The organism is Pseudomonas zhanjiangensis, assembly GCF_041027545.1.
Taxonomy (GTDB): Bacteria; Pseudomonadota; Gammaproteobacteria; order Pseudomonadales; family Pseudomonadaceae; genus Aquipseudomonas; species Aquipseudomonas zhanjiangensis.
Map to the genome: position 1 here is coordinate 1 of NZ_JBFTEG010000007.1, position 55951 is coordinate 55951.

Sequence of the window (55951 nt, forward strand, 5' to 3'; positions counted from 1 at the left end):
CTCCCCAATTACCTGGGCTGGCGCCGCATGCTTGAGCGCTACCAGCAAAGCATTCGGCCAGTTCACTGCATCCAGGAGGCGGTAGGACGCACCGCGCAACACGCTATTGGGACATAGCCTAAAAAAACGGGAGCCAAAGCTCCCGTCCTTTATGACCCGCTAGCGCTTAGTGCGGGAAAGCCGGCGGATTGACCCCGACCATGTCTTCCATCACGCGAATCACCTGGCAGCTGTAGCCAAACTCGTTGTCGTACCAGACATAGAGCACGACACGGTTGTCGTTGGCGATGGTCGCCTCGGCATCCACCACCCCGGCATGGCGCGAGCCGACGAAGTCGGTGGACACCACTTCCTGGGAATTGACGAAATCGATCTGCTTGTGCAGGTCCGAATGCAGCGCCATGTAGCGCAGGTATTCGTTGATCTCCTCGCGGCTGGTGGGCTTTTCCAGGTTCAGGTTGAGGATCGCCATGGAAACGTTCGGCGTCGGCACACGAATCGCATTGCCGGTCAGCTTGCCCTTCAACACCGGCAGCGCCTTGGCCGCCGCAGTAGCCGCGCCGGTCTCGGTGATGACCATGTTCAAGGCGGCACTGCGCCCACGACGACTGCCCTTGTGGAAGTTGTCGATCAGGTTCTGGTCGTTGGTATAGGAGTGAACGGTCTCGACGTGACCGTTGATGATCCCGTACTTGTCGTTCACCGCCTTGAGCACCGGCACGATGGCATTGGTGGTGCAGGAGGCGGCGGAGACGATCCTGTCCTCGGCGGTGATGTCGCCATGGTTGATGCCATGCACGATATTCTTCAGCTCACCCTTGCCCGGTGCGGTCAGCACCACGCGATCGATGCCCGGGCACTTGAGGTGCTGGCCCAGCCCTTCGGCATCACGCCACTTGCCGGTGTTGTCGACCAGCAGTGCGTCCTTGATGCCGTACTGGGTGTAATCGATCGAGGAGGGATCGTTGGAATAGATCACCTGGATCAGGTTGCCGTTGGCAGTCAGGGTGTTGTTGGCTTCATCGACGATGATGGTGCCGTCGAACGGACCATGCACCGAATCCCGGCGCAGCAGGCTGGCACGCTTGACCAGGTCGTTCTCGGCGCCCTTGCGCACGACGATGGCGCGCAGGCGCAAGCCGTCGCCACCACCGGTCTTCTCGATCAGGATGCGCGCCAGCAGGCGGCCGATGCGACCGAAGCCGTAGAGCACCACGTCGGTACCCTTGCGCGCCACGGCGTTCTGCTGGCCGGTGACCATCTCGAGCTCGTCACGGACGAACTGCTCGAGACTGCGACCATTGGCCTCCTGGGCGTACTTGGCCATCATGCGGCCAAGGTCGACCGAGGCGGCGCCCAGCTTGAGCTCGCACATGGTCTTGAGCATCGGGAAGGTGTCATGGACCGACAGCTCGGCGTCGCCATCCAGGCGATGGCGCGCATAACGGTGGGCCTTGAGGATCTGAATGACCGAACGATTGATCAAGCTGCGACCATAGATCGAGGTGACCACGTTGTTGTTACGGTAGAGCTGGCCAATCATCGGAATCATCGCTTCCGCAAGGGCTTCTCGATCGATCCACTCACCGAGACACTGGTCGGGCTTCTGAGTCACGGGCAGTACCTTCCACATGTAGGGGCTGAAAAAAGGGGCTACATTATGACGGCGCACGCAGGCATGAGCAATGCGCGCCTGTCGCCACTGACAGCACGCGCCCTCCCCCGCTACAATCGTCGACCCCGTACCATGACTGCGAGCAATCCGTGTCTGTACCGACCGCGTCCGTCCTGCGCCTGCCGCCCTTGCCGGCCAGCGCCGGAAAACAACACTGGGGCAACCTGCCTGGCGCCGCGCTGAGCCTGGCGATTGCCGAGGCCGCCAGCAGCGCCAAACGCTTCACCCTGCTGCTGACCGCCGACAGCCAGAGCGCCGAACACCTGGAACAGGAGCTGAGCTTTTTCGCCCCCACACTGCCGGTGCTGCACTTCCCCGACTGGGAAACCCTGCCCTACGACCTGTTCTCGCCGCACCAGGACATCATCTCCCAGCGCATCGCCGCGCTCTACCGCCTGCCCGCCTTGAAGCACGGCATCCTGGTAGTCCCGATCAGCACGGCCCTCCACCGCCTGGCGCCGACCCGCTTCCTGCTCGGCAGCAGCCTGATGCTGGAGGTCGGCCAGCGCCTCGACGTCGAGCAGATGCGCACACGCCTGGAAGCCGCCGGCTACCGCTGCGTCGACACGGTCTACGAGCATGGCGAGTTTGCCGTACGGGGCGCGCTGATCGACCTCTTTCCCATGGGCAGCGAACAGCCTTTTCGCATTGACCTGTTCGACGACGAAATCGAGACACTGCGCACCTTCGACCCGGAGACCCAGCGCTCGATCGACAAGGTCGGCTCGATAAAACTGCTGCCGGCCCGGGAATTTCCGCTGGAGAAGAAAGCGATCACGGATTTCCGCGGGCGCTTTCGCGAGCGCTTCGATGTCGACTTCCGTCGCTGCCCGATCTATCAGGACCTGTCCACCGGCATCACTCCGGCCGGCATCGAGTACTACCTGCCGCTGTTCTTCGAGGAAAGCGCGACCCTGTTCGACTACCTGCCTCAGGACACCCAGGTGTTCTCCCTGCCGGGCGTGGAGAAGGCCGCCGAGCACTTCTGGAGCGACGCACGCAACCGCTACGAGGAGCGCAGGGTCGACCCCGAGCGGCCGCTGCTGCCGCCGGCCGACATCTTCCTGCCAGTCGAGGACTGCTTCGCCCGCCTGAAGGACTGGCCGCGGGTGGTGATCAGCCAGGACGACATCGAACCCGGCGTCGGCCGCCAGCGCTTCGACGCGCAGCCACTGCCGGACCTGGCGATCCAGGCCAAGGCCACGGAACCACTGGCCGCCCTGCGCCGCTTCATCGAGGAGCATCCCGGCCGAGTGCTGTTCTGCGCCGAGTCCGCCGGGCGCCGCGAAGTGCTGCTGGAACTGCTGGCCCGGCTCAAGCTCAAGCCCAGGGAAGTGACCGGCTGGCCGGAGTTCGCCGAAAGCAGCGACCGCCTGGGCATCTGCATTGCGCCACTGGACGAGGGCCTGCTGCTCGACGACCTGGCGCTGATCGCCGAAAGCCCGCTGTTCGGCCAACGCGTCATGCAGCGGCGCCGGCGCGAGAAGACCCGCGACGGCGGCGACAACGTCATCAAGAACCTCACCGAGCTGCGCGAAGGCGCCCCGGTGGTGCATATCGACCACGGCGTCGGCCGCTACCAGGGCCTGATCACCCTGGAGATCGACGGCCAGAGCGCCGAATTCCTCGCCCTGCAGTATGCCGAGGAGGCCAAGCTCTACGTGCCGGTATCAAGCCTGCACCTGATCGCCCGCTATACCGGCAGCGACGACGCCCTGGCGCCGCTGCACCGTCTGGGTTCCGAGACCTGGCAGAAAGCCAAGCGCAAGGCCGCCGAGCAGGTTCGCGACGTCGCCGCCGAACTGCTCGACATCTATGCCCGTCGCGCCGCCCGCGAGGGCTATGCGTTCGCCGACCCGCAGCTCGACTACGTCACCTTCAGCGCCGGCTTCCCCTTCGAGGAAACTCCGGACCAGCAGGCCGCCATCGATGCCGTGCGTGCCGACATGCTCGCGGCCAAGCCGATGGATCGCCTGGTCTGCGGCGACGTCGGCTTCGGCAAGACCGAGGTGGCCATGCGCGCCGCCTTCATCGCCGTGCACAGTGGAAAACAAGTCGCGGTGTTGGTGCCCACCACCCTGCTCGCCCAGCAGCACTACAACAGTTTCCGCGACCGCTTCGCCGACTGGCCAGTCAGGGTCGAAGTGATGAGCCGCTTCAAGAGCGCCAAGGAAGTCGGCGAGGCCATGGCCCAGCTGGCCGAAGGCAAGGTGGATATCGTCATCGGCACCCACAAGTTGCTCCAGGGCGATGTCAAATTCAGCAACCTCGGCCTGGTGATCATCGACGAGGAACACCGTTTCGGCGTGCGCCAGAAGGAGCAGCTCAAGGCCTTGCGCAGCGAGGTGGACATTCTCACCCTCACCGCCACGCCCATTCCGCGCACCCTGAACATGGCGGTCGCCGGCATGCGCGACCTGTCAATCATCGCCACACCGCCGGCACGCCGACTGTCGGTGCGCACCTTCGTCATGGAACAGAACAACCCGACCATCAAGGAGGCGCTGCTGCGTGAGCTGCTGCGCGGCGGCCAGGTGTACTACCTGCACAACGATGTGAAGACCATCGAAAAGTGCGCCGCCGACCTGGCCGAGCTGGTGCCCGAGGCGCGCATCGGCATCGGCCACGGACAGATGCGCGAGCGCGAGCTGGAACAGGTGATGGGCGACTTCTACCACAAGCGCTTCAATGTGCTGATCGCCTCGACCATCATCGAGACTGGCATCGACGTGCCCAGCGCCAATACCATTATCATCGAGCGCGCCGACAAGTTCGGCCTGGCCCAGCTGCATCAGTTGCGTGGCCGGGTCGGGCGCAGTCACCACCAGGCCTACGCCTACCTGCTGACACCGCCGCGCAAGCAGATGACCGATGATGCGCAGAAACGCCTGGAGGCCATCGCCGGCGCCCAGGATCTCGGCGCCGGCTTCCTCCTCGCCACCCACGACCTGGAGATCCGCGGCGCCGGCGAGCTGCTCGGCGACGGCCAGAGCGGGCAGATCCAGGCCGTGGGCTTCACCCTCTACATGGAAATGCTCGAGCGTGCGGTCAAGGCCATCCGCAAGGGCGAACAGCCCAACCTCGAGCAACCGCTGGGCGGCGGCCCGGAGATCAACCTGCGCGTGCCGGCGCTGATCCCGGAGGACTACCTGCCCGACGTGCATGCCCGGCTGATCCTCTACAAGCGCATCGCCTCGGCCACCGACGAAGAGGGCCTGAAAGAGCTGCAGGTGGAGATGATCGACCGCTTCGGCCTGCTGCCGGAGCCGACCAAGAACCTGGTGCGCCTGACCCTGCTCAAGCTGCAGGCCGAGCAACTGGGCATCAAGAAGGTCGACGCCGGGCCCCAGGGCGGGCGCGTCGAGTTCGCCGCCGACACCTGCGTCGACCCGCTGACCCTGATCAAGCTGATCCAGAGCCAGCCCAATCGCTACAGGTTCGAAGGCGCCACCCAGTTCAAGTTTCAACTGCCGATGGAACGCCCGGAACAACGATTCAACACCCTGGACGCGCTGTTCGAGCGCCTGACTCCCTCTGCCTAAAGGACTGACCCATGCGCGCACTCCGCACCCTGGCCCTGCTGCCGCTTCTCCTGCTATCCCTGCTTGGCGCCCCTGCGGCATTCGCGGCCGGCCTCTACCAGGTCGAGGTCATCGTCTTTCGCCAGGCCGGCGAGCCGATCCCAGCCAGCCAATTGGCCCCCGATGACTGGGACCAGGGTGCCCAGCCGATCGACGCCAGCCGCGAGCGCTCCACCACGCTCGACAGCCAGGCCGCCAAACTGAGCCCGGCAAACGGCTACCGGGTGCTGCTGCACAAGGCCTGGGCGCAGAACCTGGACGGCAATCTCAGCAGCATCAGCCTGAGCGGTGGCAACCAGCAGTTCGGCCACTTTCCGGTGGAGGGCACCCTGCATATCAAGCAGGGCCGCTTTATCGACCTGGACGCCGATCTGTGGGTCAACCAGTTCGACGACAGTGGCGTGCTCAACAGCAGCGAGCGACTCAAGCAGGGCAGCCGCCTGAAAACCGGCGAGCTGACCTACCTCGACCACGGCAGCCTCGGCCTGCTGGTTCGCATCAGTCCGCTCTGAACGCAAAAAGGGCCGCGCAACGCGGCCCTCTGCTGACAGCGCAGCGGAGCAGTCAGCCGGCCAGCACGCGCGCCAGCACCGACTTGACCCTGCCCATCCCCTCATCCAGAGCGCGCTCGATCTCCGCCATGGTGATCAGCGCCGCCGACTTGCCTGCCGCCGGATTGACCACCAGCGCCAGACAGGCATAGGGCAACGCCAGCTCACGCGCCAGCGCCGCCTCGGGCATACCGGTCATGCCGACGATGTCGCAACCATCACGCTCCATCCGGGTGATCTCGGCCACCGTTTCCAGGCGCGGCCCCTGGGTGCAGCCATAAATCCCATGACTGCTAGCCGCACAGCCCTCGGCCGCCAGGGCGGCCGAGAGCTTCTCGCGCAGACCGGCATCATAAGGGTGGCTGAAGTCGACGTGGGTGACATGCTCCAACTCGCCTTCGTAGAAGGTGTGGGCGCGCCCCGAGGTGTAGTCGATCAGTTGATGAGGCACGCAGAAATGCCCGGTGCCCATGGCGGCATGAATGCCGCCGACGGCATTGACCGCGACGACCGCCTGGGCACCCGCCTCGCGCAGCGCCCAGAGATTGGCCCGGTAATTCACCTGGTGCGGCGGGATCCGGTGCGGCTGGCCGTGGCGCGCGAGGAACAACACCTCGCGCCCCGCATACTCGCCGCGCAGGACCGGTGCCGAAGGCGCGCCAAAGGGCGTATCCAGATTCAGCGCCGCCTTGATGGTCAACCCATCCAGCTGGGTCAGGCCGGTGCCGCCGATGATGGCGTAGACAGTCATCCATTGCTCCTCAGTCTATTAATTGGGCGGCGCGCAATGCCGTGATTGCGGCCAGCCAGCGTGGGTCTTGCCGGTATTCTGTCGATGGAAATGCTTGGCGACTCATGCGCGCCAAGCCAGGTGGAACAATCACCTGCAGGCGCTGCAAGGCGCCTAGGGCCAACTCGGCGGCCGCCCGATCATTGCATACCAGGCCCATGTTGCACCCTGCCGTCAGCGCAGCCTCGATCCGGCAAGCCGCATCGCCCACCACGTGGGCGCCGGCCATCGACAGGTCGTCACTGAAAATAACCCCCTTGAACTGCAGCTCGCCCCGCAGAATATCCTGCAGCCAGCGCCGGGAAAATCCAGCCGGCAGCGCATCGACCTGCGGATAGATCACGTGGGCGGGCATCACCGCGGCCAGTTGCTGGCTCAACCGGATGAAGGGCTGCAGGTCTTGCGCGCGAATCTGCGCCAGGCTTCGCTCATCCACCGGAATGGCCACATGGGAATCCGCCTCGGCCCAACCGTGCCCCGGGAAGTGCTTGCCCGTGGCGGCCATCCCGGCAGCATTCATGCCACGGATAAAGGCGCCAGCCAGCAAGCTGGCGCGCGCCGCATCCCCCTCGAAGGCGCGACTGCCCACCACCGCACTGCGCTGGTGGTCCAGATCCAGCACCGGTGCAAAGCTCAAATCCAGTCCGGCCGCCAGCACCTCGCAGGCCATCAGCCAGCCGCAATGATCGGCCAGCTGCTCGGCGTTCGCGTTGTCGGCAATCGCCCGCATGGCCGGCAAACGTACGAATCCCTGACGCAGGCGCTGCACCCTGCCCCCCTCCTGGTCCACCGCCAGCAACATGTCCGGGCGCAATGCACGAACCGCCGCACAGAGCTCGCGCACCTGGCGCGGATGCTCGATATTGCGTGCGAACAGTATCACTCCACCCACCTCGGACTGACGCAACAGGTGTCGGTCTTCGGCGGTCAACCAGGTGCCGTCGATGTCCAGCATCAACGAGCCTTGCAAGCTTGTAGTCACAGACAATCCTTAATTGAGCGGCGCTTCGGCCCATCGCGGGCACGGCGCCTCTTCGATCCTTACGGGACAGTGGACGGGCACCCGCGGGAACAGTTCCAGCAGATCATTATTGCGCAGGCGCACACAGCCGTGAGAGCCGGGCACCCCCATAGGTTCGCTGTCGGGCGTGCCATGCAGGTAGATATAACGGCGAAAGGTGTCGACGCAACCCAAACGATTACGCCCGGGCTCACGGCCGCTGAGCCAGAGGATGCGGGTCAGAATCCAGTCGCGGTCGGGAAACTGCGCCGCCAAGGCAGGCGACCAGACCTCGCCGGTCCAGCGCCGCCCCCGCAGCACAGCCCCCGAGGGCAGGTCCGCACCGATTTTCGCGCGTACCTGATGCAGCCCCCTGGGCGTGCAGCCCGAACCATTCAGCTCGCCCGGCCCGTTCGCTGCGGTGGAGACGGCCAGGCGCAGCAACAGCTGCCCGTCGGCAAAACCGTACAGGCGCTGATCGGCAAGGGATATGTACAACAGGTCAAGGGCGCGCATAAGCGGCTAGCTTAGCGGATCGACTCCGCCAAGCCCAGCAACCGGGCGGCAGTCGCCGAACGGCATCACACCTTGGCGGGGGCCGCTGTGCTCTTGGCGCGTGGAATCAGTTGAGCGGAGGCAAGCGCCTGGTCAGCCAGGCCACTTTCCGAACGCATGCCAGCCGCCAGGAACGGCACCATCAAACGCATGACCTGTTCGATCGAGGTATTCACCCCGAAATCGTTCTCGGCCATCGCCCGCAGGGCCTTGATCCCGGACATGCTGAATGCTGCCGCCCCCAGCATGAAGTGCACCCGCCAGAACAGCTCCAGCGGCGGAATCCGCGGCGCCGCCTCATGCACCAGGATCATGTAGCGGCGGAACACCTTGCCATAGACCTCATCCAGGTACTTGCGCAGGTGCCCCTGGCTCTGACTGAACGCCAGCCCCAGCAGACGCATGAAAATCGACAGGTCGTTACCACTGCGCGGCTTCACCGCCAGCGCCTGCTCGACCAGCAGCTCGAGCAACTCCTCGAGACTGGGATTTGCCTCCGGCTTGGCCTGACGCTTGTCGAGCTCGCGCTCGAGGCTGCTGCAGAATGGCCCGAGAAAACGGGAAAAGACCGCCTGGATCAGCGCCTTCTTGGAACCGAAATGATAGTTCACCGCCGCCAGGTTGACCCCAGCCTTGCTGGTGATCAATCGCAATGAGGTTTCCGCGAACCCCTTCTCCGCGAACAGTTGCTCTGCCGCATCGAGAATGCGCTCTACGGTTTCCGACTGGGCCATGACTCTTCACCTGACAAACACTTGTTTGAAACATACGTTTCAGCCTGCAGACTTGTCAAGTCGCGCGAGCCGCATTTCGGCTGAGCAGTCACGCCGCCGCGCAATCAGCGGCGGATTGCACGCGCTGTGGAGCTTGTTGTGCCCGGATCCGGACAAGCCTCAGGCAGACAATGCTACCAGAAGCGGCAAAAGGACAATTGCATCGTCGCCATCACTGTATATAATCCCAGCAACTGTATAAAAAGACAGAGCCTCCCATGCTGAAACTGACGCCGCGCCAAGCCGAGATCCTCACCTTCATCAAACACTGCCTCGAGGACAACGGCTACCCACCGACCCGCGCAGAGATCGCCCAAGCGCTTGGCTTCAAGTCACCCAATGCCGCCGAGGAACACCTCAAGGCCCTGGCTCGCAAAGGCGCAATCGAGATGACCCCGGGGGCCTCACGCGGTATCCGCATTCCCGGCTTTGAACCGAATAGCGAAGAAGACGGCCTGCCGGTCATCGGCCGCGTTGCCGCCGGCGCACCCATCCTGGCTCAGCAACATATTGAGGAATCCTGCCGGATCAACCCCGACTTCTTCCACCCCAGGGCCGACTACCTGCTGCGCGTGCGCGGCATGAGCATGAAGGACATCGGTATTTTCGACGGCGACCTGCTTGCCGTGCACACCACCCGCGAAGCTCGCAATGGCCAGGTGGTGGTGGCGCGACTCGACGATGAGGTGACCGTCAAACGCTTCAAGCGTGAGGGCGACAAGGTCTGGCTGATCGCCGAAAATCCCGAGTTTGCGCCCATCGAAGTGAATCTGGCAGACCAAGAGCTGGTGATCGAAGGCCTGAGTGTCGGCGTCATCCGCCGCTAGAGGAGGACCCATGCAGTTCCCACAGTCGCTGAACCGCGCACAACTCCCACTGTTCGAAGGATTCCTGGCCGCGACTACCGCGCCATTAATGGAAGAAAGCGAACTGCAGTATCCCTGGCCGGAGCACTCGGAAGCCTTCAGCGAGCTTTCGCTACGGGGCGCCGCCGGGCACTGCCACAACCTGCTCGCCCCCGTACTACGCGAACTGAGCCAAAACGACAGCTCGCGCTGGCTGACCCTGATCGCCCCGCCGGCCAGCCTGACCCAGAGCTGGCTGCGTGAGGCCGGCCTGAATCGCGAGCGCATACTGCTGCTCTACCCACGCAGCGGACAGAGTGCACTGGAACTGGCAGGCGAAGCGCTAAAGCTAGGGCATAGCCACACCGTGGTCAGCTGGCTGCAACCACTCGGACAGCAGGCAAAACGGCAACTGGCACAGGCCGCACGTCAGGGCAAGGCGCAGAGTCTGAATATCAGCCTGGGCTAGACAGTGGCCAAACAACGCCGCAGACGGACCTTTGCGATGAAGCAGTGAAAGTAACTGGAAGGGCGACACTCAGCGCCTGAGCAGCAGGCCAGTGCGTGGCGATATGCTCTTAGCTGCAGAATTGGCTCAGTGCAACACGCGCGGGGCGTCATCTTGCTCGAAATCACCCTCTGCCAGCCGCCCTGCCATCTGCACGCCCACATTGAGCATGGCCTTCGCCACCTCTACATGTTGGCCCTGCAAAAACTCCTTGGCATCGGCGGAAAAATCCAGAACCACCAATGACTCTTGATCCTCGGCTCGACGCAGCGCTATACGCCCATCGGGCAATTCGACGATCTCAAGATAGGATGTAGACATAGGTAGGCTCTCCACTAAAGGCCGGCATTGTATCAGCCGACCAGGGTACGCCCTAGCCCGCCTATCTAAACTCAGATCACCACTCGCTCAGGGTTTCGCGAAAGCGACGAGTCAAGCTGGTCAACTCCTGACGCCAGGCCACCAGGGTTTCGAGACCCAGCGGTGCCTCCTCCTGCTCCAGGCTGACCGCCTGAATCAAGGGAGTCGCAGGGTCCACCTTGGCCTTCTGCGGCACTTGGGGCGGCTGGAACAACCCGGCGTAGGCCGCCAACAACTGTGCAAGCCAGGTTTCCGGCTGTTGCGCCAGCTCCACCAACTCGGCCAACTCGGCACTCGGCGCCGACTGCAGCACCGCAGGCGTCAGTATTTGCTCGACCCGTGGCACCCGACTCTCCGCCAGACGGTAGTATCCGGCCACCTCGTGACACAGCCCCAGCAAGGCGCCATACAGGTGAAACAGGGTCGCCTCACGCTCGGCCTGAACCAGCGCCTGGGCATTCAACGCCCCCTGCTCTTGCGCCTTGCGCCAGGATTCAAGCGACAATCCGACATAGAATATTTTCTGATTGGTACGCGTATACAGCTCTTTGGCCATTACCTCAGCCTCCACCAGCAGCCCATCACATCACTATACGCGCGCCAGCGATGCCGGCGCACATCCTGTCGCTCAGCGCTTGTCCTCGACCTTCCACTTGCTTCCGTCATAGAACGCACGCCATCCGGTCGGCTTGCCGTCGACCTCAGTTTGCACGTACTGCTCCTTGGTTTTGCGGCTGTAGCGAATCACCGCCGGCCGGCCCTCGGGATCCTTGGCCGGAGCCTCGCAAAGGAAGTGATACTTCGGGTCGATCTCATCCTTGTGCGGCAACAATTCCAGTACCAGCGGTGCGCGGGTCTCACGATTCTTCGGGAACTGGCTAGCGGCCAGGAACAGCCCCGAAGCGCCATCTCGCAGGATATAGGTGTCGTTGACCTTCTCGCACTGGAGCTCCGGCATCTTCACCGGATCCATCTTCGGCGGTGCTGCCTCGCCGCTCTTCAGCAGCTTGCGGGTGTTCTTGCACTCGCTGTTGGTGCAGCCGAAGAACTTGCCGAAACGGCCCGTCTTCAGTTGCATTTCGCTGCCACACTTGTCGCATTCCAGGCTCGGGCCCTCATAGCCCTTGATGCGGAACTGCCCCTGCTCGACTTCATACCCAGAGCAATCCGGGTTGTTGCCGCAAACATGCAGCTTGCGGGTTTCATCGAGCAGATAGGCATCCATCGCCGTGCCACATTTCTGACAGCGATGCTTGCCCAGCAAAACACGGGACTCGGACTCGCCCTCGTCATCGGCGGCGATTTCATCGCCCGGCACCAGGTTCACAGTGGCCTTGCAGCGCTCTTTGGGTGGCAGCGCGTAGCCCGAGCATCCGAGGAACACTCCGGTCGATGCGGTGCGAATCGTCATGGGCCGCCCACACTCGCGGCACGGGATATCCGTCAGGGTCGGCAGGTTGGCACGCATGCCGTTGTCGCTGGCCTCAGCTACTTCAAGCTTCTTCTTGAAGTCGCCGTAGAATTCGTCGAGCACATGCTTCCACTCGCGCTCACCCTGGGCGACATCGTCCAGGTGCTCCTCCATGCCGGCAGTAAAGCCGTAGTCCATCAGGTTGGAGAAGCTTTCACCGAGACGCTCGGTGACGATCTCGCCCATCTTCTCGGAATAGAAACGACGGTTATTCAGCGCGACGTAACCCCGATCCTGAATGGTCGAGATGATCGCGGCATAGGTCGACGGGCGACCGATCCCGCGCTTCTCCATTTCCTTGACCAGGCTGGCTTCGGAGTAACGCGCCGGGGGCTTGGTGAAGTGCTGGCTCGGGTCGAGTTTGACCAGCTTGAGCGCATCGCCCTGGCTCATCTCCGGCAGCACCGCGTCGTCGCCTGGTTTGCTCAGCTGCGGCAACACGCGGGTGTAACCATCGAACTTGAGGATACGGCCCTTGGCGCGCAACTCGAACTGGGCGGCGGTCACGGTGACCGTGGTCGAGAGGTACTCGGCCGGCGGCATCTGACAGGCCACGAACTGGCGCCAGATCAAGTCATAGAGGCGTTCGGCATCGCGCTCCATACCGGACAGCTGGGTCGGCTTGAGGTTGACGTCGGAAGGACGGATCGCTTCGTGTGCTTCCTGCGCGCCTTCCTTGCTGCTGTAAGCGATGGGGTTGGCCGGCAGGTATTGCTTGCCGAACTCGCCCTCGATAAAGCCGCGCACCATGCTCACGGCATCCGCCGAAAGGTTGGTCGAATCGGTACGCATATAGGTGATGTAGCCGGCCTCATAGAGACGCTGGGCCATCATCATGGTCTTCTTCACGCCGAAGCCAAGGCGGTTGCTCGCCGCCTGCTGCAGCGTGGAGGTGATGAAGGGCGCCGAGGGCTTGCTGCTGGTCGGCTTGTCTTCTCGCTTGGCGACGCTGTAGCTGGAGGCCTTGAGTATCTCCAGCGCGGCCATGGCCTGCGCCTCGTTCAATGGCTTGAAGGCGGCGCCGTTCTCACGGGCGACCTCGAAGCGCACATTGGCCCCCTTGGCGGTGCCCAGGTCGGCGTGCACTTCCCAGTATTCTTCCGGTACGAACGCGCGGATTTCCTTCTCGCGCTCGACTACCAGCTTCACCGCCACCGACTGCACCCGGCCGGCAGAAAGCCCCCGGGCGATCTTCGCCCACAGCAGCGGCGAGACCATGTAGCCGACCACACGGTCGAGAAAGCGCCGCGCCTGCTGCGCATTGACCCGGTTGATATCCAGCTCGCCGGGCTTGGAGAACGCTTCCTGGATGGCCTTCTTGGTGATCTCGTTGAACACCACGCGTTTGTAGCGGCTGTCATCGCCACCAATGGACTCGCGCAGGTGCCAGGCAATGGCCTCCCCCTCGCGATCCAAGTCGGTTGCGAGATAGATGGTGTCGGCTTCTTTGGCCAGCCGTTTGAGTTCGTCGACGACCTTTTCCTTGCCTGGAAGGATTTCGTACTTGGCCTTCCAGTCATGCTCCGGATCGACGCCCATCCGGGCAAACAGCTGACGCTTGGCCTTTTCCTTGGGGGTCAAAGCCGGCGTTTCGCCGGCAGCCGCCTTGCCGCGCTTGACGGGCTCCTTGTTGGCACTGGCCGAGCCGCTGGTAGGCAGGTCACGGATGTGGCCGATGCTCGACTTCACCACGTACTGGCTGCCCAGGTACTTGTTGATGGTCTTGGCCTTGGCCGGGGATTCCACGATGACCAGCGATTTGCCCATGGATTGGAAAATTCCTGAAATTCAAAAAAGAGGCGGAAAGCGCCGCGCAGGCTACAAGCGCGGCACCGCTATATATAGTGGCGCTCAAGGTGAGGTCAAGCACAGGGGACCGGCAATATCAGCTCATGGCCGGCTAAAAGGCGTCGTTTCCGCCTGCACGAGCATGAAGCGCGGCACTGTCTGGCCATCCACTTCGACGTCCTCGCAAAACATCTCCAGCGGACGCACCCACAGGCCGTAATCGCCGTATAGCGCTTGATACACCACAACCGGCTGCTCGGTCTCGGAGTGCAGGGCCACGCCAAATACGCGGTACTCGGGGCCTTTGTAGTGGCGATAAAGACCGGGCTGTAACTGCATCATCCAATTCCTAGAAATAAATTTGCGGCTGACAAACAAAAACCGGGGCACAGGGCCCCGGTTGTTGCACCGACCAACGCTTAGAGGCGTTCGAAGACGGTGGTGATGCCTTGGCCGAGGCCTACACACATGGTGGAAACACCCAGGGTGCCGCCGTTCTGCTTCATCACGTTCAGCAGGGTACCGGAGATACGGGCACCGGAACAACCGAACGGGTGACCCAGGGCAATGGCACCGCCATGCAGGTTGACCTTCTCTTCCATCTTGTCGAGTACCTTCAGGTCCTTCAACACAGGCAGAGCCTGGGCGGCGAAGGCCTCGTTGAGCTCGAGGAAGTCGATGTCATTGATGCTCAGGCCGGCACGCTTGAGCGCCTTCTGGGTCGATGGTACCGGGCCGTAGCCCATGATCGCCGGATCGACGCCGGCCACCGCCATGGCCCGCACCACGGCCATCGGCTGGATGCCGAGGTCCTGGGCGCGCTGGGCGCTCATGACGATCATGCAGGAAGCACCATCGGTGATCTGCGAGGAGGTACCCGCCGTGACGGTGCCGCCTTTCGGGTTGAACGCCGGCTTCAACGCAGCCAGGCTCTCCAAAGTGGTCTCCGGACGAATGGTTTCGTCGTAGTCGAACACCTTGAGGAAGCCGTTCTCGTCGTAACCCTGCATCGGGATGATCTCATCCTTGAACTTGCCTTCGACCGTGGCCTTGTGGGCCAGACGGTGCGAACGCTCGCCGAAGGCATCCTGCTGCTCGCGGCTGATGCCGTGCATCTTGCCGAGCATTTCCGCAGTCAGACCCATCATGCCCGAGGCCTTGGCCGCGTACAGCGACAGGTGCGGGTTCGGATCGACGCCGTGCATCATGCCGACGTGGCCCATGTGCTCCACGCCACCGACAACGAAGACATCACCGTTGCCGGTCTGGATTGCCTGCACGGCGGTGTGCAGGGCGCTCATCGAGGAGCCGCACAGGCGGCTGACGGTCTGGCCGGCGCTGGTGTGCGGGATCTGGGTCATCAGCGACGCCATGCGGGCGATGTTCCAGCCCTGCTCCAGGGTCTGGTTGACGCAGCCCCAGATCACGTCTTCCACTTCGGCCGGATCGACCTTGGTGTTGCGCGCCAGCACGCCGCTGATCAGGTTGGCCGACATGGTTTCGGCACGGGTGTTGCGGTGCATGCCGCCCTTGGAACGCCCCATGGGGGTACGGCCGAAGTCGACGATCACTGCATCTCTAGGATTCAGGCTCATAAATTCACTCTCGCTCTAGTCGTTGCGCGCTTAACCGAAAAACTTCTGGCCGTTGGCGGCCATCTCGCGAAGCTTGGCGGTCGGGTGGTACAACGCGCCCAGATCGGCGTACTTGTCGGCCAGGGCGACGAACTCGGCCACACCGATGCTATCGATGTAGCGCAGCGCACCACCGCGGAAGGGAGGGAAGCCGATGCCGTAGATCAGGCCCATATCGGCCTCTGCGGCGGTATCGACGATGCCGTCTTCCAGGCAGCGCACGGTTTCCATGCACAGCGGGATCATCATGAAGTTGATGATGTCCTCGTCGGTCACCTCACGCTGCTCGCTCACGATCGCCTTGAGCAGTTCGTATGCCTGCGGATCGATGACCTTCTTCGGCTTGCCGCGCTTGTCCGTTTCGTAGGCGTAGAAACCCTTGCCGTTCTTCTGGCCCAGGCGATTGGCGTCGTACATCACGTCGACCGCGGTGCGACCTTCGACCGCCATGCGATCCGGGAAGCCCTCGGCCATCACGTCGCGGCCATGATGACCGGTGTCGATACCGACCACGTCGGACAGGTAGGCCGGGCCCATGGGCCAGCCGAATTTCTCCATGACCTTGTCGATGCGCACGAAGTCGACACCGAACTCGAGCAGCTTGGAGAAGCCGCCGAAGTACGGGAACAGCACGCGGTTGACCAGGAAGCCCGGACAGTCGTTGACCACGACCGGGGTCTTGCCCATCTTCTTGGCATAGGCAACGGTGGTGGCGACGGCCACTTCACTGGACTTCTCGCCGCGAATGACTTCCACCAGCGGCATCATGTGCACCGGGTTGAAGAAGTGCATACCGACGAAGTTTTCCGGACGCTTGAGCGCCTTGGCCAGCAGACTGATGGAGATGGTCGAGGTGTTGGAGGCGAGAATCGTATCGTCCTTCACTGCCCCTTCCACCTCGGCCAGCACCGCTTGCTTGACCTTGGGGTTCTCGACCACGGCTTCGACCACGATGTCGACGTTGCCGAAATCACCGTAGGACATGGTCGGACGAATGGCGTTGAGGGCTTCGGCCATCTTCGCCGGGGTCAGACGGCCCTTCTCGACACGCTTGCCGAGCAACTTGGACGCCTCGTTCAGGCCCATCTGGATGCCTTCCTCACGGATATCCTTCATCAGGATCGGCGTGCCCTTGACTGCCGACTGATAGGCGATGCCGCCGCCCATGATGCCGGCGCCGAGCACGGCGGCCAGGTTCACGTCCTGGGCGATCTCGTCGTGATGCTTGGCCTTCTTCTTCAGCTCCTGATCATTGAGGAACAGGCCGATCAGGCTCTCGGCAACCGAGGTCTTGGCCAGCTTGACGAAACCGGCGGCCTCGACTTCCAGTGCCTTGTCGCGACCGAAGTTGGCTGCCTTCTGGATGGTCTTGATCGCCTCGACCGGCGCCGGGTAGTTCGGGCCAGCCTGACCGGCGACGAAGCCCTTGGCGGTCTCGAAGCACATCATCTGCTCGATGGCATTGAGCTTGAGCTTGTCCAGCTTCGGCTGACGCTTGGCCTTGTAGTCCAGCTCGCCGGAGATCGCGCGCTTGACCAGGTCCAGCGCGGCGGCCTGGAGTTTGTCTGCGCTCACCACGGCATCCACGGCGCCGACCTTCAGAGCGTCGACCGCCCTGTTTTCCTTGCCCGAGGCGATCCACTCGACGGCATTGTCGGTACCGATGACGCGCGGCAGACGCACGGTGCCACCGAAGCCCGGGTAGATGCCCAGTTTGACTTCCGGCAAACCGACCTTGGCGCTATCGGCCATGACGCGGTAGTCCGCAGCCAGGCACATTTCGAAACCGCCACCGAGGGCGATGCCGTTGATGGCCACGACTGTCGGAACATTGAGGTCTTCAAAATCACTGAAGATCTTGTTGGCTTCGAGGTTGCCAGCTACCAGCTCTTCATCGGGCAACTTGAAGTTGTCGACGAACTCGGTGATATCGGCGCCGACGATGAATACGTCTTTGCCACTGGTGACAATCACGCCTTTGATCGAACCATCGGCCTTGATTGCATCAACCGACTGACGCAATTCGTTCAGGGTAAGACGGTTGAACTTGTTGACGGATTCACCCTTGAGGTCGAATTTCAATTCGACGATGCCGCTCTCAAGAGCATTAACCGTGATGGCTTTACCTTCGTAAATCATCAACTGATCTCCACGGTATGGAAGCTGAACAGTACACATCGGAGCCAACCAGCGGGCTACTCAACGACTAAGCGATCGAGAAATAGCTCCAGTTAGCCTGGCACACCCACCGACGCGATATTCGGACTGTATAGGCGATGCCCTTAGGCAAACACTCAATTCATACGCCCGTTTGATTTGGGTGTGCACACCTTCAGGGAAAACCCGCGAATTGTCAATTGGGCCGATTACGGCTCACGCCAGGCAGACGAGGCCCAGGCTAGAGCACAGCGGGCGCCCAAGACGGCCTGTCGCGATCAGGCGATCATCGGCGCCGATAACGAAGGCTTCCTGGCGACCTGGCACCTGATTTGTGACCCACCGCATAGCTAGCCAAAAGTTTTTGCTCCGGGTACAGTCGTCTCAACTCGCTCGGCACAAACCGAGTGCGACAACAACAAGAAAACAACTGACGCCCCAACGCAGGGCGCACGGAGCCCCAATGTCGAGCCACCTGCTGGCCCTATCCCTGAGCACCCTGCTCGCCTTTGCAAGCCCAGCCACCGCCGCCCTGCAGGCGAGCGAAATCGACAGCAGCCTGCACAACCTGCATCAACTGCGCCTGGCCACGCAGAAGAGCCTGAGCGACTTCTACATGTATAACAGCATGGAAGGTGACCAACGCTATGCCCAGATGATCGGCCAATCGCTCGATGAGGCCGGCGCACGCCTGCAGGCGCTCAGCGACATGCCCGGCGAAGGTTCCAAGGCCCTGCGCTCGCAACTCGAACAACTGTGGACTGGCTACAAGATAGATCTGAACAAGCTGACCAGCGCGCTTAAGCAGCAAGGCTATACCGACCTGCAACCGGTCGCCGACCTGGCGGACCGCAACCAGCAGCTGATGAGCCTGAGCCAGGAGCTGTACAACAAGATCCAACAGGAAGGCGGCTACTCCGCCGCCACACTGACCCAGCAGAGCCGCGAACAGAGCCTACTGATGCGGGCCATCGCGGTCGACTATGCCTCGCGTAGCGCCTCGGTAGGCGCCACCTTCATGGGCGGCGGGGACGCCCGGCCGATCGACGAACTGGTCAATGAATTCGCCAGCAAACTGACCCGCCTGGAACGGGCCCCGGAGAATACGCCGCAGATCAAGCAGACCCTGAATGAGATAGGCACGAAGTGGCGCTATATCGAAAAATCGCTGCGTAATTACAACGAGAACAGCGTCCCGTTCCTGGTCAACAAGTATTCCGACAGCATCATCGAGGGCCTGGAACAGGTATCCGCCCAATATTCGGCGCCGCAGCTCTAGGTAGGATCGGGCGTGTCGCGGCGCCATGACGCTTTTCCGGCCTGCCTGGCCGTCTTCCCAGCCCGGTGCTTGCGCCGGGCTTTTCTTTTTCCAGACGCGCGCCTGTCAGGCCCGCGCCTTCAGGAAATCGGCAATCTTCTGCAGCGAGTCAGGCTGCGCCCGCTCCCCCCAGTAAAGCGCGACCATCTGCGCACTGGCCTGCACCTTGAACACATCGCCCGGCAGGGTGGCAAGTTGCGCGGCCAGCACGGCATCGGCACAGGGCTCGCGCCATTGGTTCTGCCAGTTGCCCGGCTCCACCTGCCAATAGCACCAACAGTCCAGATGACTACCGCGACGACGTGGGCGATGATACTGCGGGCATGGGCTAGGCGCATGCTGGGCAAGCCAGTAAGGCCACTCTTCGCGGGCCAGCTGCATGGCCAACCCCATGCGCCGGGCTTGCAAACGCACGTCCATCCGCCCACGCTCACGCCGGCTTGGCACCAGCCAGGACAACGGGCTGAGCACCAGCGCCAAGAGCAATACAGCGATCCACCAGTTCATAAGTTCGATCTCGCAGGGCAAAACCTGCCGTAAACGCCTAATACATCCATACTTGACTCATCGGTTCCCCCTCAGAAGGAGTTCCCCATGCCCTACCAGCACATCCTGGTCGCCGTCGACCTAACCGAGGAATGCGACCCGGTCATGCACCGCGCGCAGAAACTCGCGACCAGTTGTGGCGCAAAACTCTCGGTGGTGCATATCGTCGAGCCGATGGCCATGGCCTTCGGCGGCGATGTGCCAATGGATCTGTCGATGCTGCAGCAGCAGCAGTTCGATCAGGCCCGTGAACGACTGGACAGCTTTGCCGGCAAGTACCCGGAACTCGGCGCCGACCAACGACACCTCGCCTATGGCCAGCCGCGCCAGGAAATCCATCGCCTGGCCGAAGAGCAGGGCTGCGACCTGGTCATCGTCGGCAGCCATGGCCGTCACGGCCTGGCCCTGCTGCTCGGCTCCACCGCCAATGACGTCCTGCATGGCGCGCCCTGCGATGTTCTCGCCGTGCGCCTGAAGAAGCCCGAGTAAGCGCCCCCACCGGATGGCGCGACTCGCGCCATCCGGCCCGCGACTTACTCGAAGGCGTCGCCGGCACTCATCACCAGGGGCCTGATCTTCTGCAGCTGGGTTTCCAGCGAGTAGGTCATGCTCGACGACAACGAGAAAAAGGTCAGGAACGCCTTGAGATTGGAATCGCCCTCGCAGGTAGCGTGAATCCGCTGCCAGAATGCCTGGTTGACCAGCTGCAACTGCTGGAACATGCGCACCAGGCCCTTCAGCTCCCAATCGGCATGACGCCCCTCGCGAAAATTGAAGTACTGTCGCGCCAGATACAGCGAAACGGCGCGCAGGATGAATTCCTGATTATTGGCGAATGGCAGGTGGTTGTGTGCCATTGGCCTGAGCTTGCCCAGCACCGGACAGGCACTGGTCGCCATGATCACCCCGAGCAGGGCACGCAGACCCTCCTCCAAGCTCACCTGCTTGGTGTATTCGCGCTCCGGGGTACGCACCCAGACCAAGGCCTTCTTGAAGGCCGGCAGCCCCTGGAAATCCTCGATGACCCGCTGCAGGTCGACGGCAGCCGGGCAGTGGCTGAAGCCTCCCTTGCTCAGCGGGCAATTGCTGCATTGCTGATGTTGCAGCCGAGTCCAGCTCGGCGCCGCGTCGGCCAGCGCCGGGTCATAGGCGCGATCCAGTTCGATCCTGTAATCGAACTGGTGATTGTCGTCGAGGCTAATGCGGTACTCGATGGCCATGCTTTCTCCGCCTGTTGTTGTCGGGTTCCTTCCAGACATCGCACGCTGCGCTGTCGCTCGCTTATTCTTCCAGCTCGGCCCAGCGTTCGACCAGGCGATCCAGCTCTTCCTGCAGCGCCTGCAAGCTCGCCAGCACTTGCGTAGTGTGCTCGGCCGGCTGCTGGTAGAAGGCCGGATCGGCGATCTGCTCCTGCACCGCGGCCATCTGCGACTCGAGCGCATCGATCTGCCCCGGGATCGCTTCCAGCTCACGCTGCAGCTTGTAGCTGAGTTTCTTCTTCGTGCCTGCAGGCGCAGCTGGCTCCACCGCCGCCTCCGGGGCCGGCGCCTGCACCACCGCCGAACTCAACTCGGCCTTGCCCGCCTTGCTTTCGCCAACCCCGAGCAGGCGCGGCGAACCACCCTGGCGCAGCCAATCCTGATACCCGCCGACGTATTCACGCACACGCCCCTCGCCCTCGAACACCAGGGTGCTGGTCACCACGTTGTCGAGAAATGCCCGGTCGTGGCTGACCATCAGCACCGTGCCCTGGAAGGTCAGCAACACTTCTTCGAGCAACTCCAGGGTTTCCACGTCGAGGTCGTTGGTGGGCTCATCCAGCACCAGCAGGTTGGCCGGCTTGCTGAACAGCTTGGCCAGCAGAAGACGCGCACGCTCGCCACCGGACAAGGCCTTGACCGGCGTACGGGCACGCTGCGGGCTGAACAGGAAGTCACCCAGATAGCTCAGCACGTGCCGGCCCTGCCCGTCGATCTCGATGAAGTCACGGCCTTCGGCCACGTTATCGATCACGGTCTTTTCCAGGTCCAGCTGATGGCGCAACTGATCGAAATAGGCCACATCGATACGTGTGCCCTCTTCCACCTTGCCGCTGGTCGGCTGCAGTCCGCCGAGCATCAACTTGAGCAGGGTGGTCTTGCCGGTACCGTTGGCGCCGAGCAGGCCGATTCGGTCGCCGCGCTGCAGGACCATGGAGAAGTCCTTGACCAACAACGGCCCGTCCGGATGAGCGAAGCTGACGCTCTCCAGGACCATGACCTGCTTGCCGGACTTGTCGGCTGTCTCCAGCTGGATATTGGCCTTGCCGGTACGCTCGCGGCGCTGACTGCGCTCCACACGCAAGGCCTTCAAGGCACGTACACGGCCTTCGTTGCGGGTACGACGGGCCTTGATACCCTGGCGGATCCACACCTCTTCCTGGGCCAGACGCTTGTCGAACAGCGCATTGGCGGTCTCCTCGGCGGCCAGCACCGCCTCCTTGTGCACCAGGAAGCTGGCGTAGTCGCCGTTCCAGTCGATCAGGCCGCCGCGATCCAGTTCGAGGATGCGCGTGGCCAGATTCTGCAGAAAGGAACGATCGTGGGTGATGAACAGCACGGCCCCCTGGAAGCCGACCAAGGCTTCCTCCAGCCAGGCGATGGCACCGATGTCCAGGTGGTTGGTCGGCTCGTCGAGCAGCAGCAGGTCCGGTTCCGAGACCAGCGCCTGGGCCAGCAGAACCCGCCGCCGCCAGCCGCCGGAGAGCTCGGCCAGGGTCTTGTCGGCCGGCAGCTGCAGGCGGCTCAGGGTACTGTCGACCAGTTGCTGCAGACGCCAACCATCACGAGCCTCGAGATCCTGCTGGACGTGCATCAACTTCTCGAGGTCGGCCTCGCTGTGGATGTTCTGGCTCAGGTGGTGGTACTCGGCAAGCAATGCCCCGACACCATCGAGACCTTCGGCCACCACATCGAAGACCGTCCGCTCATCGGCCAGCGGCAGTTCCTGGGGCAACTCGCCGATTTTCAGCCCGGGAGCACGCCAGACCGAGCCGTCATCGGGCTTCTGGTCGCCCTTGACCAGTTTCAGCATGCTCGACTTGCCGGTGCCATTACGGCCGATGATGCACACCCGCTCGCCACGAGCGATCTGCCAGGACACCTTATCCAGCAGTGGCATGGCGCCGTAGGCCAGGGAAACATCGGTGAACTTAAGCAGGGTCATGGCACGCCTCGACGGTACAGCGGACAACAAAACTACAGAAAAATCAGAGAAACGCGACGATCGAACCCGATCCGCCGCGAACACCCTAGTCTAACGGCATTTCTGCCCGCAAAAACTTGTTTGCCGCAGCCCAGGGCGTCGGCAAAAAACTGGGCGCGCATTCTAACCGAGTTGTGCCCGGCCATTGCCGGCATTTTTCTCGCCCTGGCGGCCGGCGAGCGGCTTTCGTCATGCCAGGGCGAAAGGCTAAGCTAAGAGCAGCCCGCGGCGATTCTGCCGCCGCCCCCAAGTGCCCAACCCGGAAGTGTCATGCGCGGTCGTCTGTCTTACCTGCTCCCCTGTCTTCTCCTGTGCCTGTCTGCCGCCACGGCCCAGGCCACCAGCCTGGAACAACAACGCCAGCTCTATGACGAAGCCAAACGGGCCTTGGCCAAAGGCGACAGCGGCCCCTACCAACGCTACGCCAAGGCACTGCGCAACTATCCGCTGGAGCCGTACCTGGCCTACGACGCGCTTACCGCCCGTCTGAAATCGGCGAGCAATGACGAAATCGAGAAATTCCTCGCCGAGCACGGCGACCTGCCCCAGGCCAGCTGGATGAAACTGCGCTGGCTGCGCTGGCTGGCCGAGCGCGGCGAATGGCAGACCTTCGTCAATCATTACGACCCGGCCCTGAATTTCACCGAGCTGGACTGCCTATACGGCCAGTATCAACTCGGTCACGGCATGACCGCCGAAGGCAATGCTACCGCCGAGAAGCTCTGGCTGGTGGGCAAGTCCCAGCCCGAGTCCTGCGATCCACTCTTCGAGCGCTGGGCCGCCGCCGGCCAGTTGACCGAAGCCAAGCGCTGGCAGCGGGCCAAGCTGGCTGCCGAGGCCCGCAACTATGGCCTGGCCACCTACCTGATCAAGGGCCTGCCTACCCTTGGTGCCCACGGCAAGCTGCTGCTCGAGGTGGCGCAGAAGCCGCAGATGCTCGGCAACCCGGCGCGCTTCAGCCCCGCCGACGCGGCAATGGCCGACGTCGTCGGCCTCGGCCTGCGGCGACTGGCCCGTCAAGATCCGGAACAGGCCCTGGGCTTGCTGGACAGCTATGCCAGGCGCCTGCACTTCTCCAGCGAGGAAAAGGTGGCGATCGCCCGGGAAATCGGCCTGACCCTGGCCAAGCGGTTCGATGCGCGCGCCCTCACGGTGATGGCCCAGTACGACCCTGAACTGCGCGACAACACCGTCAGCGAGTGGCGCGCGCGCCTGCTGCTGCGCCTGGGCCGCTGGGACGAGGCCCACCGGCTGACCCAGCAGATGCCCGCCGACCTGGCCCAGAGCAATCGCTGGCGCTACTGGCAGGCCCGCAGCCTGCAGTTGGCACAACCCAACAACCCGCAAGCGCTAGCGCTCTATCAGGGCCTGGCCAAGGAGCGTGACTTCTACGGGTTCATGGCCGCCGACCAGGTCAAGCGGCCCTACCAGCTGAACAACAAGCCCCTGGCCCTCAGCGCGAAGACCCTGCAGAAGGTGCGCAACGCGGCCGGTATCCGGCGCGCCATGGAGTTTCATGCCCGCGGCCAGATCGTCGATGGTCGGCGCGAGTGGTATCACGTCAGCCGCCTGTTCAGTCGCGACGAGCTGGTCGCCCAGGCCCGCCTGGCCTACGACATGGGCTGGTACTTCCCGGCCATCCGCAGCATCAGCCAGGCCCAATACTGGGACGACCTGGACGTGCGCTTCCCCATGGCCCATCGCGAGCCGCTGACCGTCGAAGCGAAGAAGCGCGGCATCCATTCCAGCTGGATGTTCGCCATCACCCGCCAGGAAAGCGCCTTCATGGCCGATGCCAGGTCGCCGGTCGGTGCCATGGGCCTGATGCAGCTGATGCCGGCCACCGCCAAGGAAACCGCGCGGCGCTTCGGCATCCCGCTGTCGTCGACCAACCTGGCCTATCGCCCCGAGGTCAATATCCAGCTCGGCGCGGCCTACCTCAGCCAGATCTACGGCCAGTTCAAGGGCAACCGGGTGCTGGCATCGGCCGCCTACAATGCCGGCCCCGGCCGGGTGCGCCAGTGGCTGAAGGGGGCCGACCACCTGGCGTATGACGTATGGATCGAGAACATCCCCTTCGATGAAACCCGCCAGTACGTGCAGAACGTGCTGTCCTATTCGGTCATCTACGGACAGAAGCTGAACACGCCGCAGCCACTGATCGCCTGGCACGAGCGCTACTTCGACGATCAGTAGGCTCGCGCCAGGCGGCTACTCCAGCACCTCGACCAACTGGCCGAGGGCCAATTCGCCCGTGCCACAGGCGATCAGGTTCTGCCCGAAGTACACCTCGCCATCGCGCTCTCGGTAACCTTGCAGGGTCGCCAGGGGTTCGCGGTCGGCGCTGCGGGCGCCGGTCTGGGGATCGAGGGTGGTCATGATGCAGCGCGAACAGCCTTTGACCACGCGCAGTTCCAGGGAGCCGATGCGGATACGCTTCCAGCCGTCTTCGGCATAGGGCGCGGCGCCCTCGACCACCAGATTGGGGCGAAAGCGCTGCATCTGTAACGGGCGCCCGACCCGTTGCGCCAGGTCATCCAGCGAGGCCTGGCCGATCAGCAGCAGGGGAAACCCATCGGCGAAGGCCACCCGCTCGCCGACTTCGGCGTAGGCGGTGTCCACCTGCCGTGCCCGCGCCTCCGGCACCTGCACCAGGCGACAGGCCCGCCCGAGGAAGCGACTCAACCAATCCGCCGCCGCCTCGCCTGCATCCGGCACGCGCAGGCTGTCGCGCCAGATGGTCACGCCACGCAGGTCGGCGTCTTCGTCCGGCAGCGCGACCTGCAGGTCGGGCATTCCCGGCGCCGCCAGCAGCAACTGCTCGCTGCCCTGCCAGCGCGCCAGCAACTGGGTCATCTGTGGCAGCAGGCGCTGAGTCAGAAAGCGCCCGCTCTGGCTATCGACTACCATCCAACGGCGATCGCCAGACAGACCCAGGCCATCCAGGCTGGCCCGCTCCAGGGCCTCGCCCTTGGCCGACTTAAGTGGATAACGGTACAACCCGGAGAGACGCAGCATGAGCCAACCTTCCTATCGGCAAAACGCCTTTATACGGCCGTCCCGATACGCGCTCAAGCCCTCGCTCGGTCTGAGCCTGCTGTTGCTGTGCGCCTGCAGCGGCAGCCCGCCGGCCAATCTCGGACTACAAGCCGGTCGCCTGGCGCCCTGCCCGCAGTCACCCAACTGCGTCAGCAGCCAGGCCGGCGATGCCGAGCATCGCGTCGAGCCGCTGCCGCTGGTCGGCAGCCCCGAGCAGACCCAGATGCGCCTGCTGGCGATACTGGCCAGCGAACCGCGGGCACGCCTGGTACAACAGGACGGTCGTTACCTGCGCGCAGAATTCACCAGCCGGGTATTGCGCTTCGTCGATGATGTGGAGTTCCTGATCGGCGAGCAGGCGGTCGAGGTACGCTCGGCCTCGCGCCTGGGCTATGCCGACTTCGGCGTCAACCGCGACCGTGTCGAACGCCTTCGCCGACGCCTGGGCGAATAGGCCCGAGGCGCATTCGGCCGGGGACAGGCCGAAGCGCATGGCAGGCCGTGCTAGGCGCCAGGCTGGTCGAGCTGCAGGCGTTCGCGGATGACGTCGACCAGCCGGTCCGGCTGGAACTTGGAGAGGAAATTGTCGCAGCCGACCTTCTTCACCATGGCCTCGTTGAAGCTGCCGGACAACGAGGTGTGCAGCACCACGTAGAGCTCCCTGAGACGAGGGTCCTGACGAATTTCGGTGGTCAGGCGATAGCCGTCCATCTCCGGCATTTCCGCATCGGTGAACACCATCAGCAGCTTGTCGGTCAGGACCTCACCGGCGTCGGCCCACTTCTTCAGCATTTGCAGGCCCTTGAGGCCATCGGTCGCCACATGCATCTTCATCCCCAGCTGGGACAGGGTGTCGCGCAACTGCGCCAGGGCGACGCTGGAGTCATCGACCAGCAACACCTCACGACCACTCGCTTGCGCCAGCAAGGGATCGGCGAGTCGTTCGCCGGAGATCTTCACGCTGTAGGGCACGATCTCGGCCAGCACCTTCTCCACATCGATGATCTCGACCAGCTGCTCCTCGACACGGGTGATCGCCGTCAGGTAGTGCTGACGCCCGGCGCCACCGGGCGGCGGCAGGATCGACTCCCAGTTGAGGTTGATGATCCGCTCGACACCGCCGACCAGAAAGGCCTGCACCGAACGGTTGTACTCGGTGACGATGATGGTGCTGCGCTCATCCGGCACCAGCGGGCGCATGCCTATCGCCTGCGACAAGTCGATCACCGGCAGGGTCTGGCCACGCAGGTTGACCACCCCGCAGACGAAACGATGGCGGTGAGGCATCAGGGTCAGCTTGGGCATCTGCAGGACTTCCTGCACCTTGAACACGTTGATCGCGAACAGCTGCCGCCCGGCCAGCCGGAACATCAGGATCTCCAGGCGGTTCTCGCCCACCAACTGGGTACGTTGATCAACCGAATCGAGAATGCCAGCCATTAGGTGCTCCAAGGTGTCTGTCGGGATTTGCTACAGCGAGGTTATCGGCCAACAGCCACACCGCTGAAGGCCCATCATGCCCGAGCAAAGGAAACGACACTAGCTAGTGCGGCAGCACGGCGGACATACAGGAAACTGGGGCCGTGCCCCCCGGCCCCGAGCGACGGCCGAGGATCGGCATTGCCCGGGGCCGAAGTGCAACTCGCTCGCCAACATTGGGCCCGGACAGGCGCTGGCTCATGCCGCTGCCTGGGAGCCCAGGTCGGCCACCGAGTCAAGCGGATTTCGCGTCCTTTTCGGGCTGACGCTGCGGCAGCCAGACGGTAAAGGTCGTCCCCTTGCCGAGCTCGCTTGCGACCTCGAGACGGCCATGATGCTTGGCGACAATGCTGTAGGACACGGAAAGTCCAAGCCCTGTGCCCTGACCGACCGGTTTGGTGGTGAAGAAAGGCTCGAACAGGCGGGTCAGATGCTCTGGAGCTATACCTGAACCGTCGTCGCGCACCCTGACGAACACCCAGTCGTCGCGCACCCCGGTCTCCAACCAGATATAACCTTGCCTGTCGATGGCATGGGCGGCGTTGATCAGCAGGTTCATGAACACCTGGTTGAGCTGCGAGCCGAGGCACTGCACCAGCGGCAATTCAGCGTAATTCTTGACCACCTCGGCCTTGAACTTGATCTCGTTCCAGATGACATTGAGAGTGCTATCGAGGCCCTTGTGCAGGTCGACCATCTGCCAGTCGCCCGAGTCGATATGGGAAAAATCGCGCAGGTCCTGAACGATCTGCTTGACCCGCTCCAAGCCCTGCCGGGATTCACGCACGAGATCGGCCATGTCGTCACGCAGATAGTCGTACTCCAGCGCCTGATTGGCCTGCTCCAGGCGGGCGTGAAAAGCGCCATCCGGCTGCTCGGCCGCCGCCGCCCGGTATGCCTCGATCAGTTTGAACAGATCGGCGACATAGCCTTCCAGGCTGCTGAAATTGGAGTAGACGTAGCCAACCGGATTATTGATTTCATGGGCGACACCGGCGGCCAACTGACCAATCGCGGCCATCTTTTCCGATTGCAGCAGCTGCGCCTGTGCATCCTCGAGCTTGCGAATCAACCGAGCCTGCTCGCTTTTCTCCGCCTGCAGCAGCCGATTGAGATGCTCCAGTTCCAGCTGCTGGGTGGCGACTTCGCTGGTATCGCTGATCGTCAGGCACACGTACTTGACGCACCCTGCAGCCTCCATGACCGGCGAGAAAGTACAGTTCTGATACATCAACTCGGCCTGCCCGGTAACCGGCCGGCTGCCGGAAAAATTGAACAGATGCGGACGTTGCTGCCAGGAGGTGAACGCCAGATTCTGCAGCGCGAAGACCCCGTCGATCTTCTTCTGGATCCACCGCTGCGGCAGTTCAGGAAAAAGTTCGAAAAGCAGCCGGCCGAGGACCGCCTCGCTGTCCTTGCCGCTATGAATGGCCATGAAGTCGTTCCAGAACACCACCCGGCAGTCACTGTCGAGCAGCATCACGCCCAGATTGATGCTCTGCAGCACCGCCCCCAACTCCTCCGACAACACGCCTTGTGCCTCACACGCCATTCCACCACCCTTCTTCAAGATGAACCGAAGAACCCCTGCCATCGAGTCGACCTGGACTTGCCGGCGATGCGCGGCTCGCTCGCGCCCCTCCAGGCCGACTCGGTCAGGCGAGTTTGACGACTGACGCTCCTGTCGAAGCCAGAACTGAGCAGCAGCAAGGGAGCCGCTAGATATCACTCAGCAATCGATCGATGGCCTCGACGACCGTGACCACCGCGTCTTCGGTGATGCATACCAGCAGGTCGCAATAGAAACTGTGGGTCGCCACTTCGAAGTGAATTTCCAGAACCAGGGCCTGGTGGCCGCGAAACTCCTGGCTGGCCAGCACGTCCTGCAGCGTGCGCCCGCGCGCGAGCAGAGCCGGCGTACCATAGCTGACCTTGATGTCGACCTGCTGGGCCAGGCCATTGATGCAGGCCCCGGTGAGGATATTGGTCACATCCAGCATCAGCTCATCCTTGATGCCGTCATTCTCCTCACCTTCGTAGCCCATCAGATCTGCCAGCTGGTCGGCGCCATTCTCGCCAAAACACACCAGCACCTCGCCACGCAGGCGGCCGAGAAAGGATTGCCGGGTAATGATCGCCGGTTGACCAGCGATCATCAGCTGCTCGAGCAGGCTCGCATCGGCCACGTCGACAGGGTGGATACGCGGCACCGACAGGGTGACAAAGGTCTCGGTCAACCGCGCCAGTCGATCGGCGCCCTGACCCATGGCGACGTTCATCAATTCCTGCAGGGCATCGCGCTGCTCATCGCTCAAATTGGCCAATTGGCTGCTCATTCAGATCAATCCTACTTCGTGCAGGGCAGCCTGCATGGCTTCGGGGGTGACCGGCTTCTTGATGAAGGCGGCGGCGCCGAGCTCGCGTACGCGCTGCTGGGCCTGAGGCTGGATATCGGCGCTGATGACGATGACCACGGCATTGGCATCCTCGCGCTTGAGCAGCTCCAGGGTACGAAAGCCATCCATGACCGGCATGGTGAGATCGAGGAATATGACCTCGGCGTGCCCGGCGTGGTAGGCGGCCAAGGCTTCTTCGCCGTTCGAAGCCTGGGTGATCACTGCGTCCAGATCCTCCGGCAACGCCTTCATCACCAGTTTGCGCGACATGGCCGAGTCATCGACTATCAGTATTTTCAAGCTGGCGCTCCTTCCAGTCGTCTACTTACCCGAAGTCCACAGTTACCTGGGACCGACCTTGCAGATATTCACCGCATAGTCATCCCCCTGCAACTCTAGTCGAGCAAGTTGCTTTCGGCCTGACCAAAGGCATTTTTCCGTGGCCGCCAGGCACTCAATAGCGCGCGCACCGGCCTGACGGCTGGGCCTGGCCGGCGCCCAGCCTAAGCCGGGTAGCCGGTGATCGCGCGAATCCTCAGGTAGAGGGGCCGCAGCTGCTGGTACATGCGCAGGTAGACCTCGCGATAGAGCCGCTGGTAGGTCTGCTGCGCCTGCGGGTCGGGCTGGAAGACGCGGCCGGTGCGGGTCATCGCGGCGATCGCGGTGGGAAAGTCCGGGTGCAGGCCCAGACCCACCGCGCAGTCGATGGCCGCGCCCAGGCCGGAGGTCTCGTAGACGTGCGGGCGCTCGGCCGGCAGGCCGAAGATGTCGGCGGTCAGCTGCATCGCCGCGTCGCTCTGCGAGCCACCGCCGGAGACGCGCAGGCGGGTGATGCGGGTGCCCGAGCGTTGTTCGATGCGCTCCTTGCCCTGGCGCAGGGCATAGGCCAGGCCCTCGAGGATCGCCCGGTAGAGATGGGCGCGGGTGTGCACGTCGCCGAAACCAATGATCGAGCCCTTGGCCTCCAGCCCCGGCTCGCGGATGCCCGGAGACCAGTAGGGCTGCAGCATCAGACCCATGGAACCAGGCGGCACCGCGTTGACCAGCTCGTCGAACAGCGCCTCGGGCTCGACGCCCAGCTCCCTGGCCCGCGCCGTCTCGCGCTGGCCGAACTCCTGCTTGAACCAGCTGACCATCCAGAAGCCGCGGAAGATCATCACCTCGGTATTGAAGTGGCCGGGAATCGCCGCCGGATAGGGCGGGATCAGCCGGGTCACCTCCAGGTAGCGGCTGCGGGTAGTATTGATGGTCGCGGTGGTGCCATAGGACAGGCAGGCGGTGGAGGGCTCCACCCCGCCGGCACCGAGCACCTCGCAGGCCTTGTCGGCGCCGGCGGCGATCAGTGGCAAGCCCTCGGGAATGCCGGTTTGGCGACTGGCCGCGGCGCTGATCTGGCCGAGCCGCTCGCCCGGCTGGAACAGCTCGGGCAGCAGCTCGCGGCGCACCGGCATGGCCTGCCACTTCCAGTCCCGTGGCGCGGCCCAGCGCAGGCGCTTGTAGTCGAACGGCAGGTAGGCCACGCAGCAGGCCAGGGAATCGACGAAGCGGCCGCACAGGCGGTGGCTGAGAAAGCCCGAGAGCAGCAGCACCTTGTGGGTCTGCGCCCAGATTTGCGGCTGGTTCTGGGCCACCCAGTTGACTTCGGCCTGGGCGCGAAAATGCGCCACCGCATCCTCCGCCCGGGCCAGCTTGAACAGCCAGGCCCAGGGCCCCTTGAGCCTGTCGCGCACCTCGGCGCGGCGCTGGTCGAGCCAGAGGATCGCCGGACGCAGCGGCTTGCCCTGGGCATCGACATGGATCAGGGTGCCGCGCTGGGTGGTCAGCGACACCCCCTTGATCAGGCGGCGGTCGATGTCCACCTGCTGCCACAGTTGCTGGCATGCCTCGCCCAGGCTCCTCCAGTAGTACTCCGGGTCCTGCTCGGCCCAGCCGGGCTGGGCGGAGTAGTAGGCCTGCAGTTCCACCTTGCCCTTGCCGACCAGGTTGCCCTGCAGGTCGAACAGCAATGCGCGCACGCTCTGGGTGCCGTTGTCGATGGCCAGCAGGTAGCTTTTCTCGCTCAAGACGCAATCCTTAGGGTTGTTCCAACTCGGGCAGGCTGTAGCAACGCTGCCACAGCTGCAGATAATCGCGCTCCTCCTGCATCCAGCGCGCATCGCTCCAGCCCAGGCGCGGCTGGCACAGGGTGCGGATCCGTGGCAGGTAGACGGCGCCGCCGCCGGCCAGCAGCAGGCCCAGGCGCGTGCGCCGCAGCAGCAGGTCGTCCAGGTGCAGCACCAGCTCGCTGTCCGCGGCCCAGGCCAGCTCAGCCCAGAGCGTGTCGGTGTCGGCCACCCGCTCACTGCCGACCTCTGCCATCAGCTTGAGCAGGCCGGGCAACTGGCGACCGTGGCGCCCGCTCAGGCGCCTGCGCTGGGCCGGACTCAGCCGCGCCATGGGCGGCTCGACGCAGGCCTTGAACACCGCGCTGCCCGGATCGTCCACGGACCGACCGACGAAGCCGGAACAGGCCCGCAGCACCTCCAGCGCCTGCAGGCGAAAAGTGGTCAGCTTGCCGCCGGCCAGGGTCACGCAGCCCGGCTCGACCCAGAGCGCATGCTCGCGCTTCTCTTGGGACGGGCGCCTGCTCGCGCCACCCTCACTGACCACCGGGCGCACCCCGGCCCAGGTCGACAGCACGTCGACGGCCTCGATCGCCGCCGCGGGAAACTGCTGGGCGCAGGCCGCCAGCAGGTAGTCGAGTTCCTCGGCGCTGATCCGCGCCTCCTGATCCAGCGCCTCGCGGTGGTCGAGATCGGTGGTGCCGACCACGGTGGCGCCCTCCCAGGGGAAGACGAACACCGGGCGCTTGTCGGCCGCATGCATGAAGCTCATGGCCTGGGCCACCGGCAGGCGCCAGGCCGGCAGCAACAGGTGGCTACCGCGCAGCGGGCGAATCTGCTCGCCCGCGCTACGCGGACGCAATCGATCGGACCAGACGCCGGTGGCCTGGACCACCGCACGACTGCGAAAGCTGAAGCGTCGGCCGCTCTCGCGATCCTCGGCGAGCAGCCCCACCACCCGGCCGGCCTCACGCCGCAATTCGACCACCTGCATGCCGTTGAGCGCCTCGCCGCCGTCGCCGCGCGCCTCGTCGAGCACCCGCATGACCAGACGGGCGTCGTCGGTCACCGCATCGCCGAAGCGGGTACCGCCGAGCAGGCCCTCCTCCTTCAGCCCCGGGGCCAGGTAGCGCAGCTGCTGCAGCGGGTAGTACAGGTGGTTGCGCTTGCCGGCCAGGGCGTCATACACCGCCAGCAGGCCGCCGAACACTCGGGGGCCGGGGAAGCCGCCGCGGTAGTGCGGCATCAGGAAGCTCAGCGGGTCGACCAGGCCGGGCGCCTCCTGCAGCAGGCGCTGGCGCTCGCGCACCGAGTCGCGGGTCAGCCCGAGTTGGCCTTGGGCGACATAGCGTAGGCCGCCGTGCACCATCTTCGAGGAGCGGCTGGAGGTGCCCCAGGCGAAGTCGCGCTGCTCCAGCAGCAAGCAGCGCCAGCCGCGCCGGGCCGCCTCGCGCAGGATGCCGGCGCCGCTGATGCCGCCGCCGACGACGATCAAATCCCACTCGCACGCCGCCAGTTCGGCCACAGCTTGGTCGCGCCAGGCGGCATTCCAGGCGCTCATGCCGGGTCCTGCAGCAGCACCCCGGGGACCAGACGCTGCTCCGGGTCGAAGTGACTGGACAATGCCTGCAACGCCGCCATGCCCAGCTCGCCCTTCTCCGCCGCCAGGTAGGGCGCATGGTCGCGGCCGACGCCGTGCTGGTGACTGATGGTGCCGCGGTTCTCGGCGATGGTGCGGCTGGCCGCCTGCTTGAGCGTCTGCCAGCGCGCCATGGCCTGTTCGTAGCTGGCGCCCGGGCGGAACACGTAGGTGGTGTAGATGCTCGAGCCCTCACCGTAGACGTGGGACAGGTGAGTGAACACGTGGACCCGTTCGCCCTCGGCCGCCAGGCCGTCGCGCAGGCTGGCCTCGACCTGGTTGAGCAGGTTGTCGACGTTGCTCCAGTCGGTGGCGGTTTCCAGGGTGTCCACCGCGTAGCCGGCGGCCCACAGGCCATGGCGCAGGTAGGGGAAGCGGAAGCGGTTCTGCGCCCATTTCTTGCCCAGCAGGGTACCGCTGAACACGCCGCCGAAGCCCTTGAGCAAGCGCTTGGCCTGTTTCAGCGAGGCAGCGTTCTGCCGGCGATTGCCGGTGACGCCGAAGGTCAGCATGCACTTGTCGGCGCCGGCACCGCGCAGGGCCAGGTACTTCTCCAGCAAGGCGATCTGTCCGGGGTGGCCGGCCAGGGCCAGCTGGGTGCGGGTCTCGATGGCATTCGACAGGCGCAGCATCGACAGCGGCACCCGGGCCTGGGCCAGCATACGGATTCCTCGGAGCGCCTCCCCCCAACTGGGCATAAACACCGCGTAGAAGCTTTCCTGCTCGGCCAGGCGACTGATCCTCACCTTGACCTCGGAAATGATGCCGAAGCGCCCTTCCGAGCCCAGCAGCACCTCGCGCAGGTCGGGACCGGCGGCCGACGCCGGGAAGGTGGGGATCTCCAGGGTGCCGGCGAAGGTCTCGACCTTGCCGCCGGCGAACAACTGCTCGATCCGCCCGTAGCGCAGCGACTGCTGGCCGCTGGAGCGACTGGCCACCCAGCCGCCGAGGGTCGACAGCTCCCAGGACTGGGGAAAATGGCCGAGGGTGTAGCCACGGGCGCGCAACTGGCTTTCCACCTGGGGCCCGCTGGCGCCGGGGCCGAAGGTGGCGATCAGGCTGTCCTCGTCGACCTCGATCAGCTTGCTCATGCGCGCCAGCGACAGGGTCAGGATCGGCCGCTCGCCGGCCTGCGGGTTGATATGCCCGGCCACCGAGGTGCCGCCGCCATAGGGAATCAGCACCGCGTCCTGCTGTTTGGCCCAGGCCATCAGCGAGCGGATCTGTTCGGCGGTCTCTGGGAAGGCCACGCCATCGGGGAACTGACCGAACTCGCCGGAGCGCATCGCCAGCCAGTCCGGCAGGCTCTGGCCGCGGGCATGGCGCAGGCGATCCTCGGCGTCCTGGCTGACCAGCGGATGAGCCGCCAGGCGCGAGGCCGGCACCTTGGCCAGCACCTGTGCGAGGCTGGCATCGGCGAGGCGCTGCCCCGGCCCGACCAACTCGGCGAGAAAGGCCTCGCCATGTGCCGGCAGCTCCACCACGGTCGCCTCGTCACCCCAGCCATTCCAACGTCGCATCTGCCTCTCCCCCGGATATTCCGATCACACTCGATGGCTGCCTATACTAGCCGGCCGCCGATCGGCGTCACTGTCGTATCGGGACAGCCGCTATCGCCAATCAAGCCACCCCTGACAAGAACGCACGCATGGAAAACCTCGGCTACACCTCGGTCCCCGCCCTGCTCAAGTACCTGCGCCATGCCGAACACCTCGGCCTGGACACCGACCAGGCTCTGGCGGCGGCCGGCATCGCCGCCGAAGCGCTGAGCGATAACGGCAAGCGCCTGCCCAGCGAGACCCACGAGCGCCTGCTCGCGCACCTGCTGCGGGTTTCCGGCGACCCGTTGTTCGGCCTGCATGCGGCGCGCTACGTCCAGCCCGGTTCCTGGAGCGTGCTCGGCTACATCGCGATGAACTGCGCCACCCTCGGCGAAGCCATGAGCCGCATCGTGCCCTACGAAAAGCTGGTGGGGGACATGGGCGTGAGCCGCATGGAAACCGGCGCCGACGAGGTCCGGCTGATCTGGAGCTGCCGCCACCAACAGGCGGAGATTCGCCGGCACATGGTGGAGAACGTGCTGGCTTCGTGGCTGCTGTATGCGCGCTGGATCGCCGAGTCCGCCCATTCGCCACGCGAGGTGTGGTTCGAGCATGCCTTGCCGGACGGCGTCGATCTGGCCGAGTACGAAACGGTGTTCGGTTGTCCGCTGCGCTTCGAGCAATCCTGCAATGCCCTGCTGGTGCCGCTGGACTACCTGGACGTACCGCTGCGCCAGGCCGACGCCAACCTGCTGCGCACCCTGGAAGAGCACGCCCTGACCCTGATCGCCGGGCTGGACAACGACGAGCCACTGCCGCGGCGAGTCAAGAACGCCTTGCGCCTGCTGCTCAAGGACGGCCTGCCGCGCAAGGAACGGGTGGCGGAGAAGTTCAACATGACGGTGCGCACCCTGCAGCGACACCTGCAGCAGGCCGATACCAGCTACCAGCAGATCCTCGACGAGCTGCGCCGGGAACTGGCCGAGCACTACCTGCTGCGCAGTGACTTGGCGATCCAGGACATCGCCTGCTATCTCGGCTTCACCGAGTCGCGCTCCTTCCACCGCAGCTTCAAGAGCTGGACCGGGCAGACTCCCGGCGAGTTTCGCGAGCGCCGACGCAAGCCCTAGGACGAGCGCCGACCGCGCGGGCTATCGCGCCAGGGCACCGACGCGGCGGAGTTTTCGGCCCGCTAACCGAGAATCTCGCTCAGCGGAATAAAGCGCAGGCTGTCGCCTTCGGCCAGGGTCGTGCCTTCCAGCACCTCGGCCAGGCCCTCGGCCCAGGCGGCGCTGCGCAGCACCCCGGAACTCTGATTCGGGTAGGGCACCACCCGGCCATTTTCCAGACGTGCGCGCAAGTACTCGCGGCGCTTGCCCGGCTTGCTCCAGGTGAATCCGGCCGGCATCGCAAAGCCCAGCGGCGCGACCCGCTCGACGCCCAGGCGGCGCAGCAGGTAGGGCCGCGCCAGCAGGCCGAAGGTCACCAGGGTCGAGGCCGGGTTGCCGGGCAGGCCGATTACCGGCACGCCGCGAAACTGGCCGCAGGTCAGCGGCTTGCCCGGCTTGATCGCCAGCTTCCAGAAGGTCAGCTCGCCGGCTTCGCGCAGCGCTTCACCGAGAAAATCCGCCTCGCCCACCGAAACCCCGCCGGTGGAGACGATCAGGTCGACATCGCTCAAGCCGCCCAGCGCCGTGCGGGTGCGCGCCAGGTCGTCGGCGAGAATGCCGGCATCCACCACCGCGCAGCCCAGGCGCTGCAGCCAGCTGATCAGCAGGCGCCGGTTGCTGTTGTAGATCTGCCCCGGACCGAGCGGCAGACCTGGCTCGACCAGTTCGTCGCCGGTGGAAAGCACCGCCACCCGCGGCTGGCGACGGACGCTCAGCTCGGCCACCCCGAGCGACGCCGCCAGGCCCAGCTCGATCGGGCCCAGGCGTGTGCCGGCCGGCAGCACGCTATCACCCTGGCGGGTTTCCTGGCCCTGGCCACGGACGTTCTGGCCGAGCCGCAGCGGCTCGGCGAACCGCACCCGCCCATCATCGTCGAGGGCGACGTTCTCCTGCATTTCCACGCTATCGGCGCCGACCGGCAGCGGCGCGCCGGTGAAGATGCGCGCACAGGTGCCGGGCTGCAGCGGCTGCGGGGCGGTGCCGGCGAGGATCCGCTGGCTGACCGCCAGTGGCGTGCCATCCCAGTCAGCCAGGCGCAGGGCGTAGCCGTCCATGGCGCTGTTGGGCCAGGGCGGCAGGTCGAGTCCGGCGATCAACGGCTCGGCCAGCACCCGGCCGTCGGCAGCGGCCAGCTCGACGCGCTCGCAGCCCTGGATCGGCGCCGACTGGGCCATGGCCAGCAGCCGCTCGAGCGCGGTCTCCAGTGGCAGCAGGCCAGAATAGTCGATGCCGCTCATCCGCGGCTCTCGCAGGCGGCCACCTGTTTCAGGTGCGGAACGAAGTTGCACGGCCGATGGCGGGCATCCAGCTGCTCGGCGAGGATACCGTCCCAGGCGGTGCGGCAGGCGTTGGTCGAGCCCGGCAGGCAGCACACCAGGGTGCCGTTGGCCATGCCGGCCAGGGCGCGGGACTGCACGGTCGAGGTGCCGATATCGGCCACGGAGATCTGCCGAAACAGCTCGCCGAAGCCGTCGACCTGCTTGTCCAGCAGACAGGCCACGGCCTCCGGGGTGCTGTCGCGGCCGGTGAAACCGGTGCCACCGGTGATCAGCACCACCTGCACCTCGTCCTCGGCGATCCAGTTCGCCACCTGGGCGCGGATCCGGTACAGGTCGTCCTTGAGCAGCACCCGCGTGGCCAGCTGGTGGCCGGCGGCTTGCAGGCGATCGACGAACAGTTGACCGGAGGTGTCGGTCTCCAGGGAACGGGTATCGCTGACGGTCAGTACGGCGATATTCAGCGGCACGAATTGCGCCTCGGCCTTGTGGTTCATGGCAGGCTTCCAGTTGTCGGAACGAAAGCCTGGTGTTATATCACAGGCCCACCCTTGGAGGCTCTGCCATGCCCACCACACCCTTCTTGCCGCCCTGCTCTGTACTGCTGTTGTGCGGCGGCCGCGGGCAACGCATGGGCGGACGCGACAAGGGCCTGGTCGAGTGGCAGGGGCACCCCTTGATCGGCTGGCTGCATGATCTGGTTCGCCCGCTGACCGACGACCTGATCGTCTCCTGCAACCGCAATCGCGAGCGCTACGCCGCCTTCGCCGACCAGTTGGTAGCGGACGAGGACGCCGAATTCCCCGGCCCCCTGGCCGGTATTCGCGCGGGCCTCAAGGTGGCCCGTCATGCGCAGCTTCTGGTGCTGCCCTGCGACGCGCCGCGGCTCGACCGCGAGCTGCTCGAGGCGCTGCTGGCCAAGGCCGGCGAGCGGCCGGTGATGGTGCGCCAGGGCGAGTTCTGGGAGCCACTGTTCTGCGTGATCCCCAAAGCCCTGGAGAGCTCGCTGGAGCACGCCTGGCAGGCCGGCGAACGCAGCCCGCAGCGCTGGCTGAAGCGGCATGCGCCCCTGGCCGTGGACTGCGAGCCTGGCGACCCACGCCTGGCCAACCTGAACAGCCCGGAACTGCTCATCCAGGTGCCCCCGCTCGGCCGTGAAGCCGGGCGCTGAACTTGCCGGCCGATTCTCCGTCAGAGCCTGAGTAACCCGCCTTTCTCAACCGAGGAGACTCTCGCCATGACTCAACGGCCGACACTCGCCTTCCTGCTAGCCCTGGGCTTGGCCAGCCTGGCAGGCTGCGCCACACCATCGGTGATCACCCTCAACGACGGCCGCGAGCTGCAAACCCGCGACCGCCCCGTGTATGAGGAAGCGTCCGGCTTCTACGAATTCGAGCAACTCGACGGCACCCGCGCCATGGTCAACAAGGATCAGGTGCGCACCATCGAAGAACGCTAGACGGCGCCTGCGCTCGGAGACTCTCGAACCAATCGGGCGACACCTGAGTGCGGCATCCGGCCCCGGCCATTCGTCAAGTGAGCCACCTTGAGTCGAAAAAAAATCAGCCTAACCCCTTGTGCAACAAAAGTTTTTCAGTACAATTTCGACTTATTCGGAGTGTAGCGCAGCTTGGTAGCGCGTCTCGTTCGGGACGAGAAGGTCGCAGGTTCGAATCCTGTCTCTCCGACCAAATCCCAGTTTCTAGCAGTCTCAACCTGTCTACGAAACACCCCAAGAAGCCCGCCTAGTGCGGGCTTTCTTGTTTCTGGCTGTATCTCCCTTTCACACCAGCTCAGGCGCCGTCGAGTCAAGCGCCAGCTAGGGCACCTCACCCCGCAGCGCCTTCGCCACCCTGCCCTGCTTCTGATACGCCGGGGCCTCGACGCTCTGGTAGTCCCGCGTGTAACGCCTGGCGAACTCGCTGACACCCCACTGCTGATACTGCTCCACGTGCGTGAGTTCGTGCGCCCAGAGGGCGACATTGTCGAGCGCATCGTGCTCATGGCGAAAAACCACGACGTCGACCAGGGTGACCGCCTGCACATCGGGATTGTGCAACATGGCGCCGGCCGCGCTTAGCTGTTCCGCATCGCCCACGCGGTAGCGCGCGCCTTCGAGCACCTGCAGGTCGAAATAGGGCTCGAGTTGGGCGCGCACGTTCAGCGGGATGGCATGCACCTCACCGGCAGCCAGCGTGTTGCGCGAATGCACCAGCCATTGCGCCAGGCCCGAGGCCGCCATACGCCCCAGATCATCGTAGAGCGGCCCCATGTCGCCGGCCTCGTCGGGCGCACAGAAGCAGGCAAGCAGGCACACCTGGTGCTGGCCCGGCGGACAGCTACCGGCAGCCGCAGCGCCACCGGCGAACAGCAGGGCGAGGATCAGAGGCGATAGTCGAAACAAGACGGCAGCTCGCATAAGGGAGGGGGTTGGCCAAGGTGTCGCAAAGGCAACGCGCGGCGAGAGCGTGCCTCGCGTGATTGGACCCGCCAATTCGGCATTCGTCTCCTGCAGCCGCCACCTTTGCGGCGCCATGTTGCGCGATCGGACAGCCGGCTACAATGGCGTTTTCCTCACGAGGAGCAGAACCTTGAGCCACCGTCCTTCTTACGGCGTCGGCGACGCCTCCTACCAGGCCGCAGGCGGTATCGATGGGCTGCGTCGACTGGTGGGCGACTTCTACCAGTTGATGGACCAGCTACCGGAGGCCGCCGAACTGCGGCGCCTGCACCCGGCCGACCTCGATCTGTCCAAGGACAAACTGGCGTGTTTTCTCAGTGGCTGGCTCGGCGGCCCCAAGCTGTTCGGCGAGCGATACGGCGCCATTTCCATCCCCGCCTTCCATGCCCAGTGGCCGATTGGCGAGGGCCTCAGCCAGGCCTGGCTGAGCTGCATGGAACAGGCCATCGCCCGACAGGGCTACCCAGCGGACTTCGCCGACTATCTGCTGACCCAGCTGCGGGTTCCGGCCGGGCGCATCGTCCAGGCCAGCCGCAACCGCCATGGCCACTAGCTGCCAAGCTGCGCCTGGGCCGACGAGCCCCCGAACAACCACCGGGCAGCGCCTACTGGCCCGCAACACCTGCGACTGATTTACGCCAGGCTCTTCACCGCGCGCACCAGGGCCTTGCTCAGATCCACCGCAGAAAACTTGGTCAGTACATCGTTGGCGCCGACCTGGCGGGCCTTCTCGGTGTTCATGGTGCTGTCCAGCGAGGTGTGCAGCAACACGTAGGTCTGAGCGATGCTGGCGGTCTGGCGGATTTCGCGCACCAGGCTGTAGCCGTCCATCTCGGGCATTTCGATATCCGAGACCAGCACCTCGATCGGCTCGCCGGGCTGCTGCCGGGCCTGCAAGAGCTCAAGGGCCGCGGCTGCGCTGCGCACCGCCTGGCAGTCCAGCCCGAGCTTGCGCAGGGTCACCAAGGTCTGCTGCAGGGCCACCTGCGAATCGTCGACCACCAGCACCCGGCGCCCGCGCAGCAGTCGGCATTCGGCTTCCGAGAGCAGTTGCTCGTCCAGTTCCGCAGGCAGTGCCGGCGCGATCACATGCAGCACCTTCTCGATATCGAGAATTTGCACGATGCTGCCGTCGATCTGGGTCACCCCGGTGATATAGGCCCTGCCGCCGGCGCCGGCCGGAGGTGGGCGCACATCGCGGGTCGAACACTGCACGATGCGCTCGACCCCCTGAACGTGCAGCCCCTGGCGGGAGCGACTGAGTTCGGTGACGATCAGGCAGCCGTCGCGACTCTCGCCCAGCCCCGCTTCACCGATCGCCCGCGCCAGATCCACGACCACCAGGGTCGAGCCGCGTAGCGTCGCCACGCCGCGCACATGCGGATGATGGCTGGGCAAGCGGGTCAACGGCGGGCAGGGAATGATCTCCTGAACCTTGAGCAGGTTGATTCCGAGCAACCTGCCACTGTGCAAACGAAACAACAACAGCGACAACTCATCCCCAAGTGCCACGCTCATCACCCACTCCCCTCGTTAGTTCCCCAGCGCAGCATTTGCCTGCGCCTGTGGCCTGTATTGCGAGCCGCTGTCGCCGGCGGCGCACTCGCGACTCAACGCAAGAACGCGACTATCTGCTCCGCATCGAACGGCCAGTCCAGCTCGGCACCGGTGTCGTTGCGGCGCAGCACTGGGATACGCACGCCATAGCGTTCGACCCATTCCTCCTGCTCGGCGATATCGACCAGCTCGACCTGCAGACCGTGATCGACGAATGACATGAGCAGGGCTTCAGCCACTTCACACAGGTGACAGCCGAGAGTACCGAACAGCTGGCATTCAGGCTGCATATGCACGCCTCCACATTTGACGAAGGCTGCAGTCTAGCATCTGCCCCAGGCGGCCGTGGATGCCGCCTGCGCAGCCAGCTGGCCGGCAGCCAGCAACCCTTGCAGGCCGTCGAGCAACCGCTCGTTGAGTCGCTCGGCCCGGCCCCGGCGGGTGCCATCGAAGCGCTCGTCCAGCTCGAGACTACGCTCGAGCAAGTACTGCAAACCGTCCCGGCTCTGCTCGATCAGCGCATCGGCGCCGCGCAAGGCCTCGAGCAGGCCCTGGGCGTAGTCGATCAGCGCGGCGTTCACCGCGCTGGCCGGCTGGCCGCCCTGCTCGGCGACTGCGCCATAGGTATCGGAGGCCTGGCGAACGCGGGTCTGGGCCAGGCGCAGCGACATCGAGGCCAACTGTTCGCCATCCAGGTCCAGCGCCATGGCCCGCTCGAAGGCACCGTTGAGATCGCCTGCATAGAACTTGCTGGACAACGCCTGGACCTGGCCGAACAGCTTCGCCAGCGCCGCGCGCTCCTTGTCGTCCAGCTCCCCCTCGACGCTGACCTGCCAGGCGCCGATCTGCACGCTACCCGCCTGCCTGCTGGCGACTGCGGCGCTGCCGTCAGCGCCGCTTGCCGCAACGATGCTGCTGTGCGACCAACTGGCGGAGGCCTGACCGATGGATATCCGCAGGCGGTCGCCATCGCGGGTGGTTACCGCCAGGTCGAAAGTCTGCGCCTGCGCGCTGAAGCGCTCACTGTAGACCGCCACCGCCGCGCTGCCGGATGATGCGGGTTCGGCGAGGCGCCGGTCCAGCTTGGCCCAACCCGCCTGAATGCGCTGGTAGGTGTCGTCGATATCTGCCGCCACCTTGCCTTGCAGCACGCCCAGGCCGTCGAGAATGCTGCGCGCCTCGGCAAAGCCCTTTTCCACACCCTCGCGGGCCTGGCTCAACAGGTTCTGCAACTTGGCCGGATCGGCACCCGCGGCTGCCTCGCTGTGCAGGCGCTGCTCAATGAAGCCGAGCACCCGACTGGCGACCTTCTCCGGGGTGAAGGCGTCGGCCTTGCCGTTCAGTGCCCCAGGCTGCAGGCCGAGGCGTTCGGCCAGACGATTGGCCAGGGCGCCCTGGGCGTCGGGGGCCGTGCGCACGGCTGGCGAGCCGGCCGGAAAAGCGGCGCGCGGTGCAGGAGAGTAAAGCGAGGCCAGGGGCGTCATGACGAGGTACCAGGGTGAGTTGCCTCCCTGGTTGGCGGCGGGGCTGGACAAAACTTGAGCAATTCGCGGCCGCCGTCGACCAACGGCGAGCCCGCGGCCAGCCGGAAACTGCAGCCGATGCGCCAAACGCCGCGCTTCAGACGCCTACGGCAACCAGCAACTGCTCGGCGGCGGCCTTGGCCTGCAAGGCCTGGTCGGCCGGACCATAGAGGTGCGCCATGCTCAAGGCGCCCTCGAACAGGAATTGCAACTGCGCGGCCAGCACCTCGGCCTGTGCCAGGCCCAATGCCAGCAGCGCTCCACGAAAATACGCCAGGACGAAGCGTTTGTGCTCGGCCGCCTGCCGGTGAATGGGGTGACTGCGCTCGTGGAACTCTGCCGCGGCATGCAGGAACAGGCAACCGCAGAAGCCCTGCTCGCTCAGCCACAGATGCAAGCCGTCGTAGGCCTGAAGGATCGCCTCGCGCGGCGCCAGCTCCTCGAGCGATTGGCGCATCCGCGCGGCGATCTGTTCATGCTGCACCTGCAAGGCGGCGAGGATCAGCTCGTCCTTGGACTTGAAGTGCTTGTACAGGGTCATCTTCGCCACCCCGGACTCGGCCAGGATGCGGTCGATGCCAGTGCTGTGGTACCCCTCGCGATAGAACAGCTGCAGCGCGGTGTTGAGCAGCTGCTCGCGTTTACTCGATGCCATGTAGAACCTCCGTAGGCCGCCATTATGCGCAAGCCATGGCCGGGGCCGAAAGGCGGCTGAGAGAGTGGAGAAAAAACACGACTTGAAATATACAGACCTGTCTGTCTATTATCCAGTTCCACCTCGCTCACTGGAGCCTCACCATGCACCTGTACGACCTCACCCTGTCCGGCAACTGCTACAAGGTCCGCCTGTTTCTCAGCCTGATCGGTCAGCGCGCCGAGCTGCACGGCGTCGACTTGCCGGCAGGGGCGCACAAGGCTGCGCCCTATCTGGCAATCAACCCCCGAGGCCAGGTGCCGGCGCTGGTCGATGGCGACCTGCAACTGGGCGACTCCCAGGCCATCTTGGTGTATCTGGCGCGGCGCTATGCCGATCAGGCCTGGTACCCGCTGGACGCCATCAGCCAGGGACGGATTGCCGGCTGGTTGAGTTTTGCCGCCAACGAGATCCAGCACGGCCCGGGCCTGGCGCGTCTGGGCAAGCTGTTCGGCCTGCCGATCGATCAAGCCCGTGTGCACAGCAGCGCCGTGGCCGCCCTGGAACTGCTCGATGCCCATCTGGCCAAGCATCGGTGGCTGGCCCAGGGCGAGCAGCCGAGCATTGCCGATCTGGCCGTCTACCCCTATGCCGCCCTCGCCGGCGACGGTGCAATCGACCTGGCCCCCTATGCTCACCTGCATGCCTGGTTCGCACGGATTCGGGCGCTGCCCGGCTATATCGGCATGCCGGGGCTCTAGGAGGTGGGTGATGAGCAGTCCGTTCCATGCCGGCGAGCAGCGCATCCAGGCCCGCCTGGGCGTACGCGACAAGCTCGAGGACATCGGTCGCCGGGTGATTCGTCCGCTGATGCCCGAGCAGCACCGCACCTTCTTTGCCCAGCAACCCTGGCTGCTCAGCGCTAGCGTGGCGGCCGATGGCTGGCCGCATGCCTCGCTGCTGCACGGGACGCCGGGCTTCGCTAGCTCGCCCGAGCCCGCCACCCTGAAGATCGACGCCTTGCCCGAAGCCGACGACCCGCTTGCCGAGCACCTGCAGTTGGGCGCGCCGCTCGGCCTGCTCGGACTGGAGATGCCGACCCGCCGGCGCAACCGGCTCAATGGTCGGGTCAGCCACATCGACAGCGGCGGCTTTAGCCTCGCCGTCAGCCAGTCGTTCGGCAACTGCCCGAAGTACATCCAGGCCCGCGACTGGCGCGCCCAGCCGCGTCGCCCCGGCCCGTGCGAGCGCGGCCAGGGCCTGGACCGGCGCTGGCTGGAATTGGCCAGGTGCGCCGACACCCTGTTTATCGCCAGCTATAACGCTGATCCGCACAGCGGCGGTGCGGATATCTCTCACCGCGGCGGGGCGCCGGGCTTTCTCGCCCTGGGAAACGACGGCCGCCTGTGGTTGCCCGACTACAGCGGCAACCTGATGTTCAACAGCCTCGGCAACCTGCTGCTGGAGCCGCGCTGCTGCCTGTTGCTGATCGACTTCGCCAGCGGCGATCTGTTGCACCTGCAGGCCCGCGCCGAGCTGTACTGGCCCGAACAGCTGGCGGCGCGGGGCCAACCGCTGGCGGTCGGCGCCGAACGCATGCTGGCATTGACCCCGGGGGCCTGGCTGCTGCGCCGGGCACGGCTGCCACTGGCCTTTGGCCCGGCCCAGGCCTCACCCTTTCTACCCACTCAAGGAAGCTGAACCATGCATCGACTCTGCCTGTTGCTCGCCACCCTGCTGACTCTCGCCAGCCTACCCGGGCACGCCGCGGGCCTGCGCTTCAGCCTGGTACAAACCGCCGAAACCAAGACCCTCGATGCTTTTACCGTGGAAGGTGGCAGCTGGATGCAGACAGCCGTCGCCAACCATATGGCGGTTCTGATCGAGCACCACGCCGCGACCCTGCTGTTCGACACCTCCCTGGGCCGCCAGGTGGACAGCCAGTTCGAGAGCGAAATGCCCTGGTACGACAAGCCGCTGCTGCAGTATGGCGAGGTGCGGCCGGTACGCGACCAGCTAGAGCCTGACGGAGTGCGGGTCGATAGGATCCTGCTGTCCCACGCCCACTGGGACCATGCCTCAGGGCTGGCCGACTTCCCCGAAGTGCCGGTCTGGGCGCCCTACGCAGAGATCGAGTTCAGCCAGGTCGCCGCGCCCCCGGCGGTGCTGCCGAGCCAGTTCAGGCATGGGGTCAAATGGGTGCCCTACGACTTCCTCCCCAACCCATTCATGGGCTTCGAAGAAAGCCTCGACCTGTTCGGCGACGGCAGCCTGGTACTGGTGCCGCTCAGTGGCCACACGCCGGGTTCGGTGGGCTTGTTCATCACCCTGGAGGACGGTCGCCGCTTCTTCTTCAGCGGTGACGCCAGTTGGCGCCTGGAGGGTTTCACCGGGCCCAGGGAAAAATTCTGGATCAGTCGCAACATGGTCGATAACGATCGCGATGCGACCCGCGCGGTGCTCGGGCAGGTACACGAGCTGATTGAGCAGAATCCGAGCCTGACCGTGGTGCCGGCCCACGATGCCCGCGCTCAGCAACACCTGGCCGTTTACCCGAACTGGACCCGCTGACCGTACTCCCAGCCCCGGGCGCCGCAGCGTCCCGACTAAGGTCTAAAGGCTGGTCCGTCTCTTCCATGATTAATTTCACGGCGCGGTAACACGTCGGTCATACGCCGGCCCGCACACACCTGAGGAGACAATAATAATGAGCAAGCCCCCCCTCGCCCAAGCCGTGGCCTGCGCCACCCTGGGTGCCAGCCTCACCCTGCCGTCTCTGGCCCAGGCTGAGTTCATCAAGGACAGCAAGGCCAGCCTGGAAGCCCGCAACTTCTACTTCAACCGCGACTTCCGTCAGGCTGGCGCCAGCCAGGCCAAGCGCGAAGAGTGGGCCCAGGGCTTTATCTTGCGCATGGACTCCGGCTATACCGAGGGCACCCTGGGCTTTGGCCTCGACGCCATCGGCATGCTCGGTTTCAAGCTGGACTCCGGTGACGGTACGGCGGGCACCGACCTGCTGGTGCCCGACCGTTCGGGCGGCTCCCAGGACTACTCCTCGGACCTGGCGGTGGCCGCCAAGGCCAAGCTGTCCAAGACCACCCTGCGCGTGGGCAGCATGCAGTTCAAGAACATGGCCATCGCCTCCAGCGACAGCCGCCTGACCCCGCAGGTATTCAAGGGCGGCCAGCTGATCTCCCAGGAAATCGACGGCCTGACCCTCGACGGCGGCTACGTGCGCGAGGTCAACAACCGCAACTCCAGCGACTTCGAAGACCTGTCGATGACTTCCGGCGGCAAGCGCGGGATCAGCATCACCGGTGGCAACAAGACCGATTCCTTCCAGTTCCTCGGCGGCAACTACAAGCTGACCCAGGACCTGACCGCCGGCTACTACTATTCCAATCTGGAAGACCTGTACAAGCAGAACTCCTTCAATCTGGTGCATGTACTGCCCCTGGGCGAAGGCCAGAGCCTGAAGGCCGACCTGCGTTACGCGCGCTCCACCGACGACGGCCGCAGCAACGTCGACAACAAGGCCCTGGGGGCGATGCTCACCTATGGCCTGGCCGGTCACAGCCTGGGGCTGGGCTACCAGAAGATGAGCGGCGACACCGGCTTCGCCTACCTGGCTACCAGCACCGACCCGTTCCTGGTCAACTACGTGCAGATCAGCGACTTCGCCAACAAGGACGAGACTTCCTGGCAGGCGCGCTACGACTTCAACTTCGCCAGCATCGGCGTGCCGGGCCTGACCTTCATGACCCGCTACCTCAGCGGCGACAACGTCGACCTGGGCGCGGCCGGCGACGGCAAGGAATGGGAGCGCGATACCGAGTTGATGTACGTGTTCCAACAGGGCGCGCTGAAGAACCTCGGGGTGCGCTGGCGCAACGCCATGGTGCGTTCGAACTTCACCAACGACATCGACGAGAACCGCCTGATCCTCAGCTACACCCTGCCGCTGCTGTAAATTCGGCAGAAACAAAAAAGCCCGCTTAGCGGGCTTTTTTGCTATCTGGCGCCATCAGTCTTCGCTGACCGCGCCGATCTTGTGCACCGACAGGTCGGCACCATTGAACTCGTCTTCCTGACTGAGGCGGATGCCGACCCAGTTCTTCAACACGCCATACACCAGGAAACCGCCGAGCAGGGCCACTGCCATCCCCAGCAGAGTGCCGATGATCTGGCTGATCAGGCTGACGCCACCCAGGCCGCCCAGCACCTGCTGACCGAAGATGCCACAGGCGATCCCGCCCCAGACGCCGCACAGGCCATGCAATGGCCAGACGCCGAGCACGTCATCGATCTTCCACTTGACCTGGGTCGCGGTGAACGCCCAGACGAACAACGCACCGGCGATCGCCCCGGTCACCAGGGCGCCGACCGGGTGCATCAGATCAGAGCCGGCACACACTGCCACCAGGCCGGCCAGAGGGCCGTTGTGCAGGAAGCCCGGGTCGTTGCGGCCGACCAGCAGCGCCGACACGGTGCCGCCGACCATCGCCATCAGCGTATTGACCGCCACCAGGCCACTGACGCTACCCAGGGTCTGCGCGCTCATCACGTTGAAGCCGAACCAGCCGATGATCAGGATCCAGGAGCCCAGCGCCAGGAACGGAATATTCGACGGAGCGAAGGCCACCAGCCTGCCGTCGCGGTAGCGCCCATTGCGCCGCCCCAGCAGGGTCACCGCGCCCAGGGCCAGCCAGCCGCCTACCGCATGCACCACCACCGAGCCGGCAAAATCGTGGAAGACCGCGCCAAACTGCGCCTCCAGCCAGGCCTGCACACCGTAGTTGCCGTTCCAGATCATGCCTTCGAAGAAGGGATAGATGAAGGCCACGATCAACAGGGTCGCGCACAGTTGCGGCCCGAACTTGGCGCGCTCGGCGATGCCCCCGGAGATGATCGCCGGAATCGCCGCGGCGAAGGTCAGCAGGAAGAAAAACTTGACCAGGGCATAGCCATTCTCCTCGGTCAGCACGCTCGCCGGTTCGAGAAAGGTCACCCCGTAGGCGACCCAGTAGCCGACGAAGAAATAGGCCAGGGCCGATACGGCGAAGTCGGAGATGATCTTCGACAAGGCATTGACCTGGTTCTTCTGCCGAACCGTGCCGACCTCGAGAAAGGCAAAGCCGGCGTGCATGGCCAGCACCATCACCGCGCCCAACAGGATAAACAGGGTGTTGGAGCCGTGAATCAAGGTTTCCACGGCACTGTTGATGTTTTCCATCAGCAAAGAACACTCCGAGACAGGGAAGAAGCACCAAAGCGGACCACGCTCGACCGGTCGCGCACCATAAAACAGCACGTCCAACCACCCATCCCCCCAAGGAGACGCGCGGCGAGCACCAGGCTGGTGCCGAGCGATTATTCAGAATTGGTATTTAATCGTTATTTATTAATGGCTTATCTGTGCAAAACGGCATTCAGCCCACGCTCCAGAAAGCCCCATAAAGACGCAGCACGCCAACAGCGCGCACCAACACAATGCAAGCGCTGTACCAGCCAAGGACTCAGCGCTGTCGTCCGCAATTGGCACTGCACGTCCCGGACTGTCGCAAACCCCCTACACTGAACAGGAACCACAAGGAGAGAGCTCATGGCACGCAAAGATTCCAACCCGCCCGGCCAGGACGAATTGCTCGAAGAGTTCCAGGCCCTGGTCCGTGATACCGAGAAGCTGCTGCAGGACTCGGCCAGCCTGGCCGGTGATCAGGCGGAGCAACTGCGCGAACAGATTCGCGGTAGCCTCAGCCGCGCCCGCTCGACCCTGCATGACGCCGAAGACGCCCTGCGCGAGCGCGGCAAGGCCGTCGTGCAGGCCACCGAAGGCTATGTGCAGAACCACCCCTGGCAAACCCTGGGTGTAGCCGCCTGCATAGGTCTGTTGCTGGGCATGCTGATATCGCGGCGCTGATGAGTGACGACATGGATTGCCCTCAGGGGCGTCGCGGCCCCTCACCGCGGCGCCTTGCCAGCGCCCTGCTCGGCCTGCTGCACGGCCATATCGCGCTGTTCGGCGAAGAACTCAAGGACCAGCAGCGGCATGCCCTGAGCCTGTTCGCCCTGCTCAGCCTCAGCCTGGTGTTCGGCCTGCTGCTGCTGGTTGGCCTGTCCGCGGCTCTGCTGATCAGCTACTGGGACAGCCATCGGCAGCTGGTGATCGCCGCCCTGTGCCTGTTCTATGCCGCGGGCCTCATCGCCAGTCTGATAGGCCTGTGGCTGCGCCTGCGCAATGCCCCCACCCCCTTCGGTGCCAGCCTCGAAGAGCTGGCCCGCGACCGCGAGCAACTGCTGCCATGAGCGCCACCGAACTGCCCGCCAAGGCCAACCGCCGGCAACTGCACAAGACCCTGCTGCGCATGCGCCTGGAGATGCACCGCCAGGAGCTGCGCCATGAAACCCTGATGATGCTGCAGCCCCTGCATCAGGCACGCGACATCGGCAGTCACCTGCGCGGCGAGCTGCGCAACAGCAACGCACCACTTTGGATCACTGTAGGCGCCTTGTTGCTGGCCACACTCGGCGTGCGCAATGACAACTGGCGTCGCTGGCTGCGCATCGCGCTGATTGCCTTCCCGCTGCTCAGGCGCCGCCCATCGCGCACGCCGAACGACCGTCCGGACGAGCCTGGGCCCAAGCCGCCTTCTGGCCACGATCTTGCTTAGCTGAAGCACTTTTCGCCGGCTCTCGGCGCACTTACTGCCTATCGCTAAGGAAGTGTTCGGTGTTCGACGGTCAACCGTGCGCTGTCTTTCAACCCTTCATCGACACCGCTACCGGCCAGATCGCCGGCGTCGAGGCACTGGCACGGCTGCGCGATGAACATGGCCTGCTGCATTCGGCCGGCCCGTTGTTTGCCGACCCGAAAACCCCGCCTGCCGCCCTGCGCCGGCTCGATCGCCGGGTACGCGAGTTGGCCCTGGCCCGCTTTAGCGAAGCGCCGGCCGACTGGTTTCTCAGCCTGAATATCTCGCCGCGCTGGATCAGCCGGTTGCGCCCCGAGCAAGCCCTGCCGAGCCTGAAACAGTTGCAGCGTGCCGGCTTCGCGCCCGAGCGGGTGGTCTTCGAGATCACCGAACTGGGCGGCGCCAGCCATCGCCTGCCCGGGGTCGTGGCGCGCTACCGCGAAGCCGGCGCGCGCATCGCCATCGACGATTTCGGCGCCGGTTACTCGCAGCTCGATCGCGTGCTGGCCTTGCGCCCCGATATCCTCAAGCTGGACATGCGCCTGTTCCAGGATGCCGCCCGCGGCGGCCCCAGCGAAGAGGTGGTCAGGGCGCTGGCGCAGATGGCCGAGAAGAGCGGCTGCTGGATCATTGCCGAAGGGGTGGAAACCGAGGCCGAACTGGATTTCGCCTTGGCCTGCGGGGCGCGCTACGTTCAGGGCTATCTGTTTGCCAAACCGGAGCCGGCATTCTTCCACACCAACGCCTTCGTCAAGCGCTTCGCCCAACTGCGCGATCGCTATGTGCAGCACAAGCTGGCCGAGCGAGCGCGACTGATGGCCCTGCGCATTCAACTCGGCACCCTGATGAGCGCGCTCAAGGCCTGGATCGAGGCCGGCGGCGCTCCGGCCAGTCTGCCAGCGCCCGATGCCTACCCCTGGCTACTGCGGGTATTCCAGTGCGACCGTCACGGCACCCAGATCACCCCCAACCTGGAATGGCGTGAAGGCGCCTGGCACGCCGACAGTCGCTACCTGGGTCACAACTGGTCCTGGCGCCCCTACTTCTATCAGCTATTGGCCGAAGGCTGGGACGAGCGCCGGCTGATCCTCTCCAGCACCTACCGAGACGCCACCAGCAACCAGTACTGCCTGACCGCCGGGCAATTCACCGACAACGGGCGCCGCCTGCTACTGGTGGATATCGACGCAAGAGGCCTGTGAGCAGCCAGATGCCCGCTATCGACCGCGCCTGGCATCGAGGCTGAAGGCGCCGGCGCCCTGCACGTACAGCAGCAGGAAGCCGCCGGCCATGGCCAGGTTCTTCATGAACATGATCATCTGCGTCTGCTCGGCGAAGTTGGTGTGAAAGATCAACGCCGAGGCGATGCAGAAGCCGGCCAGCGCCAGCGCCGCCCAACGGGTGAGAAACCCGACAATCAGCGCCAGGCTGCCGCCAATCTCCAAAGCGATCACCAATGGCAACAGCGCGCCGGGTATCCCCATGCTCTCCATATAACCCTGAGTACCGGCATAGCCGGTGATCTTGCTGAAGCCGGCGAGCAAGAAGATGTGCGCCAGCAGCAGCCGTGCAACCAAGACAATCGCGCTATTCATACAGCCTCCTTTCGAGAGAACGCCCTATTCGCCGACTGCCGCGCTCGGGACCGGGCACCCTGCCGCCACAAACGACCGGTTGGGCGGCGGTGACGCGCGACGACAGGCGCACGCCCTATCCACTGGCCGTACACCCTGAATTGACAGTAGCAACGCCGCCCAGGCCTCGCCACTCGCTCCCTGCAATCGCCCCAGGTGCCGTACCGGCGCGCAGACCCGGCTTGCAGTCCGCCGGACGAAGCCCGAAGCTAGGGGCATCGGCCACTGAACGGCGAGGAACGGCCTTGGACTGGCAAACCCTGCTCAACCGCGAACGACTCGGCAAACCGGCGCACAGCGTCAACGAACTGGGGCGCAGCCCGTTTCACAAGGACCACGACCGGATCATCTTCTCCGGCGCCTTCCGTCGCCTGGGGCGCAAGACTCAGGTCCATCCGGTGTCCAGCAACGACCATATTCACACCCGCCTCACCCACTCCCTGGAGGTCAGCTGCGTCGGCCGCTCGCTGGGCATGCGCGTCGGCGAGATGATTCGCGACGCGCTGCCCGACTGGTGCGAGCCGAGCGACCTGGGCATGGTCGTGCAGTCGGCCTGCCTGGCCCATGACATCGGCAACCCGCCGTTCGGCCACTCCGGCGAGGATGCCATCCGCCACTGGTTCCAGCAGGCGGCCGGGCGCGGCTGGCTGGATGCCATGAGCGCGGCCGAACGCGACGACTTCCTCAACTTCGAGGGCAATGCCCAGGGCTTTCGCGTGCTCACCCAACTGGAGTATCACCAGTTCGATGGCGGCACTCGTCTGACCTACGCCACCCTCGGCGCCTACCTGAAGTACCCCTGGACCGCGCGCCACGCCGAGGCCCTGGGTTACAAGAAGCACAAGTTCGGCTGCTACCAGAGCGAGCTGCCGCTGCTCGAGCAGATCGCCCACAAGCTGGGCCTGCCGCAACTGGAGGAGCAACGCTGGGCCCGCCACCCCCTGGTCTATCTGATGGAGGCCGCGGACGACATCTGCTACGGCCTGATCGATCTGGAGGACGGCCTGGAGATGGAGTTGCTCGACTACCCGGAGGTCGAAGCGCTGCTGCTCGACCTGGTCGGTGACGACCTGCCGGAAACCTACCGCCAGCTGGGGCCACGGGATTCGCGTCGGCGCAAGCTGGCCATCCTGCGCGGCAAGGCCATCGAGCACCTGACCAATGCCGCCGCCTACGCCTTCGTCGCCCAGCAGGACGCGCTGCTGGCCGGTAGCGTGCAGGGCGATCTGGTCGAGCACATGCACGGCCCGGCCAAGCGCTGCGTGCTCGGGGCAAAGGCCATGGCACGACAGAAGATCTTCCAGGACAAGCGCAAGACCCTGCACGAGATCGGCGCCTATACCACCCTGGAAATCCTCCTCAATGCCTTCTGCGGCGCGGCCCTGGAGCAGCATGGCGGGCGTACGCCCTCGTTCAAGCACAGGCGCATCCTCGACCTGCTCGGCAACAACGCGCCGGACCCGCACGGGCCGCTGTACGCCTCCTTCCTGCGCATGATCGACTTCATCGCCGGGATGACCGACAGCTATGCTACCGAAATGGCCCGCGAGATGACGGGACGCTCAAGCCCGGTGTAACCCGTAGATGAATCCACGCCTGCGACACGCTTTCGGTTGGCACGCCGGACCACCCGCCTGGGGATCGGCGGTCGTGGCCGGCTTCGGCTGCGGACTGCCTTTGCTGCTGGGCCTGTTCAGTGCCCATCCCGGTTTCCTCTGGGCCTCGGTCGGCGCCTTTCAGGCGGCCCAGGCCAGCCCCCTGCACCGCTTTGGCATGCTGCGCATGTCGTTGCTGATCGGCCTCGGGGCCTGCAGTGCCGGCCTGGGCTTCTGGGCGGCCAGCCAGCCGCTGGCCAGCCTCGGCGTATTTGGCCTTTTCGGCTTTCTATTGGCCTGGCTGCAACGCTTCGGCAGCGAGGCCGGCAAGCTCGGCTTCGGCCTGACCGCATGCCTGTGCCTGGGCCATGGCCAGCAAATCGTCGACAGCCTGGGCAACCCCTATGCCATTGCCATGCTGTTCATCCTCGGCGGGCTCTGGGTGATGCTGCTGGCCTTCGGTCTGCGCGGCCTGCATGGCTTGCGCATGTGGCCCTATATGCCGCGCGTCATCAGCCTGGCAAGGGTGCTGAGGCGCTACGCCAAGCGCCTGCCGCGCCAGCAATGGCGCCTGCATGCCGCCGCCTGCAGCCTGGCCCTGGCCCTGGCCGGCCTGACGGTCAACCTCGCCGAGCTACAACGCGGCTACTGGCTGACCCTGATCGTGCTCAGCTCGCTGCAGCTGCGCCTGCAGGACAACCTGGTGCGCGCCCTGCAATCGAGCCTGCTCAGCCTGGTCACGGCCGGCGGCCTGATCCTGCTTGGCTACAGCCTGCAAAGCCCGGCGCTGCTGGTGGCCACCCTGCTGCCGTTGATCATTCTCGGGCGTATGCTGCAGGCCAGTCACTATGGCCTGTTCGTCCTGCAGGTGACGATCTGCTTCATCCTGCTCGCCGAAAGCCTGGCGCAGGATTGGCAGCAGATCGATACGCGCCTGCTCAATGCCCTGTTCGGCGCGCTCCTGGTCGTGCTCGTTGCCCTGCTGACCCATGCGTTCCGGCAGTTGCTGGCCAGAAGAGCCCTGGACCCCAGCACTCCTCGCCAGCGCTCCTGATAGACGGGCGGTGCCTAGATACTTCCTGTCTAGAAGCCGCCTCTCTTAGGTAGAACCGCCTTTGCCGGGCAGCCACCTGGCCGCTTCACTATGCTTGTTAGGATAACGGGGCCAAACAAGGAGTGATGCGCCATGCCCAGCAACACCTGGCTGCGCAATCGCCGCTTCCCCCTGCATGTGCACATCAGCCTCGTGTTCACACTATTGCTGCTGCTAACCGGGGGCGTGCTGGGACTGTTCAACCACCGACAAACCACCCAGATCATCTTCGCCAGCAGCGCCAAGCTGTTCGAGCAAATCCAGCAGAATGTGCAGCTCGATCTCGAACACACCTACCAACCGATTCGCCAGATGCTCAGCCTGCTGGCCCTCAATGATGCAGCCCAGGCCAGCGACCTGCAGGCCCGCCTGACCCTGCTCAAACCCTTCGCCCAGGCCCTGCGCGACAATCCACAGATAGCCTCGCTGTACCTTGGCTACGAAGACGGTGACTTCTTCCAGGTTCGGCCGCTGCGCGACGAGGCCATGAAGCTACGCTTCTTGGCGCCGAACAACGCGGCCTTCCAGGTCTGGTCGATCGACCGCAACGCCGAGGGTACTGAGGCGGCCTACCTGTTCTACGACGGCTCGTTGAACCTGATCGGCCAACGCGCCCGTCCAGAGGAAGACTTCGACCCGCGCAAACGCCCCTGGTACCGGCGCGCCCGCGTCAATGGCGGGCAGATCACCACCAAGCCCTATGTGTTCTTCTCCACCTCCGAGGTCGGCACCACCCTGGCCCGGCGCAGCGGTCTGACCACCGTGCTGGCCGCGGACCTGACCCTGGCCGAGCTGTCCGCTACCTTGGTCGATCAACAGATCACCCGCAGCAGTCAGATCGTCCTCTACGACCCCGCCGGAAACGCCGTGGCCTACCCGGACAGCGCCCTCTTGACGATGATGATGGATGGCGAAGCGATACTGAGCCCCGCCCGTGAACTCAGCCCGGAAATCGACGCCCTGCTGGCCAATGACACCGGCGAGCTGCAACAGACTGTGCTCGAGCTGCAAGGGCGGCGTTGGGTAGTGTCGCGCAGCCGACTGCTGGAAGGAGGGCCTCAAGGCCTGTTCCTGGCCTTGCTGGTACCGGAGGACGAACTGCTGGAAGATGCCTACCGCATGCGCTGGCAAGGCGCGCTGATCACCCTGACCACCCTGCTGCTATGCCTGCCCCTGGGCTGGTTGACCTCGCGCATCGTGGCCAAACCACTAAAAGCGCTGGTTGCCGAAGCCGAGGCGATTCGCCGCTTCGATTTCAAGTCTCCCGCCAGTGGTCGCTCATTGATACTGGAGGTCGACCAGCTGGCCGTGTCCATGACGCGAAT

At 64.7% G+C, this 55951-nt stretch carries 54 protein-coding genes, 1 tRNA gene and 1 pseudogene (1 of these 56 cut by a window edge); 25 read left to right on the forward strand and 31 right to left on the reverse strand.

Going from position 1 to position 55951, the window contains the following annotated elements; translation table 11 throughout:
• A pseudogene (locus tag AB5S05_RS10350) lies at window positions 1-117 on the forward strand (IS1595 family transposase); the annotation flags it as partial.
• A gap of 49 nt (window positions 118-166) precedes the next feature.
• Here the strand turns inward: AB5S05_RS10350 and AB5S05_RS10355 are convergent.
• Window positions 167-1633, reverse strand: coding sequence for a glyceraldehyde-3-phosphate dehydrogenase (locus AB5S05_RS10355; RefSeq protein ID WP_369287436.1), 1467 nt, complete (start codon window positions 1631-1633; stop codon window positions 167-169).
• Window positions 1634-1764: 131 nt separating this feature from the next.
• Here AB5S05_RS10355 and mfd point away from each other — a divergent pair, with 131 nt between their 5' ends.
• Window positions 1765-5217, forward strand: coding sequence for a transcription-repair coupling factor (gene mfd, locus AB5S05_RS10360; RefSeq protein ID WP_369287437.1), 3453 nt, complete (start codon window positions 1765-1767; stop codon window positions 5215-5217).
• Between the two features lie 11 nt (window positions 5218-5228).
• Window positions 5229-5768, forward strand: coding sequence for a CsiV family protein (locus AB5S05_RS10365; protein ID WP_369287438.1), 540 nt, complete (start codon window positions 5229-5231; stop codon window positions 5766-5768).
• Between the two features lie 52 nt (window positions 5769-5820).
• On the opposite strand, the gene AB5S05_RS10370 is transcribed toward AB5S05_RS10365, so the two are convergent.
• The 4 genes from AB5S05_RS10370 to AB5S05_RS10385 all read right to left on the reverse strand — a co-directional run bounded on the left by AB5S05_RS10370 (window position 5821) and on the right by AB5S05_RS10385 (window position 8886).
• A complete protein-coding gene (locus AB5S05_RS10370; RefSeq protein WP_369287439.1) occupies window positions 5821-6558 on the reverse strand; it encodes an S-methyl-5'-thioinosine phosphorylase in 738 nt (245 codons plus the stop codon).
• Window positions 6559-6568: 10 nt separating this feature from the next.
• A complete protein-coding gene (gene nagZ, locus AB5S05_RS10375) occupies window positions 6569-7567 on the reverse strand; it encodes a beta-N-acetylhexosaminidase (protein ID WP_369287632.1) in 999 nt (332 codons plus the stop codon).
• 21 nt (window positions 7568-7588) lie between these two features.
• On the reverse strand, window positions 7589-8113 hold the full coding sequence (locus tag AB5S05_RS10380) for a L,D-transpeptidase family protein (protein ID WP_369287440.1): 525 nt from the start codon (window positions 8111-8113) through the stop codon (window positions 7589-7591).
• Between the two features lie 65 nt (window positions 8114-8178).
• The gene (locus tag AB5S05_RS10385; RefSeq protein WP_369287441.1) at window positions 8179-8886 is read right to left on the reverse strand and encodes a TetR/AcrR family transcriptional regulator; all 708 of its coding nucleotides are present in this window, start codon (window positions 8884-8886) and stop codon (window positions 8179-8181) included.
• 257 nt (window positions 8887-9143) lie between these two features.
• Between AB5S05_RS10385 and lexA the strand changes: the two genes are divergently transcribed.
• Both lexA and sulA read left to right on the forward strand, forming a co-directional pair.
• Window positions 9144-9752, forward strand: coding sequence for a transcriptional repressor LexA (lexA, locus tag AB5S05_RS10390; protein ID WP_369287442.1), 609 nt, complete (start codon window positions 9144-9146; stop codon window positions 9750-9752).
• A 10-nt stretch (window positions 9753-9762) separates the two neighbouring features.
• Complete coding sequence (gene sulA, locus AB5S05_RS10395; RefSeq protein WP_369287443.1) at window positions 9763-10239, forward strand: SOS-induced cell division inhibitor SulA; 477 nt, start codon at window positions 9763-9765, stop codon at window positions 10237-10239.
• A gap of 126 nt (window positions 10240-10365) precedes the next feature.
• On the opposite strand, the gene AB5S05_RS10400 is transcribed toward sulA, so the two are convergent.
• From AB5S05_RS10400 to fadB, 6 genes are all read right to left on the reverse strand, one after another.
• Entirely contained in the window at window positions 10366-10599 is a 234-nt protein-coding gene (locus AB5S05_RS10400; protein WP_369287444.1) for a hypothetical protein, read from the reverse strand.
• 76 nt (window positions 10600-10675) lie between these two features.
• Window positions 10676-11194 carry a DUF6586 family protein gene (locus tag AB5S05_RS10405; protein ID WP_369287445.1) on the reverse strand — a complete coding sequence of 173 codons (519 nt, stop codon included), beginning with the start codon at window positions 11192-11194 and terminating at the stop codon, window positions 10676-10678.
• 72 nt (window positions 11195-11266) lie between these two features.
• Window positions 11267-13876 carry a type I DNA topoisomerase gene (topA, locus tag AB5S05_RS10410; RefSeq protein WP_369287446.1) on the reverse strand — a complete coding sequence of 870 codons (2610 nt, stop codon included), beginning with the start codon at window positions 13874-13876 and terminating at the stop codon, window positions 11267-11269.
• A gap of 123 nt (window positions 13877-13999) precedes the next feature.
• Window positions 14000-14236: a DUF1653 domain-containing protein gene (locus AB5S05_RS10415; protein ID WP_369287447.1), complete on the reverse strand. Its 237-nt coding sequence runs from the start codon at window positions 14234-14236 to the stop codon at window positions 14000-14002.
• 80 nt (window positions 14237-14316) lie between these two features.
• Window positions 14317-15492, reverse strand: a complete 1176-nt coding sequence (gene fadA / locus AB5S05_RS10420) for an acetyl-CoA C-acyltransferase FadA (protein ID WP_369287448.1) — start codon at window positions 15490-15492, stop codon at window positions 14317-14319.
• A gap of 30 nt (window positions 15493-15522) precedes the next feature.
• Window positions 15523-17670, reverse strand: coding sequence for a fatty acid oxidation complex subunit alpha FadB (fadB, locus tag AB5S05_RS10425; RefSeq protein WP_369287449.1), 2148 nt, complete (start codon window positions 17668-17670; stop codon window positions 15523-15525).
• Between the two features lie 481 nt (window positions 17671-18151).
• On the opposite strand from fadB, the gene AB5S05_RS10430 reads away from it, so the two are divergent.
• A complete protein-coding gene (locus tag AB5S05_RS10430; RefSeq protein WP_369287450.1) occupies window positions 18152-18967 on the forward strand; it encodes a hypothetical protein in 816 nt (271 codons plus the stop codon).
• Between the two features lie 105 nt (window positions 18968-19072).
• Here AB5S05_RS10430 and AB5S05_RS10435 read toward each other — a convergent pair whose 3' ends face one another.
• Window positions 19073-19513 (reverse strand): hypothetical protein, encoded by a 441-nt coding sequence (locus tag AB5S05_RS10435; protein WP_369287451.1) that lies wholly within the window; start codon window positions 19511-19513, stop codon window positions 19073-19075.
• Between the two features lie 87 nt (window positions 19514-19600).
• Here AB5S05_RS10435 and AB5S05_RS10440 point away from each other — a divergent pair, with 87 nt between their 5' ends.
• Window positions 19601-20041, forward strand: a complete 441-nt coding sequence (locus AB5S05_RS10440; RefSeq protein WP_369287452.1) for a universal stress protein — start codon at window positions 19601-19603, stop codon at window positions 20039-20041.
• 44 nt (window positions 20042-20085) lie between these two features.
• Here AB5S05_RS10440 and AB5S05_RS10445 read toward each other — a convergent pair whose 3' ends face one another.
• Window positions 20086-20772, reverse strand: a complete 687-nt coding sequence (locus AB5S05_RS10445; protein WP_369287453.1) for a DUF6901 family protein — start codon at window positions 20770-20772, stop codon at window positions 20086-20088.
• 61 nt (window positions 20773-20833) lie between these two features.
• Window positions 20834-22756 carry an ATP-binding cassette domain-containing protein gene (locus AB5S05_RS10450; protein ID WP_369287454.1) on the reverse strand — a complete coding sequence of 641 codons (1923 nt, stop codon included), beginning with the start codon at window positions 22754-22756 and terminating at the stop codon, window positions 20834-20836.
• Between the two features lie 309 nt (window positions 22757-23065).
• Here AB5S05_RS10450 and AB5S05_RS10455 point away from each other — a divergent pair, with 309 nt between their 5' ends.
• Window positions 23066-24991: a transglycosylase SLT domain-containing protein gene (locus AB5S05_RS10455; protein WP_369287455.1), complete on the forward strand. Its 1926-nt coding sequence runs from the start codon at window positions 23066-23068 to the stop codon at window positions 24989-24991.
• Window positions 24992-25006: 15 nt separating this feature from the next.
• On the opposite strand, the gene AB5S05_RS10460 is transcribed toward AB5S05_RS10455, so the two are convergent.
• The gene (locus AB5S05_RS10460; RefSeq protein ID WP_369287456.1) at window positions 25007-25813 is read right to left on the reverse strand and encodes an MOSC domain-containing protein; all 807 of its coding nucleotides are present in this window, start codon (window positions 25811-25813) and stop codon (window positions 25007-25009) included.
• Here AB5S05_RS10460 and AB5S05_RS10465 point away from each other — a divergent pair.
• On the forward strand, window positions 25812-26288 hold the full coding sequence (locus AB5S05_RS10465; protein WP_369287457.1) for a DUF1499 domain-containing protein: 477 nt from the start codon (window positions 25812-25814) through the stop codon (window positions 26286-26288). The genes AB5S05_RS10460 and AB5S05_RS10465 overlap by 2 nt on opposite strands.
• A gap of 50 nt (window positions 26289-26338) precedes the next feature.
• Here the strand turns inward: AB5S05_RS10465 and AB5S05_RS10470 are convergent, their stop codons facing one another.
• The 7 genes from AB5S05_RS10470 to AB5S05_RS10500 all read right to left on the reverse strand — a co-directional run bounded on the left by AB5S05_RS10470 (window position 26339) and on the right by AB5S05_RS10500 (window position 34970).
• Window positions 26339-27274, reverse strand: coding sequence for a chemotaxis protein CheV (locus AB5S05_RS10470; RefSeq protein ID WP_369287458.1), 936 nt, complete (start codon window positions 27272-27274; stop codon window positions 26339-26341).
• Window positions 27275-27548: 274 nt separating this feature from the next.
• The gene (locus AB5S05_RS10475; protein WP_369287459.1) at window positions 27549-28820 is read right to left on the reverse strand and encodes an ATP-binding protein; all 1272 of its coding nucleotides are present in this window, start codon (window positions 28818-28820) and stop codon (window positions 27549-27551) included.
• Window positions 28821-29031: 211 nt separating this feature from the next.
• Entirely contained in the window at window positions 29032-29649 is a 618-nt protein-coding gene (locus tag AB5S05_RS10480) for a hypothetical protein (RefSeq protein WP_369287460.1), read from the reverse strand.
• Window positions 29650-30009, reverse strand: a complete 360-nt coding sequence (locus AB5S05_RS10485) for a response regulator (RefSeq protein ID WP_369287461.1) — start codon at window positions 30007-30009, stop codon at window positions 29650-29652.
• A gap of 203 nt (window positions 30010-30212) precedes the next feature.
• Entirely contained in the window at window positions 30213-31772 is a 1560-nt protein-coding gene (locus AB5S05_RS10490) for an FGGY-family carbohydrate kinase (protein WP_369287462.1), read from the reverse strand.
• A gap of 10 nt (window positions 31773-31782) precedes the next feature.
• The gene (locus AB5S05_RS10495; protein ID WP_369287463.1) at window positions 31783-33372 is read right to left on the reverse strand and encodes a glycerol-3-phosphate dehydrogenase/oxidase; all 1590 of its coding nucleotides are present in this window, start codon (window positions 33370-33372) and stop codon (window positions 31783-31785) included.
• Window positions 33369-34970 carry an FAD-binding oxidoreductase gene (locus AB5S05_RS10500; protein WP_369287464.1) on the reverse strand — a complete coding sequence of 534 codons (1602 nt, stop codon included), beginning with the start codon at window positions 34968-34970 and terminating at the stop codon, window positions 33369-33371. The genes AB5S05_RS10495 and AB5S05_RS10500 overlap by 4 nt, the downstream gene beginning before the upstream one ends.
• A 128-nt stretch (window positions 34971-35098) precedes the next feature.
• Here AB5S05_RS10500 and gliR point away from each other — a divergent pair, with 128 nt between their 5' ends.
• Window positions 35099-36121: an AraC family transcriptional regulator GliR gene (gliR, locus tag AB5S05_RS10505; RefSeq protein WP_369287465.1), complete on the forward strand. Its 1023-nt coding sequence runs from the start codon at window positions 35099-35101 to the stop codon at window positions 36119-36121.
• 62 nt (window positions 36122-36183) lie between these two features.
• Here the strand turns inward: gliR and AB5S05_RS10510 are convergent, their stop codons facing one another.
• Complete coding sequence (locus tag AB5S05_RS10510; protein ID WP_369287466.1) at window positions 36184-37398, reverse strand: molybdopterin molybdotransferase MoeA; 1215 nt, start codon at window positions 37396-37398, stop codon at window positions 36184-36186.
• Window positions 37395-37934, reverse strand: a complete 540-nt coding sequence (gene moaB, locus AB5S05_RS10515; protein WP_369287467.1) for a molybdenum cofactor biosynthesis protein B — start codon at window positions 37932-37934, stop codon at window positions 37395-37397. The genes AB5S05_RS10510 and moaB overlap by 4 nt, the downstream gene beginning before the upstream one ends.
• Before the next feature lie 68 nt (window positions 37935-38002).
• Between moaB and mobA the strand changes: the two genes are divergently transcribed.
• The 3 genes from mobA to AB5S05_RS10530 all read left to right on the forward strand — a co-directional run bounded on the left by mobA (window position 38003) and on the right by AB5S05_RS10530 (window position 39128).
• Window positions 38003-38608 carry a molybdenum cofactor guanylyltransferase MobA gene (mobA, locus tag AB5S05_RS10520; protein WP_369287468.1) on the forward strand — a complete coding sequence of 202 codons (606 nt, stop codon included), beginning with the start codon at window positions 38003-38005 and terminating at the stop codon, window positions 38606-38608.
• Window positions 38609-38674: 66 nt separating this feature from the next.
• Entirely contained in the window at window positions 38675-38896 is a 222-nt protein-coding gene (locus AB5S05_RS10525; RefSeq protein WP_369287469.1) for a YgdI/YgdR family lipoprotein, read from the forward strand.
• A 155-nt stretch (window positions 38897-39051) separates the two neighbouring features.
• A tRNA-Pro gene (locus tag AB5S05_RS10530) sits at window positions 39052-39128 on the forward strand.
• Window positions 39129-39256: 128 nt separating this feature from the next.
• On the opposite strand, the gene AB5S05_RS10535 is transcribed toward AB5S05_RS10530, so the two are convergent.
• A complete protein-coding gene (locus tag AB5S05_RS10535; protein WP_438943566.1) occupies window positions 39257-39856 on the reverse strand; it encodes an eCIS core domain-containing protein in 600 nt (199 codons plus the stop codon).
• A gap of 172 nt (window positions 39857-40028) precedes the next feature.
• Here AB5S05_RS10535 and AB5S05_RS10540 point away from each other — a divergent pair, with 172 nt between their 5' ends.
• Window positions 40029-40451, forward strand: coding sequence for a group II truncated hemoglobin (locus tag AB5S05_RS10540; RefSeq protein WP_369287471.1), 423 nt, complete (start codon window positions 40029-40031; stop codon window positions 40449-40451).
• 80 nt (window positions 40452-40531) lie between these two features.
• Here the strand turns inward: AB5S05_RS10540 and AB5S05_RS10545 are convergent, their stop codons facing one another.
• From AB5S05_RS10545 to AB5S05_RS10560, 4 genes are all read right to left on the reverse strand, one after another.
• Complete coding sequence (locus tag AB5S05_RS10545; RefSeq protein ID WP_369287472.1) at window positions 40532-41416, reverse strand: chemotaxis protein; 885 nt, start codon at window positions 41414-41416, stop codon at window positions 40532-40534.
• A 92-nt stretch (window positions 41417-41508) separates the two neighbouring features.
• On the reverse strand, window positions 41509-41745 hold the full coding sequence (locus tag AB5S05_RS10550) for a glutaredoxin family protein (protein WP_369287473.1): 237 nt from the start codon (window positions 41743-41745) through the stop codon (window positions 41509-41511).
• 33 nt (window positions 41746-41778) lie between these two features.
• The gene (locus AB5S05_RS10555; protein ID WP_369287474.1) at window positions 41779-42939 is read right to left on the reverse strand and encodes a DUF5610 domain-containing protein; all 1161 of its coding nucleotides are present in this window, start codon (window positions 42937-42939) and stop codon (window positions 41779-41781) included.
• 136 nt (window positions 42940-43075) lie between these two features.
• On the reverse strand, window positions 43076-43633 hold the full coding sequence (locus AB5S05_RS10560; RefSeq protein WP_369287475.1) for a TetR/AcrR family transcriptional regulator: 558 nt from the start codon (window positions 43631-43633) through the stop codon (window positions 43076-43078).
• Window positions 43634-43776: 143 nt separating this feature from the next.
• On the opposite strand from AB5S05_RS10560, the gene AB5S05_RS10565 reads away from it, so the two are divergent.
• From AB5S05_RS10565 to AB5S05_RS10580, 4 genes are all read left to right on the forward strand, one after another.
• Complete coding sequence (locus tag AB5S05_RS10565; protein ID WP_369287476.1) at window positions 43777-44373, forward strand: glutathione S-transferase family protein; 597 nt, start codon at window positions 43777-43779, stop codon at window positions 44371-44373.
• Window positions 44374-44383: 10 nt separating this feature from the next.
• Window positions 44384-45313, forward strand: coding sequence for a pyridoxamine 5'-phosphate oxidase family protein (locus AB5S05_RS10570; RefSeq protein ID WP_369287477.1), 930 nt, complete (start codon window positions 44384-44386; stop codon window positions 45311-45313).
• Between the two features lie 3 nt (window positions 45314-45316).
• The gene (locus AB5S05_RS10575) at window positions 45317-46183 is read left to right on the forward strand and encodes an MBL fold metallo-hydrolase (RefSeq protein ID WP_369287478.1); all 867 of its coding nucleotides are present in this window, start codon (window positions 45317-45319) and stop codon (window positions 46181-46183) included.
• A 136-nt stretch (window positions 46184-46319) separates the two neighbouring features.
• The gene (locus AB5S05_RS10580) at window positions 46320-47582 is read left to right on the forward strand and encodes an OprD family porin (RefSeq protein ID WP_369287479.1); all 1263 of its coding nucleotides are present in this window, start codon (window positions 46320-46322) and stop codon (window positions 47580-47582) included.
• Window positions 47583-47636: 54 nt separating this feature from the next.
• Here AB5S05_RS10580 and AB5S05_RS10585 read toward each other — a convergent pair whose 3' ends face one another.
• Window positions 47637-48845, reverse strand: coding sequence for an ammonium transporter (locus AB5S05_RS10585; RefSeq protein WP_369287480.1), 1209 nt, complete (start codon window positions 48843-48845; stop codon window positions 47637-47639).
• 369 nt (window positions 48846-49214) lie between these two features.
• Here AB5S05_RS10585 and AB5S05_RS10590 point away from each other — a divergent pair, with 369 nt between their 5' ends.
• From AB5S05_RS10590 to AB5S05_RS10605, 4 genes are read left to right on the forward strand one after another with little or no spacing between them, the layout of a single operon-like run.
• Entirely contained in the window at window positions 49215-49532 is a 318-nt protein-coding gene (locus tag AB5S05_RS10590) for an ElaB/YgaM/YqjD family protein (protein WP_369287481.1), read from the forward strand.
• 11 nt (window positions 49533-49543) lie between these two features.
• The gene (locus AB5S05_RS10595) at window positions 49544-49918 is read left to right on the forward strand and encodes a phage holin family protein (RefSeq protein ID WP_369287482.1); all 375 of its coding nucleotides are present in this window, start codon (window positions 49544-49546) and stop codon (window positions 49916-49918) included.
• Window positions 49915-50283 (forward strand): hypothetical protein, encoded by a 369-nt coding sequence (locus AB5S05_RS10600; RefSeq protein ID WP_369287483.1) that lies wholly within the window; start codon window positions 49915-49917, stop codon window positions 50281-50283. Before AB5S05_RS10595 ends, AB5S05_RS10600 begins: the two co-directional genes overlap by 4 nt.
• Window positions 50284-50342: 59 nt before the next feature.
• Window positions 50343-51506: an EAL domain-containing protein gene (locus tag AB5S05_RS10605; protein WP_369287484.1), complete on the forward strand. Its 1164-nt coding sequence runs from the start codon at window positions 50343-50345 to the stop codon at window positions 51504-51506.
• A gap of 15 nt (window positions 51507-51521) precedes the next feature.
• Here the strand turns inward: AB5S05_RS10605 and AB5S05_RS10610 are convergent, their stop codons facing one another.
• The gene (locus tag AB5S05_RS10610) at window positions 51522-51899 is read right to left on the reverse strand and encodes a DoxX family protein (RefSeq protein ID WP_369287485.1); all 378 of its coding nucleotides are present in this window, start codon (window positions 51897-51899) and stop codon (window positions 51522-51524) included.
• Window positions 51900-52183: 284 nt separating this feature from the next.
• On the opposite strand from AB5S05_RS10610, the gene AB5S05_RS10615 reads away from it, so the two are divergent.
• From AB5S05_RS10615 to AB5S05_RS10625, 3 genes are all read left to right on the forward strand, one after another.
• A complete protein-coding gene (locus AB5S05_RS10615; RefSeq protein ID WP_369287486.1) occupies window positions 52184-53515 on the forward strand; it encodes a deoxyguanosinetriphosphate triphosphohydrolase in 1332 nt (443 codons plus the stop codon).
• 7 nt (window positions 53516-53522) lie between these two features.
• A complete protein-coding gene (locus AB5S05_RS10620) occupies window positions 53523-54587 on the forward strand; it encodes an FUSC family protein (RefSeq protein ID WP_369287487.1) in 1065 nt (354 codons plus the stop codon).
• A gap of 132 nt (window positions 54588-54719) precedes the next feature.
• A protein-coding gene (locus tag AB5S05_RS10625) for an HD domain-containing phosphohydrolase (RefSeq protein WP_369287488.1) crosses the window boundary here: on the forward strand, window positions 54720-55951 show its beginning. 1726 nt of this gene lie beyond the right edge of the window; 1232 of the gene's 2958 nt are visible here — the first part of the coding sequence; the start codon lies at window positions 54720-54722; its stop codon lies beyond the right edge, outside the window.

Excerpts from the sequence above, each read along its gene's own strand:
- AB5S05_RS10465 (WP_369287457.1), top strand. The coding sequence starts at position 25,812 with ATGAGCCAACCTTCCTATCGGCAAAACGCCTTTATACGGCCGTCCCGA.
- AB5S05_RS10510 (WP_369287466.1), bottom strand. The coding sequence starts at position 37,398 with ATGAGCGGCATCGACTATTCTGGCCTGCTGCCACTGGAGACCGCGCTC.
- AB5S05_RS10570 (WP_369287477.1), top strand. The coding sequence starts at position 44,384 with ATGAGCAGTCCGTTCCATGCCGGCGAGCAGCGCATCCAGGCCCGCCTG.
- AB5S05_RS10535 (WP_438943566.1), bottom strand. The coding sequence starts at position 39,856 with ATGCGAGCTGCCGTCTTGTTTCGACTATCGCCTCTGATCCTCGCCCTG.
- AB5S05_RS10595 (WP_369287482.1), top strand. The coding sequence starts at position 49,544 with ATGGATTGCCCTCAGGGGCGTCGCGGCCCCTCACCGCGGCGCCTTGCC.
- AB5S05_RS10590 (WP_369287481.1), top strand. The coding sequence starts at position 49,215 with ATGGCACGCAAAGATTCCAACCCGCCCGGCCAGGACGAATTGCTCGAA.
- AB5S05_RS10620 (WP_369287487.1), top strand. The coding sequence starts at position 53,523 with ATGAATCCACGCCTGCGACACGCTTTCGGTTGGCACGCCGGACCACCC.
- AB5S05_RS10480 (WP_369287460.1), bottom strand. The coding sequence starts at position 29,649 with ATGAGCAGCCAATTGGCCAATTTGAGCGATGAGCAGCGCGATGCCCTG.
- AB5S05_RS10545 (WP_369287472.1), bottom strand. The coding sequence starts at position 41,416 with ATGAGCGTGGCACTTGGGGATGAGTTGTCGCTGTTGTTGTTTCGTTTG.
- AB5S05_RS10585 (WP_369287480.1), bottom strand. The coding sequence starts at position 48,845 with ATGGAAAACATCAACAGTGCCGTGGAAACCTTGATTCACGGCTCCAAC.
- AB5S05_RS10525 (WP_369287469.1), top strand. The coding sequence starts at position 38,675 with ATGACTCAACGGCCGACACTCGCCTTCCTGCTAGCCCTGGGCTTGGCC.
- AB5S05_RS10460 (WP_369287456.1), bottom strand. The coding sequence starts at position 25,813 with ATGCTGCGTCTCTCCGGGTTGTACCGTTATCCACTTAAGTCGGCCAAG.
- fadA (WP_369287448.1), bottom strand. The coding sequence starts at position 15,492 with ATGAGCCTGAATCCTAGAGATGCAGTGATCGTCGACTTCGGCCGTACC.
- AB5S05_RS10600 (WP_369287483.1), top strand. The coding sequence starts at position 49,915 with ATGAGCGCCACCGAACTGCCCGCCAAGGCCAACCGCCGGCAACTGCAC.
- AB5S05_RS10550 (WP_369287473.1), bottom strand. The coding sequence starts at position 41,745 with ATGCAGCCTGAATGCCAGCTGTTCGGTACTCTCGGCTGTCACCTGTGT.
- AB5S05_RS10610 (WP_369287485.1), bottom strand. The coding sequence starts at position 51,899 with ATGAATAGCGCGATTGTCTTGGTTGCACGGCTGCTGCTGGCGCACATC.
- AB5S05_RS10385 (WP_369287441.1), bottom strand. The coding sequence starts at position 8,886 with ATGGCCCAGTCGGAAACCGTAGAGCGCATTCTCGATGCGGCAGAGCAA.
- AB5S05_RS10495 (WP_369287463.1), bottom strand. The coding sequence starts at position 33,372 with ATGAGCGCCTGGAATGCCGCCTGGCGCGACCAAGCTGTGGCCGAACTG.
- AB5S05_RS10355 (WP_369287436.1), bottom strand. The coding sequence starts at position 1,633 with ATGTGGAAGGTACTGCCCGTGACTCAGAAGCCCGACCAGTGTCTCGGT.
- gliR (WP_369287465.1), top strand. The coding sequence starts at position 35,099 with ATGGAAAACCTCGGCTACACCTCGGTCCCCGCCCTGCTCAAGTACCTG.
- AB5S05_RS10440 (WP_369287452.1), top strand. The coding sequence starts at position 19,601 with ATGCCCTACCAGCACATCCTGGTCGCCGTCGACCTAACCGAGGAATGC.
- AB5S05_RS10370 (WP_369287439.1), bottom strand. The coding sequence starts at position 6,558 with ATGACTGTCTACGCCATCATCGGCGGCACCGGCCTGACCCAGCTGGAT.
- sulA (WP_369287443.1), top strand. The coding sequence starts at position 9,763 with ATGCAGTTCCCACAGTCGCTGAACCGCGCACAACTCCCACTGTTCGAA.
- moaB (WP_369287467.1), bottom strand. The coding sequence starts at position 37,934 with ATGAACCACAAGGCCGAGGCGCAATTCGTGCCGCTGAATATCGCCGTA.
- AB5S05_RS10455 (WP_369287455.1), top strand. The coding sequence starts at position 23,066 with ATGCGCGGTCGTCTGTCTTACCTGCTCCCCTGTCTTCTCCTGTGCCTG.
- AB5S05_RS10500 (WP_369287464.1), bottom strand. The coding sequence starts at position 34,970 with ATGCGACGTTGGAATGGCTGGGGTGACGAGGCGACCGTGGTGGAGCTG.
- AB5S05_RS10405 (WP_369287445.1), bottom strand. The coding sequence starts at position 11,194 with ATGGCCAAAGAGCTGTATACGCGTACCAATCAGAAAATATTCTATGTC.
- AB5S05_RS10400 (WP_369287444.1), bottom strand. The coding sequence starts at position 10,599 with ATGTCTACATCCTATCTTGAGATCGTCGAATTGCCCGATGGGCGTATA.
- AB5S05_RS10560 (WP_369287475.1), bottom strand. The coding sequence starts at position 43,633 with ATGGCATCGAGTAAACGCGAGCAGCTGCTCAACACCGCGCTGCAGCTG.
- AB5S05_RS10380 (WP_369287440.1), bottom strand. The coding sequence starts at position 8,113 with ATGCGCGCCCTTGACCTGTTGTACATATCCCTTGCCGATCAGCGCCTG.
- topA (WP_369287446.1), bottom strand. The coding sequence starts at position 13,876 with ATGGGCAAATCGCTGGTCATCGTGGAATCCCCGGCCAAGGCCAAGACC.
- AB5S05_RS10445 (WP_369287453.1), bottom strand. The coding sequence starts at position 20,772 with ATGGCCATCGAGTACCGCATTAGCCTCGACGACAATCACCAGTTCGAT.
- AB5S05_RS10565 (WP_369287476.1), top strand. The coding sequence starts at position 43,777 with ATGCACCTGTACGACCTCACCCTGTCCGGCAACTGCTACAAGGTCCGC.
- AB5S05_RS10580 (WP_369287479.1), top strand. The coding sequence starts at position 46,320 with ATGAGCAAGCCCCCCCTCGCCCAAGCCGTGGCCTGCGCCACCCTGGGT.
- AB5S05_RS10435 (WP_369287451.1), bottom strand. The coding sequence starts at position 19,513 with ATGAACTGGTGGATCGCTGTATTGCTCTTGGCGCTGGTGCTCAGCCCG.
- AB5S05_RS10575 (WP_369287478.1), top strand. The coding sequence starts at position 45,317 with ATGCATCGACTCTGCCTGTTGCTCGCCACCCTGCTGACTCTCGCCAGC.
- AB5S05_RS10555 (WP_369287474.1), bottom strand. The coding sequence starts at position 42,939 with ATGACGCCCCTGGCCTCGCTTTACTCTCCTGCACCGCGCGCCGCTTTT.
- AB5S05_RS10430 (WP_369287450.1), top strand. The coding sequence starts at position 18,152 with ATGTCGAGCCACCTGCTGGCCCTATCCCTGAGCACCCTGCTCGCCTTT.
- AB5S05_RS10450 (WP_369287454.1), bottom strand. The coding sequence starts at position 22,756 with ATGACCCTGCTTAAGTTCACCGATGTTTCCCTGGCCTACGGCGCCATG.
- lexA (WP_369287442.1), top strand. The coding sequence starts at position 9,144 with ATGCTGAAACTGACGCCGCGCCAAGCCGAGATCCTCACCTTCATCAAA.
- AB5S05_RS10365 (WP_369287438.1), top strand. The coding sequence starts at position 5,229 with ATGCGCGCACTCCGCACCCTGGCCCTGCTGCCGCTTCTCCTGCTATCC.
- mobA (WP_369287468.1), top strand. The coding sequence starts at position 38,003 with ATGCCCACCACACCCTTCTTGCCGCCCTGCTCTGTACTGCTGTTGTGC.
- fadB (WP_369287449.1), bottom strand. The coding sequence starts at position 17,670 with ATGATTTACGAAGGTAAAGCCATCACGGTTAATGCTCTTGAGAGCGGC.
- AB5S05_RS10415 (WP_369287447.1), bottom strand. The coding sequence starts at position 14,236 with ATGCAGTTACAGCCCGGTCTTTATCGCCACTACAAAGGCCCCGAGTAC.
- AB5S05_RS10470 (WP_369287458.1), bottom strand. The coding sequence starts at position 27,274 with ATGGCTGGCATTCTCGATTCGGTTGATCAACGTACCCAGTTGGTGGGC.